The organism is Microbacterium sp. NPDC077644, from assembly GCF_040702785.1.
Lineage (GTDB): Bacteria > Actinomycetota > Actinomycetes > Actinomycetales > Microbacteriaceae > Microbacterium.
Genome location: NZ_JBFBME010000001.1, coordinates 54,974 through 109,758 on the forward strand (window position 1 = coordinate 54,974; position 54,785 = coordinate 109,758).

The following is a 54,785-nucleotide window of genomic DNA, read 5'->3' on the forward strand; positions in this document are numbered from 1 at the left end:
CGCCCTCGACCGTGTACGTCTTCAGGCTGATGAGCTTCTCGACATCGGCGCATCCGAGGATCGCGTCCATGATCAGGTCGAGGTCGTGTTTGCTGGCAGATCCGCTCATGCCGCGAGTCTAGTTCGGGCGCCTGTGATCCGCTGGGGTCCTCATCGGCGCTGTCGCATCCCGAGCATAGGATGGCCGCATGCCTGAATCCCTTCCGTCCCTCGCGTTCCTCGGTGCCGGATCGATGGGAGGCGCCATCCTGCACGGCGTCGTCGCGTCGGGCATCCCGGTCGACGGGGGCATCATCGCGACCAACCGCACGGCCGAGAAGGCCGCGACGCTCCAGGGGCTCGAGAACGTCACGGCCGTCGCGCTGGAGAGCGAGCCGAACGGCAACACGGATGCCGCGGCATCCGCCCGCGTCATCCTCGTCGGCGTCAAGCCGTACATGGTTCCCGATCTGCTGCGCGAGATCGCGCCCGTCCTCCGTGATGATGCCATCGTCGTGAGCCTCGCCGCGGGTGTCACGCTCGCCACCTTCGCAGAGCACCTCGGCGAGGGCGCAAGAGTCATCCGGTCGATGCCGAACACCCCCTCGACCGTGGGCAAGGGCGTCACCGGACTCGCGGCCGGAGGCGCCGCGACCGCCGATGACGTCGCGCTCGTCCGGCGGCTGTTCGAACTCGTCGGCGCCGTCGTCGAGGTTCCGGAAGAGAAGATCGACGCCCTCTCGACGATCTCCGGCTCGGGGCCCGCCTACGTCTTCCTGCTCATCGAGGAGCTCACCAAGGCCGCGATCGCCAAGGGCTTCGACGAGGCCGACGCCCGGCTCATGGCCGAGCAGACCTTCATCGGCGCGACCGCGCTGCTCGCGGCATCCGGAGAGGATCCCGCCGAGCTCCGACGGCGTGTGACGAGCCCGAAGGGGACGACCGAGCGGGCGATCGCGGTCCTGCAGGACGCGAACCTCGACGACGTGTTCACCCGGGCGACGGATGCCGCACTCGCCCGCGCCAAGGAGATGGCTGCGGGGAAGTAGTCGGCTCAGCGCGCGTACCCGATCCGCTGGAGCAGCGCCGTGCGGAACTCCTCAGGGCGTTCGAGATGCGGCGAGTGTCCGACGCCCTCGAACTCGACCTCGGTCACGTCCCCGCCGGCCGCCTCGTACGCCGTCAGCACGTTCCGCGTCTGCGTGACCATCTGCTGCGCCGGCGCGACCTCCTCCCCGGGCCATCCGGGGATCGCGCCCAGGGCTCCGAGGTGGTTGAGATCGAAGAACGAGGCATCCGAGACGATGGCGTCCGCCGTGCCGTGCACCCAGAGGATCGGCGGCTTGACGTCGAGGTCGACGATGCGCGAGACGTTGAAGTGCCCCGGCGCCATGGTGTTGAGAACACCGACGTCCCCGGCGCCGAACCCGGGCCAGTTCGTGCTCGCGACGCTGTCACCGGGGTACGTTCCCGGATCCGTCGACGTCGTGTTCATCGACGCCACCCAGATGTCCTCGTGGTCGCCCGTGTACCCGGACGCGACGTAGCTCCCGCGGAACACGCTGCGCGGCGAGGTCGGAGCATCCGCCGTGGTGTCCCCGGCGCGCAGCCGCTCGATGAAGTCGGGGTTGCCACCCCCGCCGCCGCATCCGGCGTCGTCGTCGGTCAGTCGCGAGCCGTCGGGCCGCGTTCCTCCGAACCCGTACGGCGAGACGGGCGCCTGCAGCGTCAGGCTGAGTGCGGGGTGGTCGAGCGCGTACTGCATCAAGACTCCGCCGCCCATCGACCAGCCGACGAGGTGGGTGGTCTCGATTCCGAGCGCGTCGAGGGTCGCGCGGAGATCATCGCTGTAGTCGCCGAGTCCGCGGCTCGCCTCCACGGGCAGCGTCTCGGTGTCGCCGAATCCGCGCAGGTCGACGGCGATCAGACGCAGGTCGGCGGGCAGTGCCAGCATGATCTCCTGCCAGAACAGCGCCGACGAGACATTGCCGTGCACGAACACGACCGTGCGCTCCGGGGGAGCGGCGGGGTCGTCGCCGGTGCGCTCGAGGACGTTGACCCGCAGCCGCGAGGTGTCGATCACCCGTGCGGTGATGCCGTCGAGCAGCGAGTCCTGGGTGATGGTCATGACCGATCCTTCGCGTATCCGGCGCCCTGCCGTGACGCGGCCCCGATGCCGCGTGCGGATCGACTCTAGCCCTCAATCGAGCAAATGTGAATGGGGTTTCAGGTAGGGATGGACGCGGTCAGCGATCCAGCGCAGCGAAGCGTTCGATGTCGCTGTTCGTGCCAGACACGATGATGAGGTCGTGGTTGGTGACGACGGTGTCCGCCTCGGCGTAGCGGAACGGCTTGCCGGGGCTCTTCACGCCCACGACCGTGACCTTGTACTTGCTCCGCACACCGGACTCGTTCAGGCCCACGCCCCGGATGAACTTCGGCGGGTACATCTTCGCGAGCACGAAGTCGTCGTCGAAGCGGATGAAGTCCAGCATCCGACCGCTCACGAGGTGCGCGACGCGCTCGCCGGCCTCCCGCTCGGGGTAGATGACGTGGTTGGCGCCCACACGGGCGAGGATCTTGCCGTGCGACTGCGAGACGGCCTTCGCCCAGATCTGCGGGACCTTCAGGTCGACGAGGTTCGCCGTGATGAGGACGGATGCCTCGATCAGGGAGCCGACCGCGACGACCGCGACCTGGAAGTCCTGCGCGCCGATCTGCTTGAGAGCGTCGATGTTGCGGGCGTCGCCCTGCACGGTGTGCGTGACGCGGTCCGACCACTTCTGCACGAGCTCGAGGTTCTCGTCCATGGCGAGCACCTCGCGGTCGAGTCTGTCCAGCTCGCCGGCGCACGCGGCGCCGAAGCGTCCGAGTCCGATGACCAGCACCGGGGCATCGCTGCGGAGACCTTCAACCAACGATCGGCCTTTCGACGGGCAGCGAGTAGAGCTGCGTTCTCGTCGTCGCGGCGACCGCCGCGGCGAGTGTCACTGTACCAACGCGCCCCATGAAGATGGTCAGCGCCATGACGTACACGGCTGGATCGGGCAGGCTCTGGGTGAGACCTGTGCTCAGGCCCACCGTGCCGAACGCCGAGATGACGTCGAAGAGCACATCCTCGGTCGAGGCCTTGGTGATCTGCCCGATGATGATCGTCGACAGGGCGACGATCGTCGCGCCCCACGCGACGACGCTGAGGGCGACGCGCTGCACGTCGCTGGGGATGCGGCGTCCGAACGCGTTCACCGATTGGCGGCCGCGCGCCTCGGACCACACGGCGATCGCGAGCACGGCGAGCGTGGTCACCTTGATGCCGCCCGCCGTCGAGGCCGAGCCGCCTCCGACGAACATGAGCATCGAGATCGCGAGCTTGGACGAGCCGTTCAGGTCGGCGATCTCCACCGTGCTGAACCCTCCGGATCTCGTCATCGCCGAGAGGAAGACGGACTGGAAGGTCGTGTCGACGGCATCCATCGATCCGAAGGTCTTCGGGTTGTCGAACTCGAGGATCACGAACACGGCCGCGCCCACGACGAGCAGGATCGCCGTCGTGATGAGGGTGAGCTTGGAGTGCAGCGACCAGCGCTTCACGTGATAGTGGTGCTTGAGCAGCGTGTAGATGACGGGGAAGCCGATGCTGCCCAGGAACACGCCGATCATGAGCATCGTGAGCACGAAGTAGTCGTCGACGAATTCGACGACGCCGGTCGCGTTGGGCGCGAAGCCGGTGTTCGTGAACGCCATCGCGGAGTAGTACGGCGCCTCCCAGAGGGCCGTGAGCGGGTGGATGCCGGCCATCACGAGGCCCGGGTAGAGCAGGATCGCCACGACGAGCTCGATCACGATCAGCGACATCGCGACGGTTGTGAGCAGCTGGCCGACCTCGCCGAGCCGGACGGTCTGCCCCTCGTTGACGACGCCGCCGTGCGCGCGCAGCGGATTGCTGTCCCCGGCGGCGAGCAGCTTCGCGCGCAGGCCCAGCTTCTTCGAGATCACGAGGCCCAGGACCGAGGCGAGGGTCAGCACGCCCATTCCGCCGATGTTCACTCCGAGGAAGATGAGCACATGGCCGAACGGCGACCAGTGCTCGGCCATGTCGACCGTGGCGAGTCCGGTCACGCAGATCGTCGAGACCGCGGTGAACAGGGCGTCGCTGAGCGGGGTGACCGTTCCGGATGCCGACGCGATCGGCAGCGAGAACAGGGCGGTGAACAACAGGATCAGCGCCGCGAAGATGAGGATCGCGAACCGCGACGGCGATGATGTGATGATCCGCCGGGAGAAGTGCCAGAAGTCGAACGAGCGCTTACGGGACGACGTCGACCAGCCGATGCTCGACACGCACGCCTCCCCGCTTCATCCGGTCGCCCGGCGCGAAGGTCGCGCCGAGCCTTCGTCATGGTACTCCGGACGCGGGGCGACTAACCTGAACTTCATGACGGACATCTTCGACGTGATCGCAGACGGAACGAGGCGCGACATCCTCCAGCTTCTGCTGCGGCGGTCGACGCAAGGGGATGCCGGTACCAGCGTCTCGCAGATCGTCAGCGACCTGGGCATCAGTCAGCCCACCGTCTCGAAGCACCTCAAGGTGCTGCGCGATGCCGAACTGGTCAGCGTCCGTGAGGACGGACAGCGTCGCTTCTACAGCATCGAGGTCGAGCCGCTCGAGGCCGTGGACGACTGGCTCGTCCCGTTCCTGGTAGACGCGTTCGGCGACGCCGCCCCCGACATCGACTTCTCCACGATGCCGTTGCCCGACGGCGCCGCGCACGCGGCCGAGGTCGTCGGCCGCGCCGCGGCATCCGCGAAGCACGTCGTCGCGTCGGCGCTCAAGCGTCTCGGCGCCTGAGCTCCCTCAGCGCTTCCCGGCCTTGCGCCGGAACAGCCACGCGCCCCATACGGCGGCGGCGACGAGGATGCCGATGCACCACACGACGGCCCAGAAGGGCTGAGCGCCGGCATCCGTGCCCATCAGCAGTGCGCGGATCGTCTCGACGATCGGCGTGATCGGCTGGAACTCCGCGACGGGCTGCAGCCACGACGGCATGCTCGGCACGGGGACGAACGCGCTCGACAGGTACGGCAGGAACAGCAGCACGAACCCGTAGCCGTTCGCGCCCTCGGGCGAGCCTGCGGCCAGACCGATCGCCGCGAACAGGTAGGTGATCGCGAGAATGTACAGGCCGATGAACAGGGCCGTGAGTACCCATTCCCCGAGCGTCGCCGTGGGTCGGAACCCGACGAGCACGCCGACGCCGATGACGATGGCGGTCGCGACGAGGTTGCGCAGCAGGCTGGCGACGACGTGCCCGGTGAGCACGGCTCCCGACCGCACGGGCATGGTGCGGAACCGGTCGATGATGCCCGTGCGCATGTCGTTCGCGACGTACACCGCGGTGGACGAGGCGCCGAAGCCGGCGCAGGTGAGGATGATGCCGGGCACCACGTAGTCGACGTAGGCGCCCGACGGGTCGATCGCCCCGCCGAACACCCACGTGAACATGAGCATGAGCATGACCGGGAGCATGATCGCCATGAGCAGCGATTCGCCGTCGCGGAGCGAGTGACGCAGGCTCCGGCCGACGAACACCGATTCGGCGGTGAGCCCGCGAAGGCGCGGGCGGGGGGCGGGGGCGGATGCCGCGACGGCGGCGGGTGCGGTGGTCATGCGATCTCCTTCAACGGTGCTGCGGTGCGGGCCCCGACGGTGCCGGTGGTGACGGCGAGGAAGACGTCGTCGAGTGTGGGACGGCGGAGGGTCACGATGCCCTCGGCGCCCTGCTGGTCGAGGTCGTCGAGTGCGCGCCGCAGACCGGCGACCGATCCGTCGGTGGCGATCTCCTGCAGCAGCACGCCCTGTGCGTCGTGGAGTTCGACGGTGTCGCCGCCGATCCGGGCCTTGAGCTCCGCGGCCGTGCCGAGGGCCGCGACGCGCCCGTCGTGGAGGACGGCGATGCGGTCGGCGAGCTGATCGGCCTCTTCGAGGTACTGCGTGGTGAGGAACACGGTGGTGCCCGCCGAGGCGAGCGAGCGGATGATGTCCCACAGGTCGCGGCGGCTGCGGGTGTCGAGCCCTGTGGTCGGCTCGTCGAGGAAGAGGACCTCGGGGGTGACGACGAAGCTCAGGGCGAGATCGAGCCGGCGCCGCATGCCGCCGGAGAAGGTCGCGACACGGCGGCCCGCCGCATCGGTCAGCCCGAAGCTTGCGAGCAGATCATCGGCCCTGCGGCGGCTGGCGCGGCCGGAGAGGCCGGCCAGGCGTGCGAACATCACGACGTTCTCGACGGCGCTCAGGGCGTCGTCGACTGCCGCCGACTGCCCGGTCAGGCTGATCCGGCGGCGCACCTCGACAGGGGCGGATGCCACGTCGAATCCGCCGACGGAGGCGGAGCCGGCATCCGGCGCGGTCAGCGTCGTGAGGATGTTGATCGTCGTGGTCTTGCCCGCGCCGTTCGGGCCGAGCAGGGCGAAGACCTCGCCGCGGGAGACGGTGAGATCGAGTCCGTCGATGACGGTGTGCGAGCCGAAGGCCTTGCGGAGCCCCCGGACGTCGATGGCTGGTGCGGTCATGGCGTTCCTTCCTGATCCGGTTCTGTGTACGGGTGAAACTGTGTATGCCTGAAACAACTGTGTATGAGAGTAACACACTGTTTACGCACTAAACAGAATTAGGATGGTCGACATGACCGATGTGGAACCTCCGGAGCTCCCCAGGGGCATCGCGCTGGCGTGGGGCGTCGCGGCGAATCCGCAACGCGGACCCAAGCGCGAGATGAGCGTCGAGAAGATCGTCGAGGCCGCCGTCGAGCTCGCGGACGCCGAGGGTCTCGGCGCCGTGTCGATGGCTGCTGTGGCATCCAAACTCGGCTTCACGCCGATGTCGCTGTATCGCTACGTCAGCGCGAAGGACGATCTCCTGCTGCTCATGCAGGAGGAGGCGACCGGCCTTCCGCCGGAGGAGCATCGCGAACAGGACGGATGGCGGGCGCAGCTGCGTGCGCTGTTCGAGGCGCAGGCGCATCTGTACCTGGCGCACCCGTGGCTGCTGGCGATCCCGATCACCGGGTCGCCGATCACGCCGAGCAGCTCCGCGTGGCTGGATGCGGCACTGGCAGCGCTCGAGCCGACACCGCTGAACCCGGTCGAGCGCCTGGCCGTCGCCCTGTCCGTGACCGGAGCCGCGCGCTGGTACGGCATCGTCGTCGCCGGCTATGCCGAGCAGTCGCGATCGAGCGGACTCGGTCCCGACGAGATCACCGCCAGGGAGGCCGAGCTCTTCGACCGTGTGATCACGGCCGAGGAGTTCCCCGCACTGCGAGCCGCGATCGAGGCGGGCGTGTTCCTGTCCGAGGACGATCCGTTCCGCTTCGGCATCGAGAGGATCTTCGACGGGATCGAGAGCTATATCGCCGGGCTCGACGGCGGTGCCGAGCGCACGGCATCCGAGCCCTGGCCGGAGGAGGAGTCCGCGGAGCTCGCCGACGACAAGAAGGTGCGCGATGCGCGCAAGGCGGTCCGCGCCGCTGAGAAGGCGCTGCGCGATGCCCGCAAGCTCGAGCGTCAGGCCGTCAAGGAGGCGACCGAGCGCATAGCGCGCAGACAGTAGTTGCACAGCAGTCACACTGATCACATTCGTCCCGCAGGTTTACACGGGCCCCGTCTTCCCCATAGAGTTGGGCATCACCAGAAAGGGGTACGTGGGATGCCCGATGTTCCAGAGGTCCGGTTCCTCACCGTCGCCGAGGTGGCGGAGATCATGCGCGTGTCGAAGATGACCGTCTACCGGCTCGTGCACTCCGGCGATCTGCCGGCGATCCGCTTCGGCCGCAGCTACCGCGTTCCTGAGACCGCGGTGACCGAGGCGCTCCAGCGCCCGATCTCCGACGTCGGCTGACGCCGTCGGAGCCGGGCGTGCGCTCGGTGTGCATCGCGCAGCCGCGCGTTTGCTAAACTGATCCGAGGCATTTTTCCGTGCCCGTACCCGGGTGTCCGATTCCAGTGACGCCCAGCCCCTGACGTAGTGAGGTTTCCGTGGGTTCAGTCATCAAGAAGCGCCGCAAGCGCATGGCGAAGAAGAAGCACCGCAAGCTGCTTCGCAAGACTCGCCACCAGCGCCGCAACAAGAAGTAAGCGGCCAGAGCACCGAGCGCCTGTCTTCGGACGGGCGCTTCGTGTCTGTGCGCGCGATTCCGGGCGGCCAGCGCCGTCCCCGTCGATCGAGGAGCTATGAAGTCCATCACCATCGCCGATCTCGATGCCCGCGAGAACACTCCGCTCATCGATGTGCGCGAGCGCGACGAATTCGCCGCCGGCCATGTCCCCGGCGCCGTCAACATCCCCATGTCCGAGATCGGCAACCGGCTCGATGAGCTCCCCGCCGAGGCGTTCGACGTGATCTGCCAGGCAGGCGGACGATCGGCCCGTGTCGTTCAGGCGCTGGAGGAGCGCGGCTACGACGCGACCAACGTCGAGGGCGGCACAGGGGAGTGGATCGCCTCCGGCAAGCCGGTCGAGAAGCCCTCGGCGTGACCACGATCACGGTCATCGGCCGCCAGGGCTGCCACCTCTGCCCGACGGCGCTCGGTATCGTCGAACAGGTCGTCGCCGACCTGCCCGATGACATCGGAGACGACATCGAGATCGTCGAGCGCTCGATCGAGGACGACTCCGCCCTCTACGAGCTGTGGTGGGAGAAGATCCCCGTCGTGCTGATCGACGATCAGGTGCACGCGTACTGGCGGGTGTCCGCCGACAAATTGCGTCAGGAACTGGAGAAGGCATGATCCGCCACGTCGTCACATGGAAGCTCGCGAGCGAGGATGCCGCCGAGCGCGGTTCGCAGGCCGCAGAGGTCGCCCGCAGGCTCAACGCCCTGGACGGCGTCGTGCCGCAGCTGCGCGCGATCTCGGCCGGCGCGAACACGATCTACCCCGAGTCGAACTGGGACGTCACGCTCGTCGCCGACTTCGACTCCGTCGACGACCTCGAGCAGTACCAGGTGCATCCGGCCCATGAGGAGGTCGTGGCCTACGCCCGCTCCGTCGTGGCATCCCGAGTCGCCGTCGACTTCGAGATCTGAACGATCTGCCGGGTTGCGAAACGGAAACGTAACTCACAAAGGTGGGGATTCGCGGCCGCTCCGTGTCAGGATGATCTGCATACCCGTCCGCGGGCCTCACGGCCCCGTCAGTCAGGAGCGGTCATGACCCGTCGCCGTCACCTCGTCCTCGGCCTCGCCTTCGCGGCGACCGCCGCGCTCACCCTCGCCGGCTGCGCCAGCAGCGGCAACGATGCCGGCGGCGAGGACGCCCCGGCATCCACCGGAGACGACTACGGTCTGGTCGAAGCAGGCACGCTGACGATCTGCTCCGACATCCCCTACGCACCCTTCGAGTTCGAAGGCGGCGACAACGGCACCGGCTACACCGGTTTCGACATCGACCTGCTCGACGCGATCTCGAAGAAGCTCGACCTGAAGCTCGCCGTGCAGGACGTGGGCTTCGACGCGCTGCAGTCGGGCACCACCCTCGCCTCCGGCACCTGCGACCTCGGCGCGTCCGCCATGACGATCACCGAGGAGCGCAAGGCGAACCTCGACTTCTCCGACCCGTACTACGATTCGCTGCAGTCGCTGCTGGTCCCCGCCGACTCGGACATCAAGTCCATCGACGACCTCGACGGCAAGATCGTCGGCGTGCAGCAGGGCACCACCGGTGAGGCGTACGCGACGGAGAACGCGCCCGGAGCGGAGCTGCTGCAGCTCCCGTCCGACGGCGAGCTGTGGCCGGCGATCCAGGCCGGCACCATCGACGCGATCCTGCAGGACCAGCCGGTCAACATCGAGCACGAGAAGGCCGACCCGAACTACACGATCGTCGAGGAGTACGACACGGGCGAGTCCTACGGCTTCGCCTTCGCCAAGGGTGAGAAGACGGCTCTGCTCGACGCCGTCAACGGCGCTCTGCAGGAGCTCCGCGACAGCGGCGACTACGACACGATCTACGACTCCTACTTCTCCGCCAACTGAGTTCGCGGAGGACGGTAGGCCGGGAGGACCTTGGCAATGGCGTTGAGGCGCACTCAGAAGCAGAAGCTGTACCGCTACACGGTGTACGCGATACTCATCGCGCTCCTCGTGTGGGGTGTCGTGACGGCCGACTGGGCGCGCCTCGGCCCGCTGTTCTTCAACCCCGAGGTCGCGTTGAAGATGCTCCCGGGCATCATCACCACGGGCCTGGTGAACACCCTGTGGTTCACGGCGGTGGCGTTCGTCGGCGGCTTGCTGCTCGGTGTCGTGCTGGCGTTGATGAAGCTGTCGGTGATCGCACCGTTCCGGTGGATCGCGACGGTGTGGATCGAGCTGTTCCGCGGTCTGCCGGCGCTGCTGACGATCTTCGCGATCGCGTACATCCTGCCGATCGCCATCGGCGTCCGCAATCAGGATCTCGGCGGCCCGGTGGTGCTCGGGCTCGTCGGCCTCATCCTCGTCGCCTCGGCCTACATGGCGGAGACGATCCGGGCGGGCCTGCAGGCCGTGCCGAAGGGGCAGACCGAGGCGGCCCGGTCGCTGGGCATGTCCCCGATGAAGACGACGTTCTGGATCGTGATCCCGCAGGGCTTCCGCATCATCATCCCGCCGCTGACGAACGAGTTCGTCCTGCTGCTGAAGGACACCTCGCTGCTGTTCATCGCCGGAAGCTTCATCTGGTCGAAGGAGCTGACCACGTTCGCCCGCGACGCGACGACGCAGAACGGCAACGGCACGCCGCTGATCATGGCTGCGCTGCTGTACCTGATCGTGACGATCCCCCTCACGCGCTTCAGCGCGTGGCTCGAGCGACGAATGGCGAGGCAGCGATGAGCACCGACCTGATCGACGTCCACGCCCCGGCCATCGAGGTCCGCGGGCTGGTGAAGAGCTTCGGCGACAACGAGGTGCTCAAGGGCATCGATCTCACGGTCACCGCCGGCGAGGTCGTCTGCGTGATCGGGCCGTCGGGATCGGGCAAGTCGACGCTGCTGCGCTCGGTGAACAGGCTCGAGGAGCCCACGGGCGGCAGCATCCTCATCGAGGGCATCGACATCACCGACGAGGACGTCGACATCGACCGGGTGCGCACCCGCATCGGCATGGTGTTCCAGAGTTTCAACCTGTTCCCGCACCTGAGTGTGCTCGAGAATCTCACGCTCGCGCAGCGGCGGGTGAAGAAGCGCTCGAAGGCGGAGTCCGATAAGGTCGCGCACGAGATGCTCGGCCGAGTCGGGCTCAGCGACAAGGCATCCGCGTACCCCGGGCACCTGTCCGGCGGCCAGCAGCAGCGCGTCGCGATCGCGCGGGCGCTGTGCATGAACCCTGACATGATGCTGTTCGACGAGCCGACGTCGGCGCTCGACCCCGAGCTCGTCGGCGAGGTGCTGCAGGTCATGCGGTCGCTGGCGGACGAGGGGATGACGATGCTCGTCGTCACGCACGAGATGGGCTTCGCGCGCGAGGTCGGCAGTCGCCTGATCTTCATGGACGGCGGACACATCGTCGAAGAGGGCGATCCGCGCCAGGTGCTCGCGAACCCGCAGCATCCGCGCACGCAGGACTTCCTCTCGCGCGTGCTCTGAGCTGCGCGCGCTGCTTGCCCGCGAAACAGGTCCTATCACGCGAAACAGGCCTTGCCGCGACCTGTTTCGCGCGGCAAGGCCTGTTTCACGGTGGGTGCCTCGGACTCAGCCCTCGACTTCGACGACCTCGGCGTCCGCGGCATTGCGGCGCACGGAGTCGATGCCGTTCAGTGCGCCGGACTTCGACGCATAGCCCTGCCCGGTGGCGATGACCTCGCCGTTGCCCGCCTTCAGGCGGAAGCGGTAGTCGCCGCCCTTGTCCTGGTACAGCTCGAACTTGCCTGCCATGGTGTCGCCTTTCGCTCGTTGGTCACACGCTATCGCCGCGGTGCGTGCCGGCGATAGGTCTCGGAGTCAGCTCCGTGGGCGGACGGCGACGGGCACCGGCTCGACGGCGAGCCAGACGCGGTCGCCGAAGGCCGGATGCTGGTGCGCATCGTGCTGCACGCGCACGAGGTCGCCGGCATCCGTCTTGACGAGCGTGCGGCGGATGCTGCCGAGGAACGTGCTCTCCTCGACGACGCCTCCGGTCGCGGCATCCGCCTCGCCGGTGAACCGCAGGTTCTCGGGGCGCAGGTGCACGTCGACCTCGCCGTCCGCAGCCGTGTTCGTCGGCAGCGTGTGCCCCCACACCGTCACGGAGTCGCCGGACGCGACCCCCGAGACGACGCTGGAGAGCCCGACGAAGGCCGCGACGTGCGCGGTCGCCGGGCGCAGGTACAGCTCCTCCGGGGTGTCGATCTGGTCGATGCGCCCGGCGTTCATCACCGCGATGCGGTCGGAGACGGCCAGCGCCTCCTCCTGGTCGTGCGTGACGAACACGGTCGTGATGCCCAGGCGCAGTTGGATGCGGCGGATCTCGTCGCGCAACTGCACGCGGACTTTCGCGTCCAGCGCCGAGAGCGGTTCGTCGAGCAGCAGCACCCGCGGCTCGGTGACCAGAGCACGGGCGAGCGCCACGCGCTGCTGCTGCCCACCGGAGAGCTGGTGCGGGAAGCGATCGGCGAAGCCCTCGAGACCGACGAGCGCGAGCGCATCCAGCGCCTTCTTGCCGGCGGCCGTCTTGCCCACGCCGCGTCGGCGCAGTCCGAACGCGGTGTTGTCCACGACGCTCAGGTGCGGAAACAGCGAGTACGCCTGGAACACCATGCCGATGTCGCGCTTGTTGGTCGGTACGCGCGAGACGTCCTGGCCGCCGAGCAGCACCGCGCCGCCGTCGGCGCTCTCGAGCCCTGCGAGAACGCGCAGGGCCGTGGTCTTGCCGCATCCGGACGGCCCGAGCAGCGAAACGAACTCGCCGGGCGCGATGTCGAGGTCGACGCCGTGCAGTACGCGGTTCGAACCGTAGCTCTTCTCGATGGCCTGGAACTGCACGCGCGTTCCCTCGCTGGCCTCGACGAGCAGCTGATCGTCCTTCGTGGCGGGGAGCGGCATGGTCATGAGGTGGCCTTTCGGTTGCCGCGGGCGGCGCGGCCGATGATGAGCAGCAGCAGGAAGCAGAACAGCAGCGCCAGCAGGGTGAAGATCGCGGGGGCGTAGGCATCCTGCTTGCCGACGACGACCATGGCGGTCTGGAACACCTGACGGTTCAGAAGCGACGCGATCGTGAACTCGCCGAGCACGACCGCGATCGAGATGAGGGATGCCGAGAGCAGACCCTGGCGCAGGTTCGGGGCGAGAACCTTCCACACCACGACGGGCCAGCTGGCGCCGAGCGACCGCGCGGCCTCCGACAGCGTGCGCAGGTCGGCGGCGTCGATGGATGCCTGGATCGAGCGGTACGCGAACGGGAGAACGGTGACCCCGTACGCGAAGGCGAGGGTCCACGTTCCGGTGCCGAGCGTGCGCCCGATCTGCAGATAGAGCGGCGTGAGCCCGACGACGAGCACGATCGCGGGGATGGAGATCGGCAGAAGCGCGGTGAAGTCGAAGATCGGCCGCAGCCGAGGGAACCGCAGGGCGACAAGGATCATTGTCGGTGCGAGCAGCAACAGGACGATCGCGACCGTGACGACCGCGAGGATCAGCGAATTGCCCAGGCCCGTCCAGATCGGCTTGATCGCCGCGGATGCCGCGGGATCGAGGAGCGCCGCCCAGCGCTCGAACGACAGCCCGCCGTCCGCGGTGCGCAAGGTGTACAGAAACGTCGAGATCAGCGGGATCGCGAAGAACGCGCCGACGAGGATGCCGATGATCCAGCGCGTCGCACGGGCCGGGGCCAGCCGGTTCATGACTGCCACCTCGCAGCCCGCCGCTGGATCAGCGAGTACAGCGTCATCACGACCCCCACGATGATGATCATGCCGAGCGCCAGGGCTCCGGCCAAGTTCTCCCTGCCGAGCACGGTCTCGCTGGTGAGCGCCGCACGGATCTGCAGGGGGACGATCTGCGAACCCTGGCTGGCGAGAGCTGCCGCGGTCGCGTACGACGAGAAGGCGTTGGCGAACAGCAGCAGGAGGCTCGCGAGGAACGACGGGGCCAGCACGGGGATGCCGATGCGCGTCCAGAAGCCCAGGCGTGTGCCGCCCAGCGTCAGGTTCGCCTCGGACCACTGCGGCTTCAACGCCGCGAGCGCCGGCATGAACGTGATGACCATGAGCGGAACCTGGAAGTAGATGTACGGGAGGATCAGGCCGGGGACCTCGTAGAGCCACATCCCGTTCTCGAAGATGTCGAACCCGAACGAGTCGCGCAGCAGCACCGTGACGACGCCCTGGGCTCCGATCGTCGCGATGAACGCGAACGCGAGCATGACGCCGCCGAACTGCGCGAGCACGCCCGCGGCGGCATCCACGGTCTGGCGGACCGCGCCCTGCGGATTCATGCCGAGCATGGCGTAGCAGATCAGTGCGCCGACGACGGCGCCGACGACGGCCGTGAGCAGCGACACCCAGGCGGAGTTCGCGAACGTGTTCAGCACGACGGGGTCGCCGAGCGCCGCCACGTTCGTCCAGGTGAACGAGCCGTCTCCGTCGAAGAATCCGGAACCGACCGCGAGCACGGTCGGCACGGCCAGGAACAGCAGCACGTAGGCGCTGAACGGGACGAGTCCCAGCCACGCCCAGGACGAGCCGGACCGCCGGGCCGTCTGCGACGGCCCGGCGGTGGTGGGGGCGGATGCCGCGGCATCCACCCCCGCGATAGTCGCTGTCACTGGACGGCCGCGGCCCACTTCTCGCCGAGCAGGGTGCCGGCTGCCGTGGACTGCTCCTCGGTCGGAACGACCGTCTCGGCGGGGACCTCGGGAAGGGCCGCGGCGAGGTCGGCATCGATCGTGCCGGCCTCGGTCATGGCCTCCATGCGAGCCGGTCGCGCGCCGCCCTTGAGCCAGAGGTTCTGCACCTCGTCGCTGTACAGGAACTCCTGCCACAGACGCGCGGCGGCCGGGTGCGGAGCATCCTTGTTGATGGCCTGGTTGTAGTACGACGCGTAGCCCGTGCCGTCGAGGACGGTGACCTTCCAGTCGGGGTTGTCAGCGCCCGCGGCGGCGTTCAGGTAGTCCCAGTCGAAGACGACGGGCGTCTCGCCGCTGGTGATGGTGGCCGGGGTGACGTCGACCTTGAGGAAGTTGCCGGCCTTCTGCAGTTCGCCGAAGTACTCGATGCCGGGGGTGAAGTCGTCGAGGTCGCCCCCGGACTGCACGGCTGCGAGGCCGACGGCGGCGAAGGCGGACCCTGCCTGCGTCGGGTCGCCGTTGATCGCCACGGCGCCCTTGAAGTCGGAGCCCTTCAGGTCGTCGAGCGAGGTGGGCTCGTCGAACTTCGAGGAGTCGTAGCCGATCGACATGTAGCCGCCGTAGTCGCCCACGAACAGTCCGGTGGGCTCCTTGAGCGCGTCGGGGATCTCGTCGAAGTTCTCGACCGTGTACGGGGCGAACATGTCGGTGTTCTCGAGCGCGACCGCGAGGCCGAGGTCGAACACGTCGGGAGCGGTGTCCAGACCCTGGTTCGTCTCGGCGGCCGTGATCTCCTCGGCGCTGGAGACGTCGGGGGAGGCCTCGTTGATCGTGATCTCGGGGTAGCGCTCGGCGAACAGGTCGAGGATCTCGCCGTAGTTGGCCCAGTCGCGGGGGAGGGCGATGACGTTCAGCGCGCCTTCGGCCTTCGCTGCGGCCTCGAGGTCCTCGAAGGTGCCGAAGTCGGCGATCGAGGTGGCGGATGCCGCGTCGACGGCGTCGCCGCCGTCCGTACCGTTTCCTGCACTGCTGTCGGCTGCGCACGAGGTCAGCGCGAGGGCCGCGGTCGTGGCCAGGGCGATGCCGGCGACGAGACGCGCGCGGCGGGAGATGGTTGCCATGAGGTTCCTCTCGGAGGTCCGGCGCGGGCGCGCCGGAATTCGGGTTGCGTCAGGACGCTACGGCGCGAGAGTTACCGGATCATCCGGCGACGGTGAACGAGAGGTGACGCGGGTGGGAACGCCGAGGCCTCACCCACGCGAGAATTGCTCTGCACGGCGAGAATGACGCAGGCAACAGCATCCCCGCCGCGCAGGGCAATTCTCGCGGTCAGCGCGGGACGTTGTACTTGAAGCCGACGTGCGAGCCGACGTAGCCGAGGCGCTCGTAGAACCGGTGCGCCTCGGTGCGCGCGGCATCCGAGGTGAGCTGCACGAGCGCCGCCCCGAGCGCGGATGCCGCGGCATCCGACACCCAGCGCATGACGGCGGATCCGATCCCGGACGAGCGCAGATCGCTGCGCACCCGCACAGCCTCGACGAGCAGCCGGCGCGCACCGCGCCGGGCCATGCCGGGGATGGACGTGAGCTGCAGGGTGCCGACGACCGCGCCGTCGAGCTCGACGACGAGCAGCTCGTTCGAGGGCTCGGCGAGGATGTCGTCGAGGGCCGAGGTGTACGCGGCGCGGTCGCCGTCGGATGCCACGTCTCCGCGGGCCGCGCTGATCGGGTCGTCCGAGAGCAGCGCGATCAGGGCGTCCGCGTCGTACCGTGTCGCCCGACGCAGGAGCGCCGAACCCGCCCTGGACTCGAATGGATACGGCAGGGGCAGGGCGTCGAGCATGGTTCCAGTCTGTCATCGGCTCGCCGAGCGAAGAGGATACTGGAGGGATGGACATCGGTGGGCTGCTCGGGCTCGAACAGCTCACCTGGGGGATGCTGATCTTCGTCGTCATCGCGGCGTTCGCCGCCGGATGGATCGACGCCGTCGTCGGAGGCGGGGGCCTGCTGCAACTGCCCGCGCTGCTGCTGATCCCGGGCATCGCGCCCGTGCAGGCGCTCGCGACGAACAAGCTCGCCTCGGTGTTCGGCACTGCGACCAGCAGCATCACGTATTACCGGCGGGCGAAGCCCGACATCCGCACGGCGCTCCCGATGGCGGGAATCGCTCTGGCCGGGTCCTTCGGCGGAGCGGCGGTGGCGACGGTGCTGCCGCCCGCGGCGTTCAAGCCGATCATCGTGGTGGCGCTCCTGGCCGTGGCGATCTTCACGGTGTTCAAGCCCGAGATGGGCGCAGCGACCAAGCTGCGGTTCGCCGGTCACAAGCATCACATCATGGCGGGGGCCGCGGGCCTGGTGATCGGGTTCTACGACGGCATGATCGGGCCGGGCACCGGAACGTTCCTCGTCATCGCGCTCGTCGCACTCATGGGGTACGACTTCCTGCAGGCCAGCGCCAAGGCGAAGATCGTCAACCTCGCCACGAACGCCGGGGCACTGCTGCTGTTCATCCCGCACGGCTCGGTGCTGTGGCTGCTCGGCGGCATCCTCGCGGTGGCGAACGTCGCGGGCAGCTACCTGGGATCGCGCATGGCGATCGCGCGCGGCTCGACGTTCATCAGAGTCGTGTTCCTCGTCGTCGTCGTCGCGCTGATCGGCAAGCTCGGCGTGGACGTGTGGAACGAGAACATCGTGCCCGGGCTCGCGCTGCTCGCGCGCTGATTCTCGCCTGGACACCTCGCATCCGCATGCCTCCCGTCCGGATGCCTCCCGCCCGGATGAGACCTCTCGTGACCGACGAGACCTCTCCGTAATCACGTGAATACGGAGAGGTCTCGTCGCTGCGGAGAGGTCTGTGCGGGGGCCTGGCGATCAGGCCTCGGCATCCTCCGCGACGAAGTCGACGCCGGCCTCGGCGCGCTGGGCGTCCGTGATCGGCGCGGGCGCGCTGGTCAGCGGGTCGAAACCGTTGCCTGTCTTCGGGAACGCGATGACCTCGCGGATCGATTCGGTCTTGGTGAGGTGCTGCAGCACGCGGTCCATTCCCAGCGCGATGCCGCCGTGCGGCGGGGCGCCGAACTTGAAGGCGTCCAGCAGGAAGCCGAACTGCTCGTCGGCGACCTCGTCCGAGATGCCCATGACCTCGAACACGCGCTTCTGCACGTCCTCGCGGTGGATGCGGATCGAGCCGCCGCCGAGCTCGGTGCCGTTGCAGACGATGTCGTACGCGTAGGCCAGCGCTGAGCCGGGGTCGGTGTCGAACGTGTCCTCGAACTCCGGTTTGGGGCCGGTGAAGGCGTGGTGCACGGCGGTCCAGGCGCCGGCGCCCACGGCGACGTCACCGGATGCCACGGCATCCGCGGCCGGCTCGAACATCGGAGCATCGACGACCCACGTGAACGCGAACGTGTCGGGGCCCTGGAGGCCCTGGCGGCGGCCGATCTCGACGCGCGCAGCTCCGAGCAGCGCACGCGAGTCCTTGGCGGAGCCGGCGGCGAAGAACACGCAGTCGCCCGGCTCGGCGCCGGTGAGCTCTGCGAGCCCCGCCTGCTCCTTCTCGGACAGGTTCTTGGCCACAGGGCCGCCGAGCGTGCCGTCCTCGTTGAAGAGGACGTAGGCGAGCCCGCGGGCGCCGCGCTGCTTGGCCCAGTCCTGCCAGGCGTCCAGCTGCTTGCGCGGCTGCGAAGCACCACCGGGCATCCGCACCGAGCCGACGTACTCGGCCTGGAACACGCGGAACGTCGTCTCGGAGAAGTAGTCCGTCGCCTCGACGAGCTCGAGGCCGAAGCGCAGGTCGGGCTTATCGGAGCCGTACTTGGCCATCGCGTCGGCGTACGTGATCCGCGGCAGCGGCGTCTGCACGTCGACGTCGATCGTCTTCCACATCGCGACGACGAGGGACTCCATCATCTCGATGACGTCCTCCTGGTCGACGAAGCTCATCTCGATGTCGAGCTGCGTGAACTCCGGCTGGCGGTCGGCGCGGAAGTCCTCATCGCGGTAGCAGCGGGCCATCTGGTAGTACTTCTCGACGCCGCCGACCATGAGCAGCTGCTTGAACAGTTGCGGGCTCTGCGGCAGCGCGTACCAGCTGCCGGGGTGCAGGCGCGCGGGCACGACGAAGTCGCGGGCGCCCTCCGGCGTGGAGCGGGTGAGGGTCGGCGTCTCGACCTCGACGAACTCGCGCTTGTCGAGCTCGTCGCGCACGGCCTTGTAGACCTTCGAGCGCAGGCGCAGAGCGGATGCCGCGGACGGGCGGCGCAGGTCGAGATAGCGGTGCTTGAACCGCACGTCCTCGCCGACGGTCTCGCTGTCGCCCAGGCCCGTGGAGACCTGGAACGGCAGGGGAGCGGACTCGTTGAGCACCTCGACATCGGTCGCGATGACCTCGATGTCGCCGGTGGGCAGGTTCGGGTTCGCGTTGCCCTCGGGGCGGCGCGAGACGGAGCCTGTGACCTTCAGCACGAACTCGCTGCGCAGCGGGTGGGCCACCTCTTCATCGCGGATGACGACCTGGGCGATGCCCGAGGCGTCGCGAAGATCGATGAAGGCGACTCCTCCGTGATCACGACGACGATCGACCCAACCCGTGAGGGTGACGGTCTGACCGATGTGGTCGGCTCGCAGCGAGCCGGTCGTGTGAGTGCGAAGCACGGAGATTCCTCCAGTTCAGAAAAGGGAACTCCGCCATTCTACGTGGGCGCGGGCGGGGATCCGCGGGGCGCCGGCGGTGCTGGATAGACTCGGCCGCAGCGGGCCGCGTCGGGCGGCTCCGCGAACAGGGAGCACGCCGTGGACTGGAATCTGATCAGCGACCAGATCGCCTCGACGAACTCGATGTGGCTGAGCCTGGCGCTGTACGTCCTGTACGCCCTCACCATGTGGCGGGTCTTCGTCAAGGCCGGGTACGCCGGAATCCTCGCGCTGATCCCGATCGTCAACTGGATCTTCCTCGTGAAGGTCGCGGGGATGTCTGCCTGGTTCGCGCTGCTCTATCTCATTCCGATCGTCAACATCGTCTTCGCGATCGTCGTCGCGGTGAAGGAGGGTGCGAACTTCGGCAAGGGCGGGCTGTTCTCGTTCTTCCTGCTGTGGATGCTCCCTTTCATCGGCCATCTGATCATCGGCTTCGGGTCGGCCACCTACCGGAAGGTCTGAATGCCTGCCGAGCGACTGCATCTCGTCCGCCACGGCGAGGTCCACAACCCCCGACGCGTCCTCTACGGACGCCTGCCGCACTATCGACTGAGCGAAGACGGCCGGCGTATGGCTCGAGCTGCCGCCGAGTACGTCCAGGGCCTCGACCGGCCGGTGACCACGCTGCGCAGCTCGCCGTTGCAGCGCACGCAGGAATCGACCGAGCCTTTCAGCGAGATCTTCGGTCTCGTCCCCGCCCTCGACGAACGGGTCATCGAGCCCACCAATGTGTTCGAGGGCACGAACATGCGCAGGTCGCTGCGGGACCCCCGCAACTGGTGGCACCTGCGCAATCCGTCGGTGCCGAGTTGGGGAGAGCCCTACACGTCGATCGCCGCGCGCATGGAGCAGGCGATGAACAGTGCCTGGAACGAGACGGAGCTGGGGGATGCCGTGATCGTCTCGCACCAGGCGCCGATCTGGATCGCGCACCTGCGGGTCGCTGGCCTTCGGCTCCGTCATGATCCGCGCACCCGGCGCTGCGCCCTCTCCAGCGTCACATCGTTCGAACGCGTCGGCGATGTGTGGCGCGAGGTCGGCTACGCCGAGCCTGCCGCCGCCGGGATCGACCTCGGCGCGGTCTAGCCGCTCACGAGACCGCGAGCTCCTGCACGATCCGCGCGGCCGCCATCTGGCCGGCTGCGGCGGACTGGATGACGGATGCCACGGGCCCCGGCAGCGAGGCGCGGTGCGCGAGATCGCCGGCGGCGAGGATCCCTGATGCAGAGGTCTGACCGAAGTCATCGACCTCGATCGCACCCGACGGCAGCATCCGCAGTCCGAGCTCTGTGGCGAAGGGCGCCCGCTGACGCACGGAACCCGCCGCGACGAACAGGCCGGCGACCGCGACGTGCCCGTCGGCTGTCGTGACGTCCACACCGTCGGTCTCGGCGGCCACGGACTGCACGAGGCTCGGGTGGATGACCGCACCCGTCGCCTCCAGCGCCGCACGGTCCTCATCCGTCGGCTGCTCGTCGAGCGCGAACACGGTGATACTCCGGACGATGGGTGCGAGCAGCGAGATCAGATGCACGGTCCGCGACGCCGCGCCGAGGATTCCGATGTCGCGCCCGGTGAACTCGTGTCCGTCGCAGAACGGGCAGGTGAACGCGCGCAGACCCCACAGGTCCTCGAGGCCGGGCACTGCGGGCAGATCGTCCGCGACGCCGGTGGCGAGCACGATGCGGCGTCCGCGCGCTGTGGACCCATCCGTCAGTTCGACGGTGAAGTCGTCGACGGCGCCGTCGATGGAACCGGCTGCGGCGTCACGGGTCTCGACGGTGCCGTACTCGGCAAGCTGCGCACGCGCCGTCGCCCGGAATTCCGCTGGGGGCATGCCGTCCGCGGCGATCACGTTGTGCATGTGCTGCACGGTGCCGTTGCGGTACTCGCCGGAGTCGAGGAGCAGCGCTGTGCGGTGCATCCGGCCGAGAGTGAGCGCGGCCTGCAGCCCTGCGGGACCTGCGCCGATGATGATCGCGTCGTACATGGTGGAGCCTCCTGATCTTGCTTTCCCGATCAGTGTGTGACTTCATGTCAACATGAAGTCAAGCCCCGAGCATCCCTGGTCCGTCGACGAGGTCGCAGAGCGCTTCGATCTGCCCACGAACGTGCTCCGGCACTGGGAGTCGGTGGGGCTCCTCCGCCCGGAGCGGGATGCCGCCGGGCGCCGCCGATACGGCGAGGACGAGATCGTGCGCATCGCGATCATCCAGCGCAGCAAGCTCGCCGGCATGACGCTGGAACAGATCGCCGTGCTGCTGGACGACAGCGCGCGCGGGCGGCATGAGGTGCTGCAACGGCATCTGGACGACATCGACAAGCGGATGCTCGAGATGCAGCGCTCGCGCGAGATGACCGAGCACGCGCTGCGCTGCCGCGCCCACGACATCATGGCGTGCCCGCGGTTCCGTGCCGGGGTCAGCGACGTGATCACCGGGCTCGAGCCTTCCAGATCCCCCATAGAAACCCCTGCGTAGACTGGGAATGTGCCCGCTCTTTCGCCGAATCGCCGTGCCAGTCGCGTGCTCGGAGCCGCGCTCGCCGCGCTGGTCGCCGTCTCGCTGACCGCCTGCGGTACCGACCCCGTCGCCGAGCAGTACCTGTCGGGCGACGGCAAGGGCTACATCTCGGCGGACGGCGCGGTGGAGGAGATCCCCGTAGCCGATCGCGGTGAGCCGGTCGTCTTCAGCGGCGTCACCGAGAACGGCGACGAGTTCGACAGCGCCGACATCGCCGGCGACGTGACGGTCGTGAACTTCTGGTACGCCGGCTGCGCCCCGTGCCGTGTCGAAGCGGGCGACCTCGAGGACGTCTGGCAGGAGTACGGGGGCGAGGGCGTCTCGTTCGTCGGCATCAACATCTACGACCAGGCCGACACCGCGCGCTCGTTCGCGAAGACGTACGGCGTCACCTACCCCAGCATCATGGACGTCGACAGCGGGGCCGCGAAGCTCGCCTTCGCGAGCGCCACGCCGATCCAGGCCACACCCACCACTCTCGTGCTCGACAAGCAGGGCCGCGTCGCCGCCCGGATCATCGGGCAGATCGACGGCACCAGCATCCTCTCGACGCTCGTCAAGGACGCGCTCGCGGAGAGCGCGTGAACACGGCTGAGCTGATCGGCTCCGGCGCCCTCTGGCTCGCCATCCCGGTCGCGATGCTCGCCGGCCTCGTCTCGTTCCTCTCGCCGTGCGTCCTGCCGCTCGTGCCGGGGTACCTCGGGTTCATCGGGGGAGCGGTGGCACCGAAGGGCGCCGACCCTTCGACCGCTGAGCCTGTCGAAGCGTCAGGGCTCGGCGGGAGCCGCGGCCGACTCGTGCTCGGGGTGCTCCTGTTCATCCTCGGATTCAGCGTCGTGTTCATCGCGTTCACGGTCGTCGGCGGCGCGGCATCCGTCTTCTTCCTGCAATGGGGCGACCTCATCACCCGCATCCTCGGCGTCGTGATCATCGCGATGGGTCTCGTCTTCCTCGGTCTGTTCGGATTCGCGCAGCGCGAATGGCGCATGCAGATCAGCTCGAAGACCGGCCTCATCGGGGCGCCGCTGCTCGGCTTCGCGCTCGGCATCGGCTGGGCTCCCTGCATAGGACCGACCCTCACGACGATCGTCGCGCTGTCGATCAATGTCGGCGACCCCTGGCGCGCCGGATTCCTCGGCCTCGCGTACAGCCTCGGCCTCGGCATCCCGTTCCTGCTCGTCGCCCTCGGCTTCGGCTGGGCGACCAAGGCGATCGGATTCCTGCGCCGCCACATCCGCATCGTGAACATCGCCGGCGGCGTGCTGCTCATCGCGCTCGGCATCCTCATGGTCACAGGCCTGTGGACCGACATCATGTCCCGACTGACGGCGGTGATGGGCAGTGTCATCCTCCCGCTCTGAGAAATCGCGAAAGAACCAGAAGGATGCCGTGACGAGTTCCGATCCGCTCCGCCCCTCCGACCACATCGACGGCGACGAGGCCGCGATCACCCAGCCGCGCCTCGGCGTCATCGGCTGGCTGCGCTGGGGCTGGCGTCAGCTGACCTCGATGCGCACCGCGATCATCCTGCTCCTCGTGCTCGCGATCGCGGCGATCCCGGGCTCGATCTTCCCGCAGCGCATGGCCGACCCCAATGGCGTCACGCAGTGGCAGACCGACAACCCCGACCTGTTCCCGGTGCTCGACGCGCTGGACATGTTCGACGTCTACCTGTCGCCGTGGTTCTCCGCGATCTACCTGCTGCTGTTCATATCGCTCGTCGGCTGCGTGATCCCGCGCATCAAACACCACCTGGGGGCGCTGCGTTCGCGCCCACCGCGCACACCCGTCCGGCTGCAGCGGCTCGAGGACTTCCGCTCGGTGGACCGGCCCGTCACTGGGGCGGATGCCGACGCCGAGGCATCCCGGAGCATCGACGTGGCCCAGAAGCAGCTCAAGGCGCTCGGGTACAGGGTCGAACGCTACGACAAGGCCGCGACGTACTCCGTCTCGGCCGAGCGCGGCTACCTGCGCGAGACCGGGAACCTCGTCTTCCACCTCGCGCTCGTCGGGGTGCTCATCACCGTGGGCGTCGGCGGCAGCTTCGCCTACACGGGCCAGCGCGTGGTCGTCGAGGGCCAGACGTTCGTCAACACACTCCTGGACTACGAGTCCATGAACCGAGGCCGCTTCGTCGGCGACGATGCCCTCAGCCCGTACTCGATGACGCTCGACTCGTTCGATGTGACCTACCAGGAGTACGGGTCGGCGGCGTCCGGCCAGGCGGGCGATTTCTCGGCGAACGTGACGGTCACGCAGGACGGAAAGACGCGCGAGGATGCCGTCCGGGTGAACCATCCGCTCGACATCGCCGGCGACAAGGTCTACCTGCTCGGCAACGGATACGCGCCCACGATCACCGTGCGCGACGCGGACGGCGAGGTCGTGTACGACAACTCCGTGCCGTTCCTGCCGCAGGACAACGCGCTCACGTCCCTCGGCGTCATCAAGGTCACCGACGGTCTGCCCGAGCAGCTCGGCATCGCCGCGTTCTTCTACCCGAGCGCGGTGAAACTTGACAACGGCGCCTACGGGTCGGCCCACGGCGATCTGCTCAACCCGCTGCTCACCCTCCGTGTGTACGAGGGGGACCTCGGCATCGACGACGGCTCCCCGAAGTCGGTGTACGTGCTCGACACCGATGAGCTCACCCCGATCGCCGGCGACGGCAGCGACACCCCGTCGATCGAGCTGCAGCCGGGCGAGACGGCGGATCTTCCCGGCGGGCGCGGCACGATCACGTTCGAGGACGAGTCCCCGGTCGGCGCCACGGACTACACCGAGTCCGTCAAGCGGTTCGCCTCGCTGCAGGTGCACCACGACCAGTCCGCCGTATGGGTGCTCGTGTTCGCGCTGCTCGCGCTCGGCGGACTCATGCTCGCCCTGTTCGTGCCCCGTCGCCGGATGTGGGTCAAGGCGACGGCATCCGGCGGCGAGGTGCGCCTCGAGTACGCCGGACTCGCCCGTGGCGAGGATCCGACGCTCGGCGCCGCCGTCGACGACCTCGCGACCGGCCATGCCCGCCTCATGGACGCCCCTTCCTCCGCAACCACCCGAAAGTAGACTGGGACAATGCCCGACCTCGACTCCCTCTCGATCCTGTTCATCTGGACGGCGATCGCGATCTACGCCGCGGCCTTCGTGGCCTACGCGTTCGACCTCGCACGCCGTTCCGAGGTGCATGCGGACGCTCGTCTGGTCCGCGAGCGCGAGGCCGTGCTCGTCGGCGCGGAGTCGTCGGCGGTCGGGACGGGCGGGGATGCCGCTGCATCCGATGCGCCGGCATCCGATGCACCCGCGAAGCCGCGCTACGTCATGGCGCGGATCGGAACGGCGCTGACGGTCCTCGGGTTCCTGTTCCAGCTGGCGGCGACGATCACGCGCGGCATCGCGGCGGAGCGCGTGCCGTGGGCGAACCTCTACGAGTTCGCGATGACCGGCACGCTGCTGGTCGTCTTCGTCTACCTGGTCGTGAACACCCGGGTCGACCTGCGCTTCCTCGGCACCTTCATCACCGGGCTCGTCGTCGTGCTGATGGGCGCGGCAGCGATCAGCTTCTACGTCGGCGTCGTGCCGTTGATGGATCCGCTCAAGAGCGTGTGGCTCGTCATCCACGTGTTCGTCGCCTCACTCGGCACGGCGTTCTTCGCGCTGGCCTGCGCGCTGTCGGTGCTGCAGCTCATGCAGTCCCGCCGCGAACGCCGGCTGGCGGAGGCGCTCGAGAAGCCCGGCCCGCGCTTCCTCGGCACGCTGCCGACCGCCGATCGGCTGGAGGGCATGGCCTTCCGCTTCGCGATCGTCGGCTTCATCTTCTGGACCTTCACGCTCATCGCCGGCGCCATCTGGGCGCAGGACGCCTGGGGCCGCTACTGGGGCTTCGACGTCAAGGAGACCTGGACGTTCATCATCTGGGTGCTCTATGCCGGATACATCCACGCCCGCGCGACCCGCGGCTGGCGCGGAAACCCGTCCGCGTGGCTGTCGATCGTCGGGTTCACCGCCGTGATCTTCAACTTCACGATCGTGAACGTGTTTTTCAAGGGCTTGCACGCCTACAGCGGCCTGAGCTGATCGGGCGGGACCCCCCTCGTCCGCCGCGTCGAACGAGGGGGCGCGAACGGTTGCCTCGGGTGCGCCGTGGCGACCATCTGCGCCCCCTCCAAGGCCTGTGCAGGTGTGCTGGCGTCGCGGGGGTCGCATTCGGCTGCTTCGCGTAGGTCTTGGCGACCATCCGCGACCCCTCGCCGTCGCCGCGGCATGCCGAGCGCACGCGCCTGCGCGGTGCTTTCGACTCGCTGCGCTCGCTCAAGCCATTTCGTCTTCGGCGCTGGGCGCCTTCGCTCAATGACCCGCGGGCGATCGGTCCCGCCGACGGGCTGCTGCGCGGGGCGCCCCGCGAGCGCAGCGAGACGAGACGGGCTGAGCGAGCCGAAGCCGCCCTCGGCCGGGCGTACGTTACGCCGTGGCGAGGACCGCCTTGGCCGATGTCGTGCGGCGCAGCGCCACTGCGACCGTGGTGGCGATCAGCGACAGCACGCCCCAGGCGATGAGCCCGGCGACAGCGCTGCCGCTCCCGGCGATGAGTCCGGTGAACGCCGGTGCCGTGGGGAGCATGGCCCCGATCGAGGAGAGCCAGTCGGGCACGGTGGAGATGAGCCCGGTGGCGATCGCGACGACCCCGACGAGCGCGCTGACCCAGCGACCCGCCCCGCCGAACACGGCGACGAGCGCCTGGTTGACGGCGGCGAAAGCGATTCCGGCGAGCACCGCGGTGCCGGCGAACGCCCACCAGGTCGCGGCGTCGTACGAGGCCACGATCTGCACGATGAGCGCCACGAGAACGCCCTGTCCTGCGCCGATCGCCGCGGCCGGCCAGAAGCCGCCGAGCGTCAGCCACGCCGACGAACGGCGCGAGGTCAGGGTCCGCGCGGTGTGCGCCCGCATCACGATGAACGAGGCCAGTCCGCCGAACCACAGCACCACAGCCGCGAGCAGGGGGATCGCCGTCGGACCGAAGATCGTGTTGGCCTGCGCGTTCGAGGTCACAGGGTCCGCGATGACGGATGCCAGCGACGTCGATTCCTGGTCGCTGAATGAGGGCAGCTGGTCGGCGGCCTGGTGCAGTCCGCTCGCGAGCTCCTCGTTGCCGCCGGCGAGGTCGTCGAGTCCCGTGGCGAGCTCACCCGCGCCGTCCGCCAGTGCTGTCGCGCCGTCGCTCAGCTGCGTCGCGCCGGTGCCGAGCGCCGAGGCGCCTGCGGCGGACTGGTCGGTGCCGTCGGCGAGCTGGTTCAGGCCGCTGGCGAGGTCGGTCGCTCCCTGGCCAGCGGTGCGCAGCTGGCCGGCCAGCGCGCTCGGCAATGCAGCCACTCCGGTCGACACGCTTCCGGCGTAGCCGCTCGCGTAACCGGCTGATTCGGCGACGGAACCGGCCGACTGCGCATTCGAGCCGATGCCGGCCGCGTCAGCACCCACAGCCTGGGCGGTTCCCGCGAGTCGATCGCAGAAGGCCGTGTCGGTCGTCGATGTGTAGCATTCCTGGGCGAGGGCGCCGAGGGCAGCGGCGTTCGTGCCGAGCGACTGAGCGTTCGCACCGAGCGACTGAGCGAGTGCGATCGAATCAGCCGCGGCTGTTTCCGCGTAGCCCGCACCTGTCGCGGCCGCGCCGGCCAGCTTATTCAGATCGCTCTCCGGGGCTTCCAGCGCCGCAGCTCCGGAAATCAGTCCGCTGCCGAGCGCGGTCGCTCCGTTCGCGGCATCCCGCGTACCCGATGCGATGGTGCCGAGTCCGCCCGCGAGCTCCGTGGCGCCCGAGCCCAGCTGCGCCGCACCGTCCGCGAGCTGCGCTGCGCCGTCGGGGAGCTCCGCCGCGCCGTCGGCCGCCGAGCGCGACCCGTTCGCGAGCTCGTCCGCGCCGTCCGCCGCCTCACCGATCTGGTCGCCGATGGTCGTGAACCCGACGAGGATGTTCTCGGTCGTCGCCTCGGAGAGCATGGTCCCCATCGAGGACGCCGCGACGGTGGCGATCTGCGAGGTGATGAGGTCGTCGGCGACGAGGCCGTCGTCGGGGGTGGTGACCTGGATCGTCGCCTGTTCGGCGGAACCGCTCCCGGTCGAGATCCGCTGGCCGGCCGACGTCGCCGCGGCGGAGAACTCCTCCGGGATCGTCACGACGGCCTGATAGGTGCCGTCGGCGAGGCCGTCTGCGGCATCCTCCTCGTTGGAGATCACCCAGGTGAGGTTCGAATCCATGTCGTCCGAGCCCTCGACGAGCCCGGCCGCGAGCTGACGCCCCAGCGGGGTGTACTGGTCGTCGATCGTGACCGGCTCGTCGTTGTTCACGATCGCCGCCGTCATGGTGTCGAGGCGCTCCGTCGGATTCTGCAGCGCCGCCACGAGGATGCCGCCGATCACGGCCGGCAGCAGCAGCACGCCGAGGATCGTCAGCAGGGTGATGGGCTTGCGGGATCGTGCCCGCTCGATGGAGAGGGTCATGCGTTCACCTCGCGGTTGGAGTCGGATGCGGAGGAGCGGCGTGCGGCCGAGAGGTCGACGGCGTCGGCGGCGGGCCAGGCGGCCTCCGCCAGGATCGCGTCGGCCTCGGCGGGGTCGGATGCCGTCGCAACGACGGCGAGCGGACGGGATGCCGCTGCACGCTGCAGCATCGCGGTCGCCTGGTCGCGCTGCCCGCCCGTGAAGCGGTCGATGCCGTCGATGACGACGAGGCTCGAGCGGCCACGGAGCGCCTCGCGGAGGTCCCCGAGCGCAGCATCCGGGTCGTCCACGACGACGGCGCCGACGTGCCGCCGCACCCACGCCGCACGACCCGGCAGCAGATGTCCGGCGACGCGGAGCTTCCCGGCATCCGGAGTCAGGCGCCCCGCGACGGCCAGCGCTACCGCGCGGCGCACGCGGGCGTCGGTGCCGGTGACGACGAGCGCCTCTCCCGGCGCGACGCGCAGCGAGAGGCCCTCGACGATCGGCGCATCCGCGCTCAGCACCAGGTCGTCGGCCGCGACGATCGAGTCGTCGCCTGGCCAGGACGCGAGGTGCCGCTCGCGCTCGACGGCCTCGCCCTCGATGTCGACGCTGGGCAGGATCCGCTCCAGCCAGCGCGGGATCTCCCATGCGCGCTCGCCGAGGATCGCCATGAGCGCGGGGATCAGCGTCATCCGCACGAGGAAGGCGTCGATCGCGATGCCGGCGGCGAGCCCTAGAGCGATCGGCTTGAGCGACGAGTCGCCTTCGGGCACGAACGCCACGAACACCGCGAACATGATGAGACCGGCCGCGGTGACGACCTTCGCCGATCCGGTGAAGCCGCTGCGCACCGCGCGCAGGGCCGCGGCCCGCCGCTCGGCGCGATTCGCGGATCGAGCGGCGGGGTCGTGCACGAAGTCCTCGCGCATCCGCGAGACGAGGAACACCTGGTAGTCCATCGCGAGGCCGAACAGCACGCCCATGAGGATGATCGGCATGAAGCTGATGATCGGACCGACCTTCGCCACGTGCAGCAGATCGGCCATCCAGCCCCACTCGAACACCGCACCGACGATGCCGAACGCGGCGACGATCGACAGCAGGTAGCCCAGGGCGGCGGTGATCGGCACCCAGATCGAGCGGAACACGATCGTCAGCAGGATGAGCGAGAGTCCGATCACGAAGACGCCGAAGGGCAGCAGTGCCGCGCCCAGCTGGTCGGAGATGTCGATCGCGACGGCGGTGAACCCGGTCACCTTGACGTCGATGCCGAACTCGTCGAGCCATTCGTCGTGGTGCGAACGGAGTTCGCGGACGAGGTCGCTCGTGGCGGGGTCGTCGGGCGCCGTCTCCGGGATCACCTGCACGATGCCCGTGTCGGCGGTCTCGTTCGGGGTGGCCAGCGCCACCTCCTTCACGCCGGGGACCTCGGCCACGGCATCCCCGAGGTCCTCCATGAGGGTGAGCGGGTCGGTCGAGGTGACGATCGTGCCGGTCAGGACGAGCGGGCCGTTGAAGCCGGGGCCGAACTCCTCCGCGGTGAGATCGTAGCTCTGGCGCGCCTCGTCGTCGGGCGCGAGCACTCCGGCGTTCGGCAGGGCGAGGTCGAGGCTGAGCGCCGGCACGGCGACGAGGCCGAGCCCGAGCACCACAGCGACGGAGGTGACGATCGGATGCTTCGTCACGCCCGTGACCCAGCGGTCGCTGAAGCGGGGGCCGGGCTTCTTGCCCTTGCGCACCTTCTTCGGGCGTCCGACGACGCGACCCTTCAGGAACCCGAGCAGGGCGGGGGTGAGGGTTACGGCGATCGCCACGGCGACGGCGACGGCGACGGAGGCCGCGATGCCCATGGTCGTCAGGAACGGGATGCCGGCGAACCCGAGCCCGATCAGAGCGATGAGCACCGTGATGCCCGCGAACACGACGGCCGACCCGGCCGTCCCGACCGCGCGGGCGGCGGACTCCTCCGGCTCGACGCCGTCGCGCACCTGATCCTGATGGCGGGCCATGATGAACAGCGCGTAGTCGATGCCGACGGCGAGGCCCAGCATCAGTGCGAGCAGCGGCGTCGTCGACGACACCGTCGCGAAGGCCGTCGCCGCGAAGATCCCGGCCATCGAGATCCCGACGCCGAGGACGGCCGTCAGCAGCGGGAGGCCCGCGACGACGAACGAGCGGAACGTCACGATCAGCACGAGCAGCGCGATCACGAGACCGACGGCCTCGGTGAGCGTCACACCGGGGATCGAGATCGCGAACAGGTCGCCGCCGAGCTTGAGCTGCGTGCCGTCCGGCAGCTCGCCGCGCAGGTCGTCGACCATCGCGGTCAGCTCGTCCTTCGTCTCGTCCGAGACATCGGTGGCCTGGCCGTCGAACTGCAGCTGGACGATCGCGGCGCTCTCACCGTCGTTGACCATGCCCTCGACCATGTCGTCGTAGGGGGAGGTCGCCGCGAGCACGCCGTCGAGGTCTGCCAGCCGGTCCACGGCATCCTCGATCGGCTCGCGGTAGTCGTCATCCGTGATCCGGTCTCCGTCAGCGGCGACCACGATGAACTGCGCGTTCGTGCCGCTGACCTGCGGGAACGACCGCGAGAGCTGCTCGAGACCGTCCTGCGCCTCGGTACCGGGGATCGAGAAAGAATTGTCCGTACCCTGCTGCAGCACGACAGCGCCGCCGCCCGCCGCGGCGAGGATGATCAGCCAGGCGACGAGCACGCGCCAGGGGTGACGGAACGACCAGCGTCCGAGGGACGACAGGAGTGTGGACACGGTGCCTCCGTGAGAGCCGGCGCGGGAATGGATACAGAGATGTATCCGATACACATGTGTATCCTACGATTCGGCGGACGTGCAAAACTGTGCGCCGGATGTGAACAGTTCGAGAAAGAATGGGGGAGGAGGCTTCGATGACGATTCCGGTGACCAGGCGCCGCGAGAACACGCGGGCGCGATTGATGGATGCCGCAGCCCAGGTCTTCGCCGAGGTCGGTCTCGAGGGTGCGAGCGTCGAGGCGATCTGCGAGCGCGCCGGCTTCACACGCGGGGCGTTCTACTCCAACTTCGAGTCCAAGGACGAGCTGTTCCTGCAGCTCGCCTCGTCCGTCGCCGAGCAGCGCCTGGCATCCGTTCGCGGGCGCATCGACGAGTTCGTCGCATCCGGCGTGCTCCGTGGCGATGCCGACCCGATCGAGCTCGTGCAAAAGGTCATGGATTCCGGGCTCGATGACCGTCTCGGCGTGCTGATGATGAGCGAGATCCGTATCCGAGCGCTGCGCGACGATGCGTTCGGCAAGGCCTATCTCGCCCAGGACCGTGCCATGATCGCGAGCATCGAGGGAATCATCCAGGGCATCGTCGACTCGGGCCTGTTCGCGCTGCGCATCGACGTGCCCGCCGCCGCGCAGATGCTCATGGTCCAGTGGGAGGGCTGCATGGCCCGGGCGGCGGTCTCAGGATGGGACGGCGAGAAGCTGCACCGCGCCGGCGCCGAGGCGCTGGGTCAGCTCGTCGATCTGATCATCGCGCCGTCCGAGTAGCGCCGACGCGCCGCCCGCGAATCCCCTGTGCGAAACAGGTCCTCCTCGGCGAAACATGCCGTGCCACGACCTGCTTCGAACGGCAAGACCTGTTTCGCAGGGGGAGCCGCGACGGGCGGGTCAGGAACCGGATGCTGCGAGCAGGGCGTGGCAGCGGCGCAGGCGGTCCAGCCACCAGTCGCGGCGGTCATCGGATGCCGCCAGCCGATCGAGGCGTGCGGCATCCGGTGTGACGCGCCCGACCGGGATCGACCCGTCGACCGGGGAGAGATCGGCGACGTCCGCTGCGAACAGCGCGCCGGTGCCCAGGCCGCAGTCGTATTCCAGCTCGGGGAGGGCGGCGGCGAGGGCTGCGCCCTGGCTGAGACCGACCGCCGTGTCGAGCGCGCTCGAGACCACGGCGGGCAGCCCGGCCTCGCTGACGATCTCGAGCGCGCGCCGGATGCCGCCGAGCGGCTGAGCCTTGATGACGATGAGGTCCGCGGCGCCGGCCCGAGCGACGGCGAGCGGGTCGTCGGCCTTGCGGATGCTCTCGTCCGCCGCGATGGGGATGCCCATGTACTTCACGCGTCGGCGCAGTTCGGCGAGCTCCTCCACGCTCGCGCACGGCTGCTCGGCGTACTCGAGGTCGAACTCCGCCAGCGCGTGCAGCGCGCGCTCGGCCTCGTCGACGTTCCAGTTCGCGTTCGCGTCGATGCGCACTCGCCCCTCCGGTCCCAGGGCTTCGCGCACGGCGTGCACGCGGTCGACGTCATCGGCGAGCGACTGCCCGGATTCGGCGACCTTGACCTTCGCCGTGCGGCATCCGGGGAAGCGCGCCAGCACCTCGGCGACGCGATCAGCACCGACCGCCGGCACTGTGGCGTTGACGGGGATGCGCTCGCGCACGGGGGCGGGCTGCGGGTTCCAGGCGTAGTCGATGGATGCCGCGAGCCACACTGCCGCCTCGGCATCCGCGTATTCGACGAAGGGCGAGAACTCCGCCCACCCCTGAGGGCCCTCGAACAGCAGCGCTTCGCGCACGTCCACACCGCGGAACCGCGTCGTCATCGGCAGCGCGACCACGCGTGCCGTGCTGAGCAGGTCGTTCAGATCCGGCGTCATGGTGCCATTCTGCCCGTCTCGACGTGCCGGATCCCAGACGCTCCGGCATCCGCACGGCGTGTCCCGCGCCGACATGCCGGTGCGCCGCACCATCGTCTGGGATTCGGCACGCGGCCGGAACGTCAGAGGCGCTTCTGGAACTCGCCCATGTGCTCCGAAGGGGCGAAGCCGAGGGTGCGGTTGATCGCGAGCATGTGCTCGTTCACGCCGGCGTTGTACGTGTACACCGAGCGGACCGCCGAGGCGTGCTGTTGCAGCATCCGCAGGTTCGCGACCTTCACCGCCGTGCCGAGGCGGTGGCCGCGGGCCTCGCGCCGCACGAGCGTGCCCCACTGGTAGGCGTTCCCGTCGTCGCCCGAGACGACGAGCTGCGTGTACGCGACCACGCGGCCGGTGTCGTCGAGCGCGACCGTGCCGAAGCTGCGGCGGTTCTGCTGGGCGAGCAGCGTCTCGTTCGACCGGATCTCCGCCACGTCGACCGATGCCGGTTCGATGTCGAGGTCGCCGGTCGGAGCCTCGGTGTCGACGGCGGCGTCGAGCTCGGCCCAGCCGCGCAGGACGTCGGCGGGGACGTTCCCGATCCACGAGCGAAGGGCGTAGTCGCCGGAGCGAGCCGCCGCAGCGGCCCCGACGTCATCGAGCAGCTCGGCGTCGAGCGGCAGCCGCAGACGGCTCTGCACATCCCCGAGGGCGAGCGCGTACCCGTGGCGCCGGGCGAACTCGCGCCCAGGGACGCCTTCGCCGTCGTCGCCGGCCGAAACCGGCCACGATGCGGTGGAGGTCACGATGCTGCGGCCCGCCTCGCGTGCAGCGGACTCGAGCGCGGTCAGCACCGCCGAACCCGTGCCCCGGCGGCGCAGCTCGGGCGCCACGTGCACGCCGAGGCTGGCCGTGCGGAGGTTGTCGCGGAGCGGCAGCGCGAGCCGTGCGGAGCCGACGATCTCACCGCCGCTGCGCGCCAGATACGCCCGGCGGTCGACGGTGCGGCTGCGCTGCTGCAGCTCGTGCCTGGACTCGTTGCGCGTCCACACCGCCGAGTCGGCGCCGCGATCGGCGCGCTCGGCAGCCGCATAGATGTCCCACCAGAGGTCCACGGCTGTCGTGTCGAAGGGGTCGACCTGGGTGAGTTCGAGCATCATGCAACCGTACCCCTATCCGTCGACCATCAATGGATCGTTGACAATAGTGTGTGACACACAGTAATGTGATCGACATGGACGAGACGCTCGAGACCCATCTGCAGGAACTGCGGCGCGGCACGGTCGTGCTCGCCTGCCTGCAGCTGCTGCGTACGCCCGGCTACGGTTACGGGCTGCTCGAAGACCTCGAGCGCCACGGCTTCGCCACCGACGCGAACACGCTCTACCCACTGCTGCGCCGCCTCGAGAAGCAGGAGTACCTGACGAGCGAGTGGAACACCGACGAGGCGCGGCCCCGCAAGTTCTACCGCACCTCGCGAGCCGGCATGCGCCTCGCCGACACCCTCACCACGGAATGGGCCGCCCTCACCGAGGCCATCGCGACCCTCACGAACACAGACCAGGAGGTCTGATCATGGCTGCTGCACTCACAGACCGCTACATCGGCGCCGTCACGAAGTCTCTCGCCCCAGCGGCGCAGGAGGACGTGCGCACCGAGCTCGAAGCATCCATCGGCGACGCCGTCGAGGCACGCGTCGAACAGGGCGAGAGCCGGGAGGATGCCGAGCGCGCCGTCGTCACCGACCTCGGAGACCCCGCCGCGCTCGCCGCGGGCTATGCCGATCGCCCGCTGCACCTCATCGGGCCGACGTACTACCTCACGTGGTGGCGGCTGCTGAAGCTGCTGCTGTGGATCGTGCCCGCGTGCGCCATGGTCGGCGTGGCGATCGCGAACGGCATCGCCGACAAGCCGATCGGCGAGATCATCGGCCAGGTAGCCGTCGTCGGCATCGGCACGATCGTGCACGTCGCGTTCTGGACGACTCTGGTGTTCTTCATCCTCGAGCGCACCGGGGCTGACGCGGGCACGACGTGGACCGTCGACGACCTGCCCGAGCCGCAGGAGAGCGGTGCCGGGCGCGGCGATCTCATCGCATCGCTCGTCTTCCTCGGCCTCGCCGCCGGCGCCCTGCTGTGGGACCGCTTCGTCGGATTCGTGCTGTTCGCGAGCGACAGCGTCGATGTCGGGGTCGGCCTCGGCTCGCAGACGTCGTCGATGCCGATCCTGAACCCGGACCTGTGGCCGTGGTGGATCACCGCGACGATGGTGCTCATCGGCGCCGAGGCACTGCTCGCCATCGCCGTCTACGCCCGCCGCGGCTGGAACTCCGCCCTGGCCGTGCTGAACACCGTGCTGGCGATCGTGTTCGCGGCGGGAGCCGTGCACCTCGTCGTGACGGGGCAGCTGGTCAACCCGGAGTTCCTCGCCGTGACCCTGTACCGCGACGACGTGCCGTCCGACGTCGGACAGATCCTGTCTGTGCTGCTGGTCGTGGTCATCGTCGGGATCGGAATCTGGGACATCATCGACGGCTGGATCAAGACGCGGCGCGCGCAGCGCGGGGCGCGGTGATCGCGCCGAGCCCGGCGGAATAGGCTGGACGCATGGTCTCCGATCTGTTCGATCCTGCCGAGTGGGTGCTCGCCCCCGGCGCCGATGCCTACACCGACATCACCGCGCACGTCACGCACGACGGCGGCATCGCCCGCATCGCGTTCAACCGGCCGGAGGTGCGCAACGCATTCCGCCCGCACACGGTCGACGAGCTGTACCGGGCGCTCGACATCGCCCGTCAGGACCCGAGGATCGGCGCCGTGCTGCTCACCGGCAACGGGCCGAGCCCCAAGGACGGCGGCTGGGCATTCTGCTCGGGCGGCGACCAGCGCATCCGCGGGCGCGACGGATACAAGTACTCCGATGACGAGACATCCGTCGCCGACCCGGCCCGCGCCGGCCGCCTGCACATCCTCGAGGTGCAGCGCCTGATCCGCTTCATGCCGAAGGTCGTCATCGCCGTGATCCCCGGGTGGGCCGCGGGAGGCGGGCATTCGCTGCACATCGTCTGCGACCTCTCGATCGCATCCGCCGAGCACGGGAAGTTCAAGCAGACGGATGCCGATGTCGGCAGCTTCGACGCCGGCTACGGCTCGGCGTACATGGCGCGGCAGACCGGGCAGAAGGTCGCCCGAGAGGTGTTCTTCCTCGCCGAGGAGTACTCGGCGCAGCGTGCCTATGAGATGGGCACGGTCAACCGGGTCGTTCCGCACGCCGACCTCGAGCGCGAGGCGCTGTCGATGGCTCGCACGGTGCTCACGAAGTCGCCCACCGCGATCCGCATGCTGAAATACGCGTTCAACGCCGTCGACGACGGACTCGTCGGTCAGCAGGTCTTCGCCGGTGAGGCCACGCGCCTGGCGTACGGCACGGACGAGGCCGTCGAGGGCCGCGACTCCTTCCTCGAGAAGCGCGACCCGGACTGGTCGTCCTTCCCCTGGCACTACTGAACCATGGTCTCCCTGGTCACGACATCGGCGGACGACCCCGCGCAGCTCCAGCGCGACCTGGAGCGCGCCCTCGACGGCGGCCCCGCGCTCGGACTCGGGATGCTGGGGGAGCAGCCGGCCGAGGTCGATGACGGCACGGCCGTCGTCATCGGCACGTCCGGATCGACCGGCATCCCGAAGCGCGTCGTCCTCGGCGCCGTGGCTCTGCGCGCGGGTGCAGAGGCGACCGCCGAGCGGATCGGCTCCGGCCGGTGGCTGCTCGCGCTGCCCGCGGGCTACGTCGCCGGGCTCCAGGTGATCGTCCGCTCGATCCTCGCGGGCACGAGTCCGGTTCTGCCATCCGGCGGATTCTCGCCGCGATCGTTCGCCGAGGCCACGCTCGGGATGCTGCCGAGCGGCCCGCTGTTCACCTCGCTCGTCCCCGCCCAGATCGCGACCCTTCTGGATGCCTCAGGCGACACGGTCGTCCTCGCGGCGCTGCAGGCGTACGACGCGATCCTCGTCGGAGGGCAGGCCCTGCCGCAGCCCCTGCGGGAACGCGCCGCCGAGCTCGGCGTCAAGCTCGTGCGCACGTACGGATCGACCGAGACGAGCGGCGGCTGCGTCTACGACGGCATCCCGCTCGAGACCGCCGCCGTCCGGGTCGAGGGAGGAGAGCTGCAGATCGCCGGTCCCATGCTCGCGGACGGCTACCTCGGCGACCCCGCGCTCACGCAGCGCACATTCACCCGCGATGCCCACGGCATCCGCTGGTACCGCACCGGCGACCTCGGCATCGTCGAGGACGGCGTCGTGCGGGTGCACGGCCGGGCCGACAACGTCATCGTCTCCGGCGGCGTCAACATCTCACTCGACCGCGTCGAGCGCATCGTGCGCGGCATCCCCGGTCTCACCGGAGCCGTCGTCGTCGGCGTCGAGGACGAGCGCTGGGGCGAGGCGTCCGTCATCGTCGTCCAGCGCGGCGAGGCGCTCCGGCGCAGCGAGTCCGAGCAGCTCGAGCAGGCGCGGGCGGCCGTCGCCGACGAGATCGGCAAGCCGGCGCGGCCGGCCAGGCTCATCCTCGTCGACGAGCTCGCGACGCTGTCGTCCGGCAAACCCGACCGCGAGGCGATCCGGCGGATCGCCGCCGAACTGCGCTGACGCGCACCGACCGAAGGGCGTCTCCCATGGCCACGTACACCCACGGACACCATGAGTCGGTGCTGCGATCGCACAGCAACCGCACGATCGCGAACTCGGCGGAGTATCTCCGGCCGCACCTGCGCCACGACACGCGCCTGCTCGACGTCGGAGCGGGGCCCGGCACGATCACGATGGACTTCGCATCCGTCGTCGCCCGCGTCACCGCGACCGAGATCAGCGCGGACGCCCTGGGGCTTGCTCAGAAGCTCGCGACGGAGCGCAGCATCCGGAACATCGACTTCGCGGTCGAGGACGTGCACGGGCTGAGCTTCCCGGACGACTCGTTCGACATCGCGCACGCCCATCAGGTGCTCCAGCACGTCGCCGATCCGGTGCAGGCGCTGCGCGAGATGCGGCGGGTGGTGAGACCGGGCGGGATCGTCGCCGCCCGGGACGCCGACTACGCCGGCTTCGTCTGGTTCCCGCTGCTGCCGGAGCTCGACGAATGGCTGAGGCTGTACCGCGAAGCGGCTCGCGCGAACGGCGGAGAACCGGATGCCGGGCGGCGCCTGCTCTCGTGGGCGAGGGCAGCGGGGTTCGAGGAGATCACGGCGACCGCGTCCACCTGGTGCTACGCGAACCCGGAGGAACGCGCCTGGTGGGGCGGCATGTGGGCCGACCGCATCCTCGAATCGGCCCTGGCCCGACAACTCGTCGACGACGGGTTCGCCGGGCGCGCGGACCTCGAGCGCATCAGCCGCGCATGGCGCACATGGGCGGATGCCGGCGACGGCTGGTTCCTCGTGCCCCACGGCGAAATCATCGCGCGCGCCTGAATACATCCCCAGGCGGATGCCGCGGCATCCTGCCCTCGCGTAGCGTGAAGGAGTGATCCGCCCGCTGTCCCGCACTGCGCTCGTCCTCGACATCGTGGGGGCGAGCCTGCTGTTCGCGCTGTTCCTGCCGATGTCGCTGGTGTTCTACTCGCCGGGTCAGCTGAGCACGACGGTCGCAGAGCCGGTCGCCGTCGCCGCGGTCGTGATCGCCGCAGTGCTGCAGTTCGGCGCCGTAGCCGTCGGCCGACTCGCACCGGGCATCGCCCTGAGCGTCGCGTGGCTGGGCGCGATCGTGCAGCTGCTCGCCGGGCTCGGCCCGCTGCCGATCAACGTCGCGATCCTCGGCGTCCTGTACGCCACCGCGGCGTGGGGCTCGACCCGGATCTTCTGGGCGGGTCTGGGCTCCGCCGTCATCGGCGGCATCATCGCGGCACTGCAGATCGTGTTCGTGAACGGACTGGCCGGTGCCGGCGTCTTCGGCATCATCACCACCGCGGTCGCCCTCACCGTCGTCAGCGTCCTCACCCTCGGAGCGCCGTGGCTGGGCGGCTTCGGGTGGCGGATGGTGCTGCGCTGGCGCGCGACGCGCGACGCGCAGGCTCGCGCGGAGGTCGCCGCCGCCGAGGAGCAGGAGCGGGTGCGCATCGCACGCGACATGCACGACGTCGTCGCGCACTCTCTCGCGGTGATCATCGCGCAGTCCGACGGTGCGCGGTACGCCGCGGCATCGTCTCCGCAGATCGCGGCCGAGACGCTCGGCACCGTCGCGCAGACAGCCCGCGCCGCGCTCTCCGACGTGCGGATGCTGCTGACGCAGCTGCGCCATCGCCAGGGAGTCGGACCGCAGCCGACCATCGCCGATCTCGAGCAGCTGTTCGAGCAGGTGCGGCAGGCCGGGGTCGAGCCGCGCGTCACCGTCGACCCGATGCCGCCGGGGGAGCCGCCGGGGGCGGTGCAGCTGGCGGTGTACCGGATCCTGCAGGAGGCACTGACCAACGCGATCCGGCACGGCAGCGGCGACCCGGTCGACGTGCGACTGGCCTGGATGCCGGACAGCGTGCGCATCGAGGTGCGCAACCGCGTCGGCGACGCCGCTGCAGGCCCGGCCGGCGCGGGAGGGCACGGCATCGTCGGCATGCGCGAGCGGGCCCAGCTCATCGGTGGCGCGCTGCGGGCGGAACGGGACGGCGAGGAGTTCGTCGTGCATGCGAGACTGCCCGTCGGGGAGTCGGCGCACAGCGATTCCGTCAGCGACCTCGGCGGCGATTCCGTCAGCGGAGCTGCCAGCGGTCCTGCCAGCGGAGAGGAGACGGCATGATCCGGGTTCTGCTCGTGGACGACCAGGCGCTGTTCCGCGCCGGCATCCGCATGCTCGTGTCATCGCAACCCGACATGGAGATCGTCGGCGAGGCCGGCAACGGGCAGGAGGCGCTCGATGCCGTCGCCGCCCACCGCCCGGATGTGGTCCTGATGGACATCCGGATGCCGGTGATGGACGGCCTGACGGCGACGGGTCATCTGCTGGCGCAGCCGGAGCCTCCGCGCGTCGTGATGCTGACGACCTTCGACCTCGACGAGGCGGCGGCGCGGGCCATCCGGCAGGGAGCGAGCGGGTTCCTGCTGAAGGATGCCGAGCCGGAGTTCCTGCTCGCCGCGATCCGCACCGTGCATTCCGGGTCGAGCGTGATCGCGGCATCCGCGACGCGCGAGCTGTTCGCGCACTTCACGCCGCAGACGCGTCCGGTGCCGGAGTCGTTCGGCGCCCTCACCGAGCGCGAGCAGGAGATCTTCGCGCTCGCCGCCCGGGGGCTCTCGAACGCCGAGATCGCCGGGCGCGAGTTCCTCAGCGAGGCGACGGTCAAGACGCACATCAGCCGCATCCTCACCAAGCTGTCGCTGCGCGATCGTGTGCAGCTCGTGGTCTTCGCGTTCGAACACGGTCTGGCCTGACCCGCCCGGCGATCGGCTACACGAGTCGGACCGGCGCCCCGTACGCCGCGACGGAACGGTCAGAGGTGAGGAGCGTGATGCCCTCGATCCGGGCCTGGGCGACGAGGACCCTGTCGAACGGGTCCCGATGGATATCAGGGAGCCCGGATGTGGCGACGGCATGGGCTCCGGTGATGGCCAGCTCGTCGTACCCGTTCTCGAGCAGTTCGCGTCGAAGCACGTGGGGATCGGCGGTGAAGTCGTCCCGGCCCTGCGAGGCCTTGATCGCAACCTCCCAGATGCTCGCCGCGCTGAAGAGCACGTCGTTCGACTCGTCTGAGATCAAGCGGGTCGCCTCCGGCCGCAGTCGGTCAGGAGCGTAGGCGCTCCAGAGGAGGAGATGCGTGTCGAGCAGCAGCCGCACTCAGGTGTCCGTTCCCGCGAACAGGCCGGCGATCTCATCGGCAGCGAGTTCATCGAAGTCGTCGGGGATCTGAGCCTGATCGGCGAGGAACCCGAGCCGGCGACGGGTCGTCGGCGAATCGATGCGCGTGAGCTTCGCCACAGGGCGACCAGCCTTGGCGATGATCACGACTTCGCCGTCGAAGGCGGCATCCACGAGCCGCGACAGATGCGTCTTCGCCTCATGCATGTTGACCGTGGGCATGATGACTCCTTAGCTAGCTCCACTTAGTCTAGTCCATCGGGTGCGCCTCGGCGAGGTCTCGCGGATCATCCTTGCGATGTAGGCGGATGCGACGGGGGAGCGATGCGGCCCGGCATCCACCGTTCGTAGCGTGAAGAGCATGGAGATCACGACCAGCGACCTCGGGCTCGCAGCCCGCGTCCAGCACCTCACCAAGACCTACGGCTCGGGCGACGGCGCGGTGAACGCCCTCACCGATGTCAGCGTCGGCATCCGCCGCGGGCAGTTCACCGCGATCATGGGGCCGTCGGGCTCGGGCAAGTCCACGCTCATGCACATCATGGCGGGGCTCGACGCCCCGACGCAGGGCCGCGCGTGGATCGGCGACACCGACATCACCGGCCTCGGCGACCTCGAGTTGACGATCCTGCGCCGCCGGCGCGTCGGGTTCATCTTCCAGGCCTTCAACCTCGTCCCCACCCTCGACGCCCTCGGCAACATCCTGCTGCCGTTCGAGCTCGATGGACGTCGCCCCAGCGCGATCGAGAAGGCGCGGATCGACGGGCTCGTCGAGCGGCTCGGGCTCGCCTCGCGGTTGAACCACCGTCCTCACGAGCTCTCGGGCGGTCAGCAGCAGCGCGTCGCGATCGCCCGTGCCCTGGCGACCGCACCCGACCTCGTCTTCGCCGACGAGCCGACCGGCAACCTCGATTCGCGCAGCGGCCGCGAGGTGCTGCAGCTGCTGGCGACGGCGAGCCGTGAACACGGCCAGTCGATCGCGATGGTCACGCACGACGCTATCGCGGCCAGTCACGCCGACCGCGTGCTGTTCCTCGGCGATGGCCGCATCGTCGCCGACCACCCGCGGCAGAGTGCCGAGGAGATCGCGTCGTACATGCTCGCCGCCGAGGTGGCGGCATGAGCGCCGTCGCGACGCCCGGCGTGGTGTCCGCCGTCGTGCCCGAGTCGACGGCGACCGGCCCGCGCTTGGGCTGGCTGCGCGACCGCGGCATGGGCGCCAGCGTCCTCGTCGCGGCGCTCTCGTCGGCGTTCGGGGTCGTCCTGGTCGAGGCGACCGCCTACATCGGCGCGATGCTGAAGTCCGACCCGTACATCGGCGACAGCGGCACGCTCGCCGCTGTGGTGGCGATCCTGTCCGTGCTCCTGATCGGCGTCGCCCTCTATGTGGCCGCCATCGTCACGGCGAACACATTCTCGACGATCGTCGCGGGCCGCACCCGCCGCATCGCGCTCATGCGGCTGATCGGGGCGACGGCGCGATCGCAGCGTGCCGAGGTGGCCGGCCACGGCTTCGTGGTCGGTGCACTGGGGGCCGTCATCGGGGTTCTCGTCGGCATCCTGGTCGCGGCGACCGGTGTGTACGTCGCCGAGCGCGTCCTCGGGGCCGTAGACGCCTTCACGCTGTTCCAGCCGGCGATCCTCATCCCCGCGGTCGGGGTCGTGCTGACGACGTGGCTCGCCGCGTGGGTCGGCTCGCGCCGGGTGCTGTCGGTGACGCCGCTGCAGGCGATCGGCGGCTCGGTCGAGCGCTCGCACGAGGATGCCGCAGCACGGCCGACCCGCCACGTCGGTGCGCTGCTTCTGCTGATCCTGGGAGCGGCGCTGCTCGCCTTCGGCGTGCTCACGGGCCTGGTCACTCCGCTCGGCGTCGTGATCTCGTTCTTCGGCGGGCTGCTGTCGTTCACGGGGATCTCGCTGGCGGCGGTGCTCGTGATGCCCCCGCTTCTGCGCCTCGTCGGACGTGCGTTCGGGCGATCGGCGACCGCTCGCCTCGCGGCGGAGAACGCGCTGCGATACCCGGAGCGCTCCAGCCGCATGGCGATCGGCGTCGTGATGGGCGTGACCCTCGTGACGATGTTCGCCGTCGCCCTGGAGTCCGTGAAGGCGCTGCTGACCAAGGCGGCGGGCGGCGAGCTCGACTCGGAGTTCGCGGTCATCATGGACAGCTTCGCCGCCGTCATGATGGTGCTCGTCGGGATCTCGGCCGTCATCGCAGCGGTGGGGCTCGTGAACCTGCTCACCATCGGCGTGGTGCAGCGCCGACGCGAACTCGGGCTGCTGCGTGCGGTCGGCCTGTCGAACGGTCAGGTGCGCCGGATGATCCTGCTCGAGGCGCTGCACATCACCGTGACCGCCACGGTCACCGGGCTGGTGCTGGGGGTCGTGTACGGCTGGATCGCGGCGCAGTCGCTGCTCGGATCGGTGCGGATGCCGCCGTTCTTCGAGGAGACGGCCGGGCTGGTCGCACCGGCGATCCCGTGGCTGCCGGTCGTCATCATCGTCGTGGCGACGGGCGTGCTGACGCTGGTGGCCGCGGCGGCCCCGACGCGCCTGGCGACGCGCGTCGCTCCGGTCGAGGCGCTCGCCGTCGACTGAGCGGGCTTTCGCGCGGGGTCGCAGATGGTCGTCACATCATGACGGTGACAGCCATTCGCGGCCCCCGCCGCCCATAGGCTGGGGGGATGCCGCAGCCGTTCGATCAGTCGTCGTACCAGGTCCGTTTCGAGTGGGGGGTCGCGGGACTCGAGCGCCTCGCTCCGGCCGACGTCGTCGTGGTCGTCGACGTGCTCCGCTTCTCGTCGACCGTGACGGATGCGGTCGCCGCCGGCCGCACCGTGTCGTTCACGGATGCCGGCGCATGGTCGCGCAACGGAGCCGCCGTCGCGGCCGCCGCGGGGGAGGGGACCGTGCTGATCGGCTCGCTCCGCAACGCCGCCGCGACCGCACGCGCGGTGCTGGAGATCCAGACCCGCCGTCAGCAGCGAACCTCGGTGACCGTCATCGCGGCGGGGGAGCTGACGGATGCCGGCGACCTCCGCTTCGCCGTCGAGGACCTCCTCGGCGCGGGCACCATCATCGCCGCACTCAGCGATCTCGGCGCGGATCACACCTCGCCGGAGGCCGCAGCGGCATGCGAGTCCGCCCGCGGACTGCGCCGGGCGCTGAGGCACCTGCTCACCGCATCCGGATCCGCCAAGGAGATCGTCGCGGGCGTCCAGGCGACCGCGAAGATGGAGGCGGCCGGGCTGACCCCGACCGACCCGAAGGCTGCGGCCGAGGTCGACGCGACCGACGCGGTGCCGGTGCTCGACGGCGACGAGTTCGTCGCGTTCGTCTGAGCCGGAAGAGCGCCTACAGCGTCGCGACGAACGGGTCGAAGTCCGTCGGCATCGGCTCGACCGTCGGAGCCGAGCTCTCGACGCGCACGAACTCGCCGCTCGCCGCCGACTCCTCGGCCGCGAGAAGTGTATCCAGGACGTGGTAGCCCAGCGCTCCCGACGCGCGATGCGGACGGCCCTCTGCGATCGCGCGAACCATGTCGAGCACGCCGAGACCGCGTCCGGTGACGACGCCGGTCTGCTCGAGTTCGATCCACGGCTGATCCGTCGACATGCCGTCGCGCAGCATCCCGAGCGGCTTCACGTACGCCGATCGTCCCTCGAACATGTTCGGGTCGGGGATCACGAGCGAACCCTCGGTGCCGTGGATCTCCACGACGCCGTGCCGTTCGAGCGCGGAGTCGAAGCTCAGCGTGCTCTGGGCATGCTGCCCCGCGTCGAAAGCGGTGAGCACCTGCATCGTCGAGGGCGCCTCGACGGGGAAGGTCGTGCCGGCGTCGGGGCCGGTGTGGATGCGCCGCTCTTCGGCGGCCTTCGACCCGACCGCCGCGACACGATCGATCGTGCCGAACAGGCTTACGAGCGCCGAGAAGTAGTACGGGCCCATGTCGAGGAGGGGGCCCGCGCCGTGTGCGAACAGGAACGCGGGGCTCGGATGCCAGAGGTCCGGCCCCTGCGTCTGGAACGTCGTCTGGGCGAACAGCGGCCGGCCGATCACGCCGTCGGCGATCGCGCGCTTCGCGGTCTGGAAGCCCGGCCCGAGGATCGTGTCGGGGGCCGATCCGACGCGGACGCCCGCGGCCTCGGCATCCCGGAGCAGCTGCCGGGTGCTCTCGCGGTCGAGCCCGAGAGGCTTCTCCGTCCAGACGTGCTTGCCGGCCCGCACCGCGCGCGACGAGATCTCGACGTGCGCCCTCGGGATCGTCAGGTTGACGACGACCTGAACGTCGGGGTTCGCCAGGATGTCGTCCGCGGTGCCCCACGCCGGAACGCCGTACTTCTCGGCCTGCGACCGCGCGCGGTCCACGAGCAGATCGCCGACCGCGACGACGTGGACGTCGGGGAACGAGGTCAGGTTCTGCAGATACGTGTCGCTGATGACGCCTGCCCCGATGAGGGCGACGTTCACGGGACCGGTCATGCGATGAACCCGCCGTCGCGCAGGAAGGCGTAGCCGGCGGCGACGTCGTCGAAGACGTCTCCGGGCGCGTGGTCGTACTCGATGACGGCGAAGCGGATGCCGGTGCCGGCGCGCAGCGACTCGGTCAGCGGCACGTCTCCGGTGCCGGGATGACGCTGGTCGAGGCTGTCCGAGGTGAAGGGATCCGCGTCCGGTGCCCACGGGTTGCTCGCGGGGACGACGCCGTCCTTGACATGCACGGCGACGAGTCGCGAACCCAGGCGCTGCACGAGGCCGGGGACGTCCTGCCCGCCGGTCAGCGCCCAGAACAGGTCGAGCTCGATCTCGACCCGCTCGTCGGTGAGGGACAGGAACCGCTCGTAGGCCGTGACGCCGTCGAACGATGCAACGAACTCCTGCGCGTGATTGTGGTAGCCGACGGTCAGGCCGAACGTCGCAGCCGTGTCGGCCGCACGGTTCAGGCGCTCGGCGATGTCGGCGACGCCGTCCTCGGTGCGCCAGCGATCGGCCGCGACGAACGGGTCGATCACGGTCGTCATGCCGATGGCCGCCGCGGCCTCGAAGACGACCTCGGGTGCGGGGGTCGGGATGGAGCCGTCCGGCGTCCACAGCTCGTCGGACAGCAGCGGTGCGTGTCCGGTCGGGGAGGCGAGGCCCGTGGCATCCAGAGCTGCACGGATCTCGGTGGGGCGCCCGACGAAGTCGAAGGCCTCGACGTTCTTCAGCCCGATCGCCGCGAGGCGCTCGAGCGAGCCGTGCATGTCGGCAGAGAACTCGCTCGCCAGGGAGTACAGCTGAACGGAGGCCTCCGGCAGCGCGGAAGGGGTGCGATCTGTCATGACGAACACAATACCTCCACATGGAGGTTTACTCCAGAGTGTTCGCGATACAGTGACAGCGTGGAATCCGAACAGCACGCGCCGCCCCCCTCGATCGGGCGGCGCGGCTCGTATGCCAAGGGCGTCGCCCGGAGGACGGAGATCCTCGATCGGGCCATCGACGTGTTCCGCGAGCGCGGCGCGGACGGCACGTCGCTGCGCAGCATCGCCGCGGCGATCGGGGTGTCCCACGCGGCGCTCCTGCACTACTTCGATTCCCGCGAACAGCTGCTGATCGCGGTGTACGCGCACCAGGGTGTCGGCTCCGATGCGGACGCCGAGGCCGACGCCCGGCGCACCGCCGTCGACCTCATGGTGCATGCGGCGAGCGAGAACGTCAGCGTTCCCGGCCTCGTGAAGCTCTACTCGACCCTGGTCGCCGCATCGCTGGAGAACAGCAGCGAGCTGGGGAAGGTCTACTTCACCGAACGCTTCGAGCGCCTCAGGCTCGACCTCGCCGCGCGATTGCGCGCCGAGCAGGAGCAGGGCACGGTACGCGCCGACGTCGACCCGACGCAGATCGCCGCGCTCATCATCGCGGCATCCGACGGACTGCAGATCCAGTGGCTGCTGGAGCCGTCGATCGAACTCGAGAACACCCTCCGCGTGCTGGCGACCCTCCTCGAACCCTGACGCGACCGAGCGTCAGCGCGGGGTGCGGGCCGCGAGACGCGCGGCGGGGGTGATCTCACGGCGCAGCCAGGCGAATTCGAAACGCGGGTCGTAGGTCTTCGAGCACTTCGCGCACGACGTCGGCCGGCCGGGGCGCCGGTGGCGATAGGTCACATGACCCGACGGGCAGGTGCCGACCCACGGTGCGAGCTCGTGGGCTGTCTCGCCGTGATGCGTCGTGCCGCCGACGTACCCCAGCTCGCGCGCCGTGCGCCGCCACGTCGGACCGTGCGCCGCGCGATGACCGGCCAGGGCGTGGGCGACCTCGTGCAGCAGCACCTGGTGGATCTCGTCGTCCTCGAAGCGGGCGGCGAGGTACCGCGAGACCGTGATCCGCTTCTTGCGGAAGTCGCACTGCCCGGCACGGAGCTTGGCGTTGTCGAACCCGAACGACCAGGACGCGTCGAGGTGCATGCGGATGAGCGCGTCGGCCCAGACGCGCACACGGTTCAGATCGGCCATGCATCCACGCTAGATGAGGCCCCGGACATCGGGCTCAGCCGGCGATGAGCTCGCCGCTGCGGCGGCGCTCAGCGGCCTCGATCGACAGCAGCACGCTCCCCAGCTCCTCGTCGGACGCGCCGGCCTCGCGGCGCAGGAACAGCGCCTGCTTGAAACTCTCGCGCGCCTGGTCGAAGTCGCCGGCCTCGTACGCGTTGCGTCCGTGGTTCTGGTGCGCGAACGCGGCGATCCCAGCCCAGCGCTGGCCCTCGGCCTCGGCGGCGCAGGTCGTGAGCTCCTGCTCTGCGGCGGCGTGCGCGCCGCGGTACTGCAGGATCGTCGCGTGCAGCACGCGGGAGCGCAGCACGTCCTTGCGGGTGCCTGCCATCCGCGCCACGCGCACCGATTCGTCCGACAGCGACAGCGCCTCGTCCAGCCGGTCCAGCACCTTCAGCAGCCAGACCCGCTCGAGCATGGCCGGCAGGCTCCGCTGCTCCTCGATCTCGGCGAGCCGGGCGGCGCACTCGGCCTGATCGACCTGCTCGCGAAGAGTCTCGGAGTCGTAACCCTTGATGTAACCCAACGTGCTCTCCTCTCGCAGCATCCTCAGTCTGCATCCGAGTTCGCGGGAGTCGGGGTCGGCGCGCCCCGGATGCCGTTTTCAGCGCAGGAAGATCGATGCGTCGGGCTTCGGGGACGCCACGGCATCCGCATCGGTGACGATCCGGGCATCCTGCGCGAACGCCCGCACCTCCGCGCCCTGCGCGATCTTCGCCGGATGGGGACCGGCCGCCAGCATCCGCGGCAGCCAGTCGGTCGGCAGGGGAGCGGCGGATGCCGCGATCACGAGGTTGCCGAACCGGCGGCCCTTGAGCACCTGCGTGTCGGCGAGGAGGGCGACCTCTGGCAGCACGTGCGCGATCGTGGCGACCTGGCGTCTGGCGAATGCGAGACCCGGTCCGTCCGCGACGTTCACGAGCAGGACGCCCGCCGGGCCGAGCAATGACGACAGTTCGCGGTAGAACTCCGCGCTCGTCAGATGCGCCGGAGTCTGCGCGCCCGAGTACACGTCAGAGACGACGAGATCGCAGGCGCCGGTCAGAGCGCCGGGCAGCTTCCCCACGCCCGCGCGGGCGTCACCGATCCGCATCCGGATGGATGCGCCCTTGGGCAGCGGCAGATGCTCGCGGACGAGGGCCGCCAGCGGAGCCTCGAGCTCGATCACCTGCTGCCGCGATCCAGGGCGGGTGGCCTCGACGTAGCGCGGGATCGTCATCGCACCGGCACCCAGGTGCACGGCCGTCAGCGGGCCGGCCGGCAGCTGATCGATGACCGCGCCCATCCGGACGATGTACTCGAAGTGCAGGTGCGTCGGGTCGGCCAGATCGACGTGCGACTGCGGGGTCCCGTCGACGACGAGTTCGAAGCCCGATGTGAACTCCGAGGGGACGATCATCGCGATCCCGCCGTGATCGAGGCGTGCCGTCGGATGCTCGGCGTCCCGAGCGCGTGTGCGTCCCACGCTGCCGAGCCTACTTCGGTGCGCCGCCACACCCCGTGTTACAGCTCTGTGACGATCGGGAAGTCGGGTTGCGGGGAGTTTGTTAGTGGTGAATACTTTTTCCAAGTCGGCCCGCGACCGCCGTGGCCGAGGGCAGTTTTCAATGAGGAGATTCAGCTTATGAAGAAGCGGGTTCTTTCGATCGTGGCGCTGGGCGTCACGGCTTCGCTGGGCCTTGCCGGCTGCGCCGCAGGCGGCGGCGAGGGCGACGGTGGGACGGACGGCGAGGGGCAGACCCTGAACGTCTGGATCATGAAGGGCACCAACCCCGACGCGACCGCGTTCTACGACGAGGTGTCCGCGGCCTTCGAAGAGGAGACCGGAGCCAAGGTCGAGATCGAGGAGGTCCAGTGGGCCGATGCGCACGACCGCTTCGTGACCGCGATCGCCGGCGGCACGACCCCCGATGTCGCCGAGACCGGGACGACCTGGACCGCCGAGTTCGCCGACGCGGGTGCGCTGCTGCCGATCGACGAGTACGTCGACGGTGAGGACGGCCTGCGCGACGACCTCGTCGAGGGTCTCGAGGTCGCTGGAACCTACGACGAGGAGCTCTACGGCATGCCGTGGTACGCCGGTGTGCGCGCGCTCGTCTACCGCACCGACATCTTCGAGGAGCTCGGTCTCGAGGCTCCGAAGACGTGGGACGACATCGTCACCGCCGGTGAGGCCATCAAGAAGGCCCACCCCGAGATGATGGCCTTCCCGGTGCCGGGCGACGCCGAGTTCCAGGTCTACCCCTGGGTCTGGGGAGCCGGTGGCGAGATCGCCACGCTCGACGGCGACACCTGGACGAGCGAGCTCGACAGCGCCGAGTCGCAGGAGGGCATCCAGTTCTACACCGACCTCGCCACCGAGCACGGCTTCTCCTCCGCGGGTGCGACCACCTGGAAGGAGACCGACCTCAGCGACGCGTTCTCGCAGGGCAACGTCGCCATGATGCTCTCGGGCTCGTGGACCCCCGGCTCACTCGTCGAGGCGAACCCCGACCTCGAGGGCAAGATCGGCGCAGCCGTCATCCCCGGCAAGGACGGCGGCATCGCACCTTCCGTGCTCGGCGGCTCGCACCTGTCGATCTTCAACACGACGAAGAACGCCGACCTCGCGTGGGAGTTCACCAAGATGATGACCACGGGCGAGTTCGCCGAGAAGTGGGCTTCGCAGACCGGCTACTTCCCGGGTGTCGCCTCGGCGATGGAAGAGGCGCTGGCCTCGACCGACCCGCTGGTCGCGCCGTTCGCTCAGCAGATGGTCGACGGCGGAGCCTCAGTGCCCGTCACCCCGAACTTCGGCGCCGTCCAGGCGAAGAAGACGACCAACGCCATGATGCAGTCGATCCTCAGCGGGCAGAAGGATGTCGCCACCGCGACGAAGGATGCCGCGGCCGAGATGACCGAGCTGCTCAATCAGTGAGACTGGTAGCTCCAGCTTCGACAAGTTAGGCAGTATCTCTTGATGTCGACGGTGCACGCACCGCTGCCGACACCCACGGAGGCGGGGAACGACACCCCCGCCTCCGTGGCCGGTGGCCGCCGATCCAATCGGTTCACCCTGCTCGCGAAGAGCCGGCCGTGGCTGCTCCTCGCGCCCGGACTCATCATCCTCGCCGGGCTCATGCTCTGGCCGCTCGTGCAGGTGTTCATCTACTCGCTGCAGGACTACGGCCTGCGCGAGATCAACACCGGCGAGAACAACTGGATCGGCTTCGGCAACTACATCGAGGCGCTGACCGACGAGACCCTCTGGACCATCGTCCTTCCCAACACGGTCGGCTTCGCAGCCGTCGCCGTGTTCACCACGGTCGCCGTCGGCACGCTCGTCGCGCTGCTCCTGCAGCGCCTCGGCAAGACCTGGCGGCTGATCGTCTCCAGCTGCATCATGATCGCCTGGGCGATGCCCGCGGTCACCGGCACCTACGTGTGGAGCTTCATCTTCGACGCCGACCGCGGCATCTTCAACGACATGCTCCTGGGGCTCGGCCTCATCGACGGGCCCGTCAACTGGTTCACGAACCAGTGGTCGTTCTACGCGATCGTGCTCCTCAACGTCGTCCACCACGGCTTCCCGTTCGTCGCGATCACCGTGCTCGCGGGCCTTCTCGGCGTCTCGAAGGAGATGCTCGAGGCCGCCGCGATGGACGGCGCCGGTGCCTGGCGCCGTTTCTGGCAGATCGTCTTCCCGACCCTGCGCCCCGTCTTCTCGGTCGTCATCATCCTGTCGACCATCTGGGACTTCAAGGTCTTCGCGCAGGTCTACCTCATGCCCGGCGGATCCGGCTCGAACCGATCGGTGCTCAACCTCGGCGTCTGGTCGTACGTCGAATCGTTCGGCCAGAACCGCTACGGCTTCGGCGCCGCGCTCGCGGTGCTGCTCACACTTGTGCTGATCGGCATCACGATCGTGTACATCCGCTCGCTCATGAAGGAGGACGAACTGTGAACCCCAAGAAGTCCGTCCTCTCACGCTTCGGCGTCGGCATCGGCGTCGTCGTCGTGCTCGCGTTCACGCTGTTCCCCGCGTACTGGATGGTCTCCAGCGCCTTCGACGCGAACGCCTCCAGCGGCGGGCGCTCGTTCATCCCCGAAGAGTTCACCCTCGATCACTTCGCGTTCGTTTTCAACGAGGGCGGGTTCGGGACCTACCTGCGCAACTCCGCCATCGTGGCGCTGGTCACCGTGCTCGTCAGCGCCCTGGTGTGCCTGCTCGCCGCGGTCGCCGTCGCGCGGTTCAAGTTCCGGTTCCGCACCATGATCCTCATGATGATCCTCGTGGTGCAGATGGTGCCGCTCGAGGCGCTCGTGATCCCGCTGTTCCTGCAGGTGAAGAGCCTGGGTCTGCTCAACAGCATCATCGGTCTGATGATCGTCTACATCGCGCTCTCGCTCGCGTTCGGCATCTGGATGCTGCGCGGCTTCGTCGCCGCCGTTCCCGTCGAGCTCGAGGAGGCCGCGTACCTCGACGGCGCGAGCTGGTGGCGGATGTTCCGCTCGGTGCTGCTGCCCCTGGTCATGCCGGGCCTGGTCGCCACGAGCATCTTCAGCTTCATCACCGCGTGGAACGAGTTCATCTTCGCCATGACGATGCTCGGCGGCGCGACCGACCAGTACACCGTCGCGATCGGTCTGAAGTCGTTCTTCGGCCTGCACTCCAACGACTGGGGCAGCATCATGGCCGCATCCACGATCATCACCATCCCGGTCATGATCTTCTTCGTGATCGTGCAGGGGCGTCTCGCCAGCGGCATGACCTCGGGGGCCGTGAAGGGATGACGGACGACCTCACCCGCCTCGCGAACAGCGTCCTGTGGCCGGGGTTCTTCGGCACGACCGTTTCGGCCTGGCTGCACGCGGCACTCGAGGACGACCTCGCCGGCGTCGTGTACTTCGGGCAGAACGTCGCAGGCGACATCGCGTCGCTGAGCTCCGCGATCCACGACGCGAACCCGCACGCGCTGATCGGCATCGACGAAGAGGGCGGCAGCGTCACCCGCCTCGAAGTCGCGACCGGCTCGACGCTGCCGGGGGCAGCGCAGCTCGGGGCCCTCGACGATCCGGATGCCACCGAGGCGACGGGCCGCGAGCTGGCTCGGCGTGCGCGTGCCGCCGGTGTCGACGTCGTGCTCGGCCCCGTCGCCGACGTCAACACCGATCCGCGCAATCCTGTCATCGGCGTCCGTTCCTTCGGCTCAGATGCCGCGCTCGTCTCGCGCCATGTGGCCGCCGCCGTGCGGGGAGTGCAGGCCGGCGGCGCAGCCGCGTGCGTCAAGCACTTCCCCGGCCACGGCGACACCCACCTCGACTCGCACCATGCGCTGCCCGTGATCACCCTCGATCCGTCCGAGATCGAAGACGTGCATCTCGAGCCGTTCCGCGCGGCGATCGCCGCCGGCGTCCGCACGATCATGACCGCGCACATCGTCGTCCCCGCGTGGGGTCGGCAGCCGGCGACGCTGAACCCTGCGGTCCTGGGGCGGCTGCGCGAGATGGGCTTCGACGGCGTCATCATCACCGATGCGCTCGACATGGCAGCGATCCGCGAGTCCGTCGGCATCGGCGGGGGAGCGGTGCAGGCGCTCGCCGCAGGCGCCGATCTGCTGTGCATCGGCAATCCGACCAACCCCGGGGATGCCGCGGCATCCGATCAGGACGAGCGGGACTATCTCGCAGCCCGCGACGCGGTCGTCGCGGCGCTGCGCGACGGAACGCTCGCCCGCGAACGCGTCGAGCAGGCCCGTGACCGCGTTCGCGCGCTCGCCGCGCAGCTCGCGGAGGCGACGCCTGCCGAGGTGCCGGCGTTCGACGGCGCCTCGATCGTCCGGCGCGCCCTGCACGTCACGGGCGACCTGGCCGTCGCAGGCGCGGACGCCGCGGCATCCGCCCTCGCCGTCGTCGACGCCCGCCGCCGCTCCACGCTCGCGGTCGACAGCGCCGCCGCCTACGTCGCCGAGGCACTCGCCGGCGACGGATTCCGCGTGCGGCTCGACGTCGCCCGTGCCTCGGACGACGAGCGGAGCGCCGCTCTGGATGCCGCGACGGCTGCCGACGGACGCCTGGTGCTTCTCATCGACCGTCCCGATGTGGATGCCGAGCAGCGCGAGCTCGTCGAGATCGCCGCTGCCCGCGACCCGCACACGGTGGTCGTCAACGTGGGCCTGGCCGCGCAGCATCCGCTGCCCGTGCCCACGATCGAGGTCGGCGCGGCCAGCCGTCTCGGCGCTGAGGCAGCTCGCGCCCTGCTCCTGGCGCGCTGAGAGCCGCTGGCGGCCTCAGGCTTCGGCGCGACGGGCGCTCAACAGGGCTCGGACGCCCTCGTCGATGGTCGGCTGCTCGAAGGTGAAGCCGTCCGTCAGCAGGACCCGCGGTTCCACCGCCTGGTCGGCGAGGAGGAGCTCGTCCGCTGCCCGGCCGAGCGCTGCCCGCAGAACGAAGCGCGGCAAGACGAACAGATGGGGCCGGTGCATCCCCCGGGCGAGGGCACGGCTGACATCACGGGCGGTGGACCGGGTCGGAGCCACGAGGTTCACAGGTCCGCTCGTCGCGGAGTCGGTTGCCAGGTGCAGGAGAGCGCGGGCCTCGTCGTCCAGTCCGATCCACGGCCAGTGCTGACGGCCATCGCCGACCTGAGCGCCCAGACCGAGCCGCGTCGTGATGAGCAGAGGGCGCAGCGCTCCAGCGAGCACGAGCCCGGTGCGCGCGTTCACGACGCGGGTGTGCGGACGCGCAGCGTCCGTGGCCGCTTCCCACTCGCCGACGACATCGGCGAGGAAGCCCGTGCCGCCCGCGGACTCCTCCGTGAGGATCTCCGCGGGCCGGTCGCCGTAGAAACCCACAGCGGAGGCCGACACCCAGGCTGCGGGCGGGGACGCGGCGGCGGCGATGCCCCGCGCGATCGCCTCCGTGGTCTGCACGCGGCTGCGTCTGATCTCGGCGCGGTATCTGCTCGTCCAGGGCAGGCGGGACAGGCTTGCGCCGGACAGGCTGATCACGGCATCCGCCCATTCGAGCGCCTCCGGCGGGAGCACTCCGGAGGCCGGATCCCAGCGGTACTCGCTGTCGGAACGCGGTACGCGACGCACCAGGCGACGCACGTCGTGGGCTCCGTCCGCCCGGTGGGTGACCGCGGTCCCGATGAGTCCGGATGCTCCGACGAGCAGAATTCTCATGGCGATCTCCTCCGCGGTTGGTCGACGCTAACACGACGGTTGGGGCTTTTGCCGCAGCATCCCGAATTGGTCAAGGATTCCGCTTGCCATGTCGGAAAATCCGACGTATAGTTGATCCTTGCGCCTCCGTTCTCCCTGCCCTCATATGGTGGTCGGCAGAAGTTGAG

General features: G+C 69.4%; 61 protein-coding genes (1 of these 61 cut by a window edge). 35 read left to right on the plus strand and 26 right to left on the minus strand.

From position 1 onward, the window contains the following. A protein-coding gene (locus AB0269_RS00280; RefSeq protein ID WP_227531149.1) for a cation transporter dimerization domain-containing protein crosses the window boundary here: on the minus strand, positions 1-109 show its beginning. The gene continues 203 nt to the left of window position 1, outside the view; the window shows 109 of its 312 coding nt (coding positions 1-109); its start codon is at positions 107-109; the stop codon falls past the left edge of the window. Between the two features lie 79 nt (positions 110-188). On the opposite strand from AB0269_RS00280, the gene proC reads away from it, so the two are divergent. Continuing rightward, positions 189-1,028, plus strand: a complete 840-nt coding sequence (proC, locus tag AB0269_RS00285; RefSeq protein ID WP_366209200.1) for a pyrroline-5-carboxylate reductase — start codon at positions 189-191, stop codon at positions 1,026-1,028. A 5-nt stretch (positions 1,029-1,033) separates the two neighbouring features. Here proC and AB0269_RS00290 read toward each other — a convergent pair whose 3' ends face one another. The 3 genes from AB0269_RS00290 to AB0269_RS00300 all read right to left on the minus strand — a co-directional run bounded on the left by AB0269_RS00290 (position 1,034) and on the right by AB0269_RS00300 (position 4,251). Next, the gene (locus tag AB0269_RS00290; protein ID WP_366209201.1) at positions 1,034-2,107 is read right to left on the minus strand and encodes an alpha/beta hydrolase; all 1,074 of its coding nucleotides are present in this window, start codon (positions 2,105-2,107) and stop codon (positions 1,034-1,036) included. A 118-nt stretch (positions 2,108-2,225) separates the two neighbouring features. After that, positions 2,226-2,897 carry a TrkA family potassium uptake protein gene (locus AB0269_RS00295; RefSeq protein ID WP_366209202.1) on the minus strand — a complete coding sequence of 224 codons (672 nt, stop codon included), beginning with the start codon at positions 2,895-2,897 and terminating at the stop codon, positions 2,226-2,228. After that, on the minus strand, positions 2,890-4,251 hold the full coding sequence (locus AB0269_RS00300; RefSeq protein ID WP_366210467.1) for a potassium transporter TrkG: 1,362 nt from the start codon (positions 4,249-4,251) through the stop codon (positions 2,890-2,892). The genes AB0269_RS00295 and AB0269_RS00300 overlap by 8 nt, the downstream gene beginning before the upstream one ends. Before the next feature lie 163 nt (positions 4,252-4,414). Between AB0269_RS00300 and AB0269_RS00305 the strand changes: the two genes are divergently transcribed. Further along, positions 4,415-4,831: a metalloregulator ArsR/SmtB family transcription factor gene (locus AB0269_RS00305; protein WP_366209203.1), complete on the plus strand. Its 417-nt coding sequence runs from the start codon at positions 4,415-4,417 to the stop codon at positions 4,829-4,831. Positions 4,832-4,837: 6 nt separating this feature from the next. Here AB0269_RS00305 and AB0269_RS00310 read toward each other — a convergent pair whose 3' ends face one another. Both AB0269_RS00310 and AB0269_RS00315 read right to left on the minus strand, forming a co-directional pair. Further along, complete coding sequence (locus AB0269_RS00310; RefSeq protein ID WP_366209204.1) at positions 4,838-5,650, minus strand: ABC transporter permease; 813 nt, start codon at positions 5,648-5,650, stop codon at positions 4,838-4,840. Continuing rightward, positions 5,647-6,552 (minus strand): ATP-binding cassette domain-containing protein, encoded by a 906-nt coding sequence (locus AB0269_RS00315; RefSeq protein WP_366209205.1) that lies wholly within the window; start codon positions 6,550-6,552, stop codon positions 5,647-5,649. The genes AB0269_RS00310 and AB0269_RS00315 overlap by 4 nt, the downstream gene beginning before the upstream one ends. A gap of 112 nt (positions 6,553-6,664) precedes the next feature. Here AB0269_RS00315 and AB0269_RS00320 point away from each other — a divergent pair, with 112 nt between their 5' ends. From AB0269_RS00320 to AB0269_RS00360, 9 genes are all read left to right on the plus strand, one after another. Then, positions 6,665-7,588 (plus strand): TetR/AcrR family transcriptional regulator, encoded by a 924-nt coding sequence (locus AB0269_RS00320; protein ID WP_366209206.1) that lies wholly within the window; start codon positions 6,665-6,667, stop codon positions 7,586-7,588. Between the two features lie 96 nt (positions 7,589-7,684). Beyond that, complete coding sequence (locus AB0269_RS00325; RefSeq protein WP_175988400.1) at positions 7,685-7,876, plus strand: helix-turn-helix domain-containing protein; 192 nt, start codon at positions 7,685-7,687, stop codon at positions 7,874-7,876. Positions 7,877-8,013: 137 nt separating this feature from the next. Continuing rightward, positions 8,014-8,112, plus strand: a complete 99-nt coding sequence (locus AB0269_RS00330; protein WP_003792170.1) for an AURKAIP1/COX24 domain-containing protein — start codon at positions 8,014-8,016, stop codon at positions 8,110-8,112. A 96-nt stretch (positions 8,113-8,208) separates the two neighbouring features. Further along, on the plus strand, positions 8,209-8,511 hold the full coding sequence (locus tag AB0269_RS00335) for a rhodanese-like domain-containing protein (RefSeq protein WP_366209207.1): 303 nt from the start codon (positions 8,209-8,211) through the stop codon (positions 8,509-8,511). Then, positions 8,508-8,765, plus strand: a complete 258-nt coding sequence (locus AB0269_RS00340) for a glutaredoxin family protein (RefSeq protein WP_366209208.1) — start codon at positions 8,508-8,510, stop codon at positions 8,763-8,765. Before AB0269_RS00335 ends, AB0269_RS00340 begins: the two co-directional genes overlap by 4 nt. Next, positions 8,762-9,061 carry a Dabb family protein gene (locus AB0269_RS00345; RefSeq protein ID WP_366209209.1) on the plus strand — a complete coding sequence of 100 codons (300 nt, stop codon included), beginning with the start codon at positions 8,762-8,764 and terminating at the stop codon, positions 9,059-9,061. The genes AB0269_RS00340 and AB0269_RS00345 overlap by 4 nt, the downstream gene beginning before the upstream one ends. Before the next feature lie 123 nt (positions 9,062-9,184). Beyond that, positions 9,185-10,009, plus strand: a complete 825-nt coding sequence (locus AB0269_RS00350; RefSeq protein ID WP_366209210.1) for a transporter substrate-binding domain-containing protein — start codon at positions 9,185-9,187, stop codon at positions 10,007-10,009. Between the two features lie 36 nt (positions 10,010-10,045). Beyond that, positions 10,046-10,843 carry an amino acid ABC transporter permease gene (locus AB0269_RS00355; protein WP_366209211.1) on the plus strand — a complete coding sequence of 266 codons (798 nt, stop codon included), beginning with the start codon at positions 10,046-10,048 and terminating at the stop codon, positions 10,841-10,843. Further along, positions 10,840-11,595, plus strand: coding sequence for an amino acid ABC transporter ATP-binding protein (locus AB0269_RS00360; RefSeq protein WP_366209212.1), 756 nt, complete (start codon positions 10,840-10,842; stop codon positions 11,593-11,595). The genes AB0269_RS00355 and AB0269_RS00360 overlap by 4 nt, the downstream gene beginning before the upstream one ends. Before the next feature lie 105 nt (positions 11,596-11,700). Here AB0269_RS00360 and AB0269_RS00365 read toward each other — a convergent pair whose 3' ends face one another. The 6 genes from AB0269_RS00365 to AB0269_RS00390 all read right to left on the minus strand — a co-directional run bounded on the left by AB0269_RS00365 (position 11,701) and on the right by AB0269_RS00390 (position 16,612). Continuing rightward, the gene (locus AB0269_RS00365; protein WP_366209213.1) at positions 11,701-11,883 is read right to left on the minus strand and encodes a YegP family protein; all 183 of its coding nucleotides are present in this window, start codon (positions 11,881-11,883) and stop codon (positions 11,701-11,703) included. A 66-nt stretch (positions 11,884-11,949) separates the two neighbouring features. Further along, positions 11,950-13,035, minus strand: a complete 1,086-nt coding sequence (locus AB0269_RS00370) for an ABC transporter ATP-binding protein (RefSeq protein WP_366209214.1) — start codon at positions 13,033-13,035, stop codon at positions 11,950-11,952. Next, the gene (locus tag AB0269_RS00375; protein WP_366209215.1) at positions 13,032-13,826 is read right to left on the minus strand and encodes an ABC transporter permease subunit; all 795 of its coding nucleotides are present in this window, start codon (positions 13,824-13,826) and stop codon (positions 13,032-13,034) included. The genes AB0269_RS00370 and AB0269_RS00375 overlap by 4 nt, the downstream gene beginning before the upstream one ends. Beyond that, complete coding sequence (locus tag AB0269_RS00380; RefSeq protein ID WP_366209216.1) at positions 13,823-14,767, minus strand: ABC transporter permease; 945 nt, start codon at positions 14,765-14,767, stop codon at positions 13,823-13,825. The genes AB0269_RS00375 and AB0269_RS00380 overlap by 4 nt, the downstream gene beginning before the upstream one ends. Then, positions 14,746-15,891 (minus strand): ABC transporter substrate-binding protein, encoded by a 1,146-nt coding sequence (locus AB0269_RS00385; protein ID WP_366209217.1) that lies wholly within the window; start codon positions 15,889-15,891, stop codon positions 14,746-14,748. The genes AB0269_RS00380 and AB0269_RS00385 overlap by 22 nt, the downstream gene beginning before the upstream one ends. 208 nt (positions 15,892-16,099) lie before the next feature. After that, positions 16,100-16,612, minus strand: coding sequence for a GNAT family N-acetyltransferase (locus AB0269_RS00390; RefSeq protein ID WP_366209218.1), 513 nt, complete (start codon positions 16,610-16,612; stop codon positions 16,100-16,102). Positions 16,613-16,659: 47 nt separating this feature from the next. Here AB0269_RS00390 and AB0269_RS00395 point away from each other — a divergent pair, with 47 nt between their 5' ends. Continuing rightward, a complete protein-coding gene (locus AB0269_RS00395) occupies positions 16,660-17,490 on the plus strand; it encodes a TSUP family transporter (RefSeq protein WP_366209219.1) in 831 nt (276 codons plus the stop codon). A gap of 150 nt (positions 17,491-17,640) precedes the next feature. On the opposite strand, the gene aspS is transcribed toward AB0269_RS00395, so the two are convergent. Next, a complete protein-coding gene (aspS, locus tag AB0269_RS00400; RefSeq protein ID WP_366209220.1) occupies positions 17,641-19,422 on the minus strand; it encodes an aspartate--tRNA ligase in 1,782 nt (593 codons plus the stop codon). A 138-nt stretch (positions 19,423-19,560) separates the two neighbouring features. Here aspS and AB0269_RS00405 point away from each other — a divergent pair, with 138 nt between their 5' ends. After that, on the plus strand, positions 19,561-19,926 hold the full coding sequence (locus AB0269_RS00405) for a DUF5684 domain-containing protein (protein WP_366209221.1): 366 nt from the start codon (positions 19,561-19,563) through the stop codon (positions 19,924-19,926). After that, positions 19,927-20,550: a histidine phosphatase family protein gene (locus tag AB0269_RS00410; protein ID WP_366209222.1), complete on the plus strand. Its 624-nt coding sequence runs from the start codon at positions 19,927-19,929 to the stop codon at positions 20,548-20,550. Between the two features lie 4 nt (positions 20,551-20,554). Here the strand turns inward: AB0269_RS00410 and AB0269_RS00415 are convergent, their stop codons facing one another. Further along, positions 20,555-21,454 (minus strand): NAD(P)/FAD-dependent oxidoreductase, encoded by a 900-nt coding sequence (locus tag AB0269_RS00415; protein WP_366209223.1) that lies wholly within the window; start codon positions 21,452-21,454, stop codon positions 20,555-20,557. A gap of 52 nt (positions 21,455-21,506) precedes the next feature. On the opposite strand from AB0269_RS00415, the gene AB0269_RS00420 reads away from it, so the two are divergent. Genes AB0269_RS00420 through ccsB form a run of 5 tightly spaced genes read left to right on the plus strand, consistent with a single transcriptional unit; the run spans position 21,507 to position 26,057 of the window. Next, entirely contained in the window at positions 21,507-21,944 is a 438-nt protein-coding gene (locus AB0269_RS00420; RefSeq protein ID WP_366209224.1) for a MerR family transcriptional regulator, read from the plus strand. 9 nt (positions 21,945-21,953) lie between these two features. Further along, positions 21,954-22,571: a TlpA disulfide reductase family protein gene (locus AB0269_RS00425; RefSeq protein ID WP_366209225.1), complete on the plus strand. Its 618-nt coding sequence runs from the start codon at positions 21,954-21,956 to the stop codon at positions 22,569-22,571. Next, the gene (locus tag AB0269_RS00430) at positions 22,568-23,347 is read left to right on the plus strand and encodes a cytochrome c biogenesis protein CcdA (RefSeq protein ID WP_366209226.1); all 780 of its coding nucleotides are present in this window, start codon (positions 22,568-22,570) and stop codon (positions 23,345-23,347) included. The genes AB0269_RS00425 and AB0269_RS00430 overlap by 4 nt, the downstream gene beginning before the upstream one ends. Before the next feature lie 28 nt (positions 23,348-23,375). After that, entirely contained in the window at positions 23,376-25,049 is a 1,674-nt protein-coding gene (locus tag AB0269_RS00435; protein ID WP_366209227.1) for a cytochrome c biogenesis protein ResB, read from the plus strand. Positions 25,050-25,058: 9 nt separating this feature from the next. Next, entirely contained in the window at positions 25,059-26,057 is a 999-nt protein-coding gene (ccsB, locus tag AB0269_RS00440) for a c-type cytochrome biogenesis protein CcsB (protein ID WP_366209228.1), read from the plus strand. A 384-nt stretch (positions 26,058-26,441) separates the two neighbouring features. Here ccsB and AB0269_RS00445 read toward each other — a convergent pair whose 3' ends face one another. Together AB0269_RS00445 and AB0269_RS00450 are read right to left on the minus strand one after the other, a co-directional pair. Then, positions 26,442-28,478: a YhgE/Pip family protein gene (locus AB0269_RS00445; RefSeq protein ID WP_366209229.1), complete on the minus strand. Its 2,037-nt coding sequence runs from the start codon at positions 28,476-28,478 to the stop codon at positions 26,442-26,444. Beyond that, positions 28,475-31,234: an efflux RND transporter permease subunit gene (locus AB0269_RS00450; RefSeq protein WP_366209230.1), complete on the minus strand. Its 2,760-nt coding sequence runs from the start codon at positions 31,232-31,234 to the stop codon at positions 28,475-28,477. The genes AB0269_RS00445 and AB0269_RS00450 overlap by 4 nt, the downstream gene beginning before the upstream one ends. A gap of 137 nt (positions 31,235-31,371) precedes the next feature. Between AB0269_RS00450 and AB0269_RS00455 the strand changes: the two genes are divergently transcribed. Continuing rightward, positions 31,372-32,001, plus strand: a complete 630-nt coding sequence (locus AB0269_RS00455) for a TetR/AcrR family transcriptional regulator (protein WP_366209231.1) — start codon at positions 31,372-31,374, stop codon at positions 31,999-32,001. A 120-nt stretch (positions 32,002-32,121) separates the two neighbouring features. Here the strand turns inward: AB0269_RS00455 and AB0269_RS00460 are convergent, their stop codons facing one another. After that, positions 32,122-33,105 (minus strand): o-succinylbenzoate synthase, encoded by a 984-nt coding sequence (locus AB0269_RS00460; RefSeq protein ID WP_366209232.1) that lies wholly within the window; start codon positions 33,103-33,105, stop codon positions 32,122-32,124. A 122-nt stretch (positions 33,106-33,227) separates the two neighbouring features. Then, positions 33,228-34,241 carry a GNAT family N-acetyltransferase gene (locus AB0269_RS00465; protein WP_366209233.1) on the minus strand — a complete coding sequence of 338 codons (1,014 nt, stop codon included), beginning with the start codon at positions 34,239-34,241 and terminating at the stop codon, positions 33,228-33,230. A 77-nt stretch (positions 34,242-34,318) separates the two neighbouring features. Between AB0269_RS00465 and AB0269_RS00470 the strand changes: the two genes are divergently transcribed. From AB0269_RS00470 to AB0269_RS00500, 7 genes are read left to right on the plus strand one after another with little or no spacing between them, the layout of a single operon-like run. After that, positions 34,319-34,657 (plus strand): helix-turn-helix transcriptional regulator, encoded by a 339-nt coding sequence (locus AB0269_RS00470; protein WP_366209234.1) that lies wholly within the window; start codon positions 34,319-34,321, stop codon positions 34,655-34,657. 2 nt (positions 34,658-34,659) lie between these two features. Then, the gene (locus AB0269_RS00475) at positions 34,660-35,658 is read left to right on the plus strand and encodes a permease prefix domain 1-containing protein (protein ID WP_366209235.1); all 999 of its coding nucleotides are present in this window, start codon (positions 34,660-34,662) and stop codon (positions 35,656-35,658) included. Between the two features lie 32 nt (positions 35,659-35,690). Then, positions 35,691-36,590: a 1,4-dihydroxy-2-naphthoyl-CoA synthase gene (locus AB0269_RS00480; protein ID WP_366209236.1), complete on the plus strand. Its 900-nt coding sequence runs from the start codon at positions 35,691-35,693 to the stop codon at positions 36,588-36,590. Between the two features lie 3 nt (positions 36,591-36,593). Beyond that, positions 36,594-37,730: an AMP-binding protein gene (locus AB0269_RS00485; protein WP_366209237.1), complete on the plus strand. Its 1,137-nt coding sequence runs from the start codon at positions 36,594-36,596 to the stop codon at positions 37,728-37,730. A 26-nt stretch (positions 37,731-37,756) separates the two neighbouring features. Beyond that, on the plus strand, positions 37,757-38,548 hold the full coding sequence (locus AB0269_RS00490; protein WP_366209238.1) for a methyltransferase domain-containing protein: 792 nt from the start codon (positions 37,757-37,759) through the stop codon (positions 38,546-38,548). A gap of 52 nt (positions 38,549-38,600) precedes the next feature. Further along, positions 38,601-39,866 (plus strand): histidine kinase, encoded by a 1,266-nt coding sequence (locus AB0269_RS00495; RefSeq protein ID WP_366209239.1) that lies wholly within the window; start codon positions 38,601-38,603, stop codon positions 39,864-39,866. Continuing rightward, positions 39,863-40,498, plus strand: coding sequence for a response regulator transcription factor (locus AB0269_RS00500; protein ID WP_366209240.1), 636 nt, complete (start codon positions 39,863-39,865; stop codon positions 40,496-40,498). The genes AB0269_RS00495 and AB0269_RS00500 overlap by 4 nt, the downstream gene beginning before the upstream one ends. A gap of 16 nt (positions 40,499-40,514) precedes the next feature. On the opposite strand, the gene AB0269_RS00505 is transcribed toward AB0269_RS00500, so the two are convergent. Both AB0269_RS00505 and AB0269_RS00510 read right to left on the minus strand, forming a co-directional pair. After that, positions 40,515-40,901 (minus strand): type II toxin-antitoxin system VapC family toxin, encoded by a 387-nt coding sequence (locus AB0269_RS00505; protein ID WP_366209241.1) that lies wholly within the window; start codon positions 40,899-40,901, stop codon positions 40,515-40,517. Continuing rightward, positions 40,902-41,144 (minus strand): type II toxin-antitoxin system prevent-host-death family antitoxin, encoded by a 243-nt coding sequence (locus tag AB0269_RS00510; RefSeq protein ID WP_366209242.1) that lies wholly within the window; start codon positions 41,142-41,144, stop codon positions 40,902-40,904. 139 nt (positions 41,145-41,283) lie between these two features. Between AB0269_RS00510 and AB0269_RS00515 the strand changes: the two genes are divergently transcribed. From AB0269_RS00515 to AB0269_RS00525, 3 genes are all read left to right on the plus strand, one after another. Beyond that, positions 41,284-42,045, plus strand: coding sequence for an ABC transporter ATP-binding protein (locus AB0269_RS00515; RefSeq protein ID WP_366209243.1), 762 nt, complete (start codon positions 41,284-41,286; stop codon positions 42,043-42,045). Further along, entirely contained in the window at positions 42,042-43,520 is a 1,479-nt protein-coding gene (locus tag AB0269_RS00520) for an FtsX-like permease family protein (protein WP_366209244.1), read from the plus strand. Before AB0269_RS00515 ends, AB0269_RS00520 begins: the two co-directional genes overlap by 4 nt. Before the next feature lie 86 nt (positions 43,521-43,606). Further along, a complete protein-coding gene (locus tag AB0269_RS00525; RefSeq protein ID WP_366209245.1) occupies positions 43,607-44,263 on the plus strand; it encodes a 2-phosphosulfolactate phosphatase in 657 nt (218 codons plus the stop codon). A 13-nt stretch (positions 44,264-44,276) separates the two neighbouring features. On the opposite strand, the gene AB0269_RS00530 is transcribed toward AB0269_RS00525, so the two are convergent. Together AB0269_RS00530 and AB0269_RS00535 are read right to left on the minus strand one after the other, a co-directional pair. Continuing rightward, the gene (locus AB0269_RS00530; RefSeq protein WP_366209246.1) at positions 44,277-45,404 is read right to left on the minus strand and encodes a Gfo/Idh/MocA family oxidoreductase; all 1,128 of its coding nucleotides are present in this window, start codon (positions 45,402-45,404) and stop codon (positions 44,277-44,279) included. Next, positions 45,401-46,243 carry a sugar phosphate isomerase/epimerase gene (locus tag AB0269_RS00535; RefSeq protein ID WP_366209247.1) on the minus strand — a complete coding sequence of 281 codons (843 nt, stop codon included), beginning with the start codon at positions 46,241-46,243 and terminating at the stop codon, positions 45,401-45,403. Before AB0269_RS00535 ends, AB0269_RS00530 begins: the two co-directional genes overlap by 4 nt. 60 nt (positions 46,244-46,303) lie before the next feature. On the opposite strand from AB0269_RS00535, the gene AB0269_RS00540 reads away from it, so the two are divergent. Continuing rightward, positions 46,304-46,915, plus strand: a complete 612-nt coding sequence (locus AB0269_RS00540) for a TetR/AcrR family transcriptional regulator (protein ID WP_366209248.1) — start codon at positions 46,304-46,306, stop codon at positions 46,913-46,915. A 12-nt stretch (positions 46,916-46,927) separates the two neighbouring features. Here AB0269_RS00540 and AB0269_RS00545 read toward each other — a convergent pair whose 3' ends face one another. The 3 genes from AB0269_RS00545 to AB0269_RS00555 form a co-directional block, all read right to left on the minus strand. Further along, entirely contained in the window at positions 46,928-47,416 is a 489-nt protein-coding gene (locus AB0269_RS00545; protein ID WP_366209249.1) for a SprT-like domain-containing protein, read from the minus strand. 34 nt (positions 47,417-47,450) lie between these two features. Next, entirely contained in the window at positions 47,451-47,978 is a 528-nt protein-coding gene (locus AB0269_RS00550; RefSeq protein WP_366209250.1) for a hypothetical protein, read from the minus strand. A 78-nt stretch (positions 47,979-48,056) separates the two neighbouring features. Then, positions 48,057-48,917, minus strand: coding sequence for a fused MFS/spermidine synthase (locus tag AB0269_RS00555; RefSeq protein WP_366209251.1), 861 nt, complete (start codon positions 48,915-48,917; stop codon positions 48,057-48,059). A gap of 159 nt (positions 48,918-49,076) precedes the next feature. Between AB0269_RS00555 and AB0269_RS00560 the strand changes: the two genes are divergently transcribed. The 4 genes from AB0269_RS00560 to AB0269_RS00575 are packed head-to-tail and all read left to right on the plus strand — an operon-like array spanning position 49,077 to position 53,706. Further along, on the plus strand, positions 49,077-50,369 hold the full coding sequence (locus tag AB0269_RS00560; RefSeq protein WP_227531115.1) for a sugar ABC transporter substrate-binding protein: 1,293 nt from the start codon (positions 49,077-49,079) through the stop codon (positions 50,367-50,369). Between the two features lie 42 nt (positions 50,370-50,411). Beyond that, complete coding sequence (locus AB0269_RS00565; protein ID WP_366209252.1) at positions 50,412-51,395, plus strand: sugar ABC transporter permease; 984 nt, start codon at positions 50,412-50,414, stop codon at positions 51,393-51,395. Then, positions 51,392-52,225: a carbohydrate ABC transporter permease gene (locus AB0269_RS00570; RefSeq protein ID WP_366209253.1), complete on the plus strand. Its 834-nt coding sequence runs from the start codon at positions 51,392-51,394 to the stop codon at positions 52,223-52,225. Before AB0269_RS00565 ends, AB0269_RS00570 begins: the two co-directional genes overlap by 4 nt. Then, positions 52,222-53,706 (plus strand): glycoside hydrolase family 3 N-terminal domain-containing protein, encoded by a 1,485-nt coding sequence (locus tag AB0269_RS00575; protein ID WP_366209254.1) that lies wholly within the window; start codon positions 52,222-52,224, stop codon positions 53,704-53,706. The genes AB0269_RS00570 and AB0269_RS00575 overlap by 4 nt, the downstream gene beginning before the upstream one ends. Positions 53,707-53,721: 15 nt before the next feature. Here AB0269_RS00575 and AB0269_RS00580 read toward each other — a convergent pair whose 3' ends face one another. Beyond that, entirely contained in the window at positions 53,722-54,618 is an 897-nt protein-coding gene (locus AB0269_RS00580; protein ID WP_366209255.1) for a TIGR01777 family oxidoreductase, read from the minus strand. Between the last annotated feature and the right edge of the window lie 167 nt (positions 54,619-54,785).

Coding starts and splice junctions, on each gene's coding strand:
- proC (WP_366209200.1), top strand. CDS start 189: ATGCCTGAATCCCTTCCGTCCCTCGCGTTCCTCGGTGCCGGATCGATG.
- AB0269_RS00290 (WP_366209201.1), bottom strand. CDS start 2,107: ATGACCATCACCCAGGACTCGCTGCTCGACGGCATCACCGCACGGGTG.
- AB0269_RS00305 (WP_366209203.1), top strand. CDS start 4,415: ATGACGGACATCTTCGACGTGATCGCAGACGGAACGAGGCGCGACATC.
- AB0269_RS00310 (WP_366209204.1), bottom strand. CDS start 5,650: ATGACCACCGCACCCGCCGCCGTCGCGGCATCCGCCCCCGCCCCCCGC.
- AB0269_RS00315 (WP_366209205.1), bottom strand. CDS start 6,552: ATGACCGCACCAGCCATCGACGTCCGGGGGCTCCGCAAGGCCTTCGGC.
- AB0269_RS00320 (WP_366209206.1), top strand. CDS start 6,665: ATGACCGATGTGGAACCTCCGGAGCTCCCCAGGGGCATCGCGCTGGCG.
- AB0269_RS00325 (WP_175988400.1), top strand. CDS start 7,685: ATGCCCGATGTTCCAGAGGTCCGGTTCCTCACCGTCGCCGAGGTGGCG.
- AB0269_RS00335 (WP_366209207.1), top strand. CDS start 8,209: ATGAAGTCCATCACCATCGCCGATCTCGATGCCCGCGAGAACACTCCG.
- AB0269_RS00345 (WP_366209209.1), top strand. CDS start 8,762: ATGATCCGCCACGTCGTCACATGGAAGCTCGCGAGCGAGGATGCCGCC.
- AB0269_RS00350 (WP_366209210.1), top strand. CDS start 9,185: ATGACCCGTCGCCGTCACCTCGTCCTCGGCCTCGCCTTCGCGGCGACC.
- AB0269_RS00355 (WP_366209211.1), top strand. CDS start 10,046: ATGGCGTTGAGGCGCACTCAGAAGCAGAAGCTGTACCGCTACACGGTG.
- AB0269_RS00360 (WP_366209212.1), top strand. CDS start 10,840: ATGAGCACCGACCTGATCGACGTCCACGCCCCGGCCATCGAGGTCCGC.
- AB0269_RS00365 (WP_366209213.1), bottom strand. CDS start 11,883: ATGGCAGGCAAGTTCGAGCTGTACCAGGACAAGGGCGGCGACTACCGC.
- AB0269_RS00370 (WP_366209214.1), bottom strand. CDS start 13,035: ATGACCATGCCGCTCCCCGCCACGAAGGACGATCAGCTGCTCGTCGAG.
- AB0269_RS00375 (WP_366209215.1), bottom strand. CDS start 13,826: ATGAACCGGCTGGCCCCGGCCCGTGCGACGCGCTGGATCATCGGCATC.
- AB0269_RS00385 (WP_366209217.1), bottom strand. CDS start 15,891: ATGGCAACCATCTCCCGCCGCGCGCGTCTCGTCGCCGGCATCGCCCTG.
- AB0269_RS00390 (WP_366209218.1), bottom strand. CDS start 16,612: ATGCTCGACGCCCTGCCCCTGCCGTATCCATTCGAGTCCAGGGCGGGT.
- AB0269_RS00395 (WP_366209219.1), top strand. CDS start 16,660: ATGGACATCGGTGGGCTGCTCGGGCTCGAACAGCTCACCTGGGGGATG.
- AB0269_RS00410 (WP_366209222.1), top strand. CDS start 19,927: ATGCCTGCCGAGCGACTGCATCTCGTCCGCCACGGCGAGGTCCACAAC.
- AB0269_RS00415 (WP_366209223.1), bottom strand. CDS start 21,454: ATGTACGACGCGATCATCATCGGCGCAGGTCCCGCAGGGCTGCAGGCC.
- AB0269_RS00420 (WP_366209224.1), top strand. CDS start 21,507: ATGAAGTCAAGCCCCGAGCATCCCTGGTCCGTCGACGAGGTCGCAGAG.
- ccsB (WP_366209228.1), top strand. CDS start 25,059: ATGCCCGACCTCGACTCCCTCTCGATCCTGTTCATCTGGACGGCGATC.
- AB0269_RS00445 (WP_366209229.1), bottom strand. CDS start 28,478: ATGACCCTCTCCATCGAGCGGGCACGATCCCGCAAGCCCATCACCCTG.
- AB0269_RS00455 (WP_366209231.1), top strand. CDS start 31,372: ATGACGATTCCGGTGACCAGGCGCCGCGAGAACACGCGGGCGCGATTG.
- AB0269_RS00460 (WP_366209232.1), bottom strand. CDS start 33,105: ATGACGCCGGATCTGAACGACCTGCTCAGCACGGCACGCGTGGTCGCG.
- AB0269_RS00465 (WP_366209233.1), bottom strand. CDS start 34,241: ATGCTCGAACTCACCCAGGTCGACCCCTTCGACACGACAGCCGTGGAC.
- AB0269_RS00470 (WP_366209234.1), top strand. CDS start 34,319: ATGGACGAGACGCTCGAGACCCATCTGCAGGAACTGCGGCGCGGCACG.
- AB0269_RS00475 (WP_366209235.1), top strand. CDS start 34,660: ATGGCTGCTGCACTCACAGACCGCTACATCGGCGCCGTCACGAAGTCT.
- AB0269_RS00480 (WP_366209236.1), top strand. CDS start 35,691: ATGGTCTCCGATCTGTTCGATCCTGCCGAGTGGGTGCTCGCCCCCGGC.
- AB0269_RS00485 (WP_366209237.1), top strand. CDS start 36,594: ATGGTCTCCCTGGTCACGACATCGGCGGACGACCCCGCGCAGCTCCAG.
- AB0269_RS00490 (WP_366209238.1), top strand. CDS start 37,757: ATGGCCACGTACACCCACGGACACCATGAGTCGGTGCTGCGATCGCAC.
- AB0269_RS00500 (WP_366209240.1), top strand. CDS start 39,863: ATGATCCGGGTTCTGCTCGTGGACGACCAGGCGCTGTTCCGCGCCGGC.
- AB0269_RS00510 (WP_366209242.1), bottom strand. CDS start 41,144: ATGCCCACGGTCAACATGCATGAGGCGAAGACGCATCTGTCGCGGCTC.
- AB0269_RS00515 (WP_366209243.1), top strand. CDS start 41,284: ATGGAGATCACGACCAGCGACCTCGGGCTCGCAGCCCGCGTCCAGCAC.
- AB0269_RS00520 (WP_366209244.1), top strand. CDS start 42,042: ATGAGCGCCGTCGCGACGCCCGGCGTGGTGTCCGCCGTCGTGCCCGAG.
- AB0269_RS00525 (WP_366209245.1), top strand. CDS start 43,607: ATGCCGCAGCCGTTCGATCAGTCGTCGTACCAGGTCCGTTTCGAGTGG.
- AB0269_RS00530 (WP_366209246.1), bottom strand. CDS start 45,404: ATGACCGGTCCCGTGAACGTCGCCCTCATCGGGGCAGGCGTCATCAGC.
- AB0269_RS00535 (WP_366209247.1), bottom strand. CDS start 46,243: ATGACAGATCGCACCCCTTCCGCGCTGCCGGAGGCCTCCGTTCAGCTG.
- AB0269_RS00545 (WP_366209249.1), bottom strand. CDS start 47,416: ATGGCCGATCTGAACCGTGTGCGCGTCTGGGCCGACGCGCTCATCCGC.
- AB0269_RS00560 (WP_227531115.1), top strand. CDS start 49,077: ATGAAGAAGCGGGTTCTTTCGATCGTGGCGCTGGGCGTCACGGCTTCG.
- AB0269_RS00565 (WP_366209252.1), top strand. CDS start 50,412: ATGTCGACGGTGCACGCACCGCTGCCGACACCCACGGAGGCGGGGAAC.
- AB0269_RS00575 (WP_366209254.1), top strand. CDS start 52,222: ATGACGGACGACCTCACCCGCCTCGCGAACAGCGTCCTGTGGCCGGGG.
- AB0269_RS00580 (WP_366209255.1), bottom strand. CDS start 54,618: ATGAGAATTCTGCTCGTCGGAGCATCCGGACTCATCGGGACCGCGGTC.